At 38.9% G+C, this 48,832-nt stretch carries 46 protein-coding genes; 20 read left to right on the forward strand and 26 right to left on the reverse strand.

What is annotated here, in order from left to right:
• Nucleotides 1–217: 217 nt before the first annotated feature.
• The 5 genes from AC3M61_RS00150 (at nt 218) to AC3M61_RS00170 (ending at nt 6,951) form a co-directional block, all read left to right on the forward strand.
• Nucleotides 218–1,537, forward strand: a complete 1,320-nt coding sequence (locus AC3M61_RS00150) for a carcinine hydrolase/isopenicillin-N N-acyltransferase family protein (protein WP_500778934.1) — start codon at nt 218–220, stop codon at nt 1,535–1,537.
• A 340-nt stretch (nt 1,538–1,877) separates the two neighbouring features.
• A complete protein-coding gene (gene nuoE, locus AC3M61_RS00155) occupies nt 1,878–2,354 on the forward strand; it encodes an NADH-quinone oxidoreductase subunit NuoE (protein ID WP_500778935.1) in 477 nt (158 codons plus the stop codon).
• Nucleotides 2,355–2,356: 2 nt separating this feature from the next.
• Entirely contained in the window at nt 2,357–4,261 is a 1,905-nt protein-coding gene (locus tag AC3M61_RS00160) for an NADH-ubiquinone oxidoreductase-F iron-sulfur binding region domain-containing protein (protein ID WP_500778936.1), read from the forward strand.
• Nucleotides 4,262–4,301: 40 nt separating this feature from the next.
• A complete protein-coding gene (locus AC3M61_RS00165; protein ID WP_500778937.1) occupies nt 4,302–6,308 on the forward strand; it encodes a [FeFe] hydrogenase, group A in 2,007 nt (668 codons plus the stop codon).
• A complete protein-coding gene (locus AC3M61_RS00170; RefSeq protein WP_500778938.1) occupies nt 6,256–6,951 on the forward strand; it encodes a redox-sensing transcriptional repressor Rex in 696 nt (231 codons plus the stop codon). The genes AC3M61_RS00165 and AC3M61_RS00170 overlap by 53 nt, the downstream gene beginning before the upstream one ends.
• 207 nt (nt 6,952–7,158) lie before the next feature.
• Here the strand turns inward: AC3M61_RS00170 and AC3M61_RS00175 are convergent, their stop codons facing one another.
• From AC3M61_RS00175 to AC3M61_RS00195, 5 genes are all read right to left on the reverse strand, one after another.
• A complete protein-coding gene (locus AC3M61_RS00175; RefSeq protein ID WP_500778939.1) occupies nt 7,159–8,628 on the reverse strand; it encodes a carboxypeptidase M32 in 1,470 nt (489 codons plus the stop codon).
• Between the two features lie 33 nt (nt 8,629–8,661).
• Entirely contained in the window at nt 8,662–10,185 is a 1,524-nt protein-coding gene (locus AC3M61_RS00180) for a YifB family Mg chelatase-like AAA ATPase (RefSeq protein ID WP_500778940.1), read from the reverse strand.
• Nucleotides 10,186–10,189: 4 nt separating this feature from the next.
• Nucleotides 10,190–10,741 carry an NUDIX domain-containing protein gene (locus AC3M61_RS00185; protein WP_029684106.1) on the reverse strand — a complete coding sequence of 184 codons (552 nt, stop codon included), beginning with the start codon at nt 10,739–10,741 and terminating at the stop codon, nt 10,190–10,192.
• Nucleotides 10,742–10,788: 47 nt separating this feature from the next.
• A complete protein-coding gene (locus AC3M61_RS00190; RefSeq protein WP_500778941.1) occupies nt 10,789–12,645 on the reverse strand; it encodes an outer membrane protein assembly factor BamB family protein in 1,857 nt (618 codons plus the stop codon).
• Between the two features lie 76 nt (nt 12,646–12,721).
• Nucleotides 12,722–13,915, reverse strand: a complete 1,194-nt coding sequence (locus tag AC3M61_RS00195) for a class I SAM-dependent rRNA methyltransferase (RefSeq protein WP_500778942.1) — start codon at nt 13,913–13,915, stop codon at nt 12,722–12,724.
• 281 nt (nt 13,916–14,196) lie between these two features.
• On the opposite strand from AC3M61_RS00195, the gene AC3M61_RS00200 reads away from it, so the two are divergent.
• From AC3M61_RS00200 to AC3M61_RS00215, 4 genes are read left to right on the forward strand one after another with little or no spacing between them, the layout of a single operon-like run.
• Nucleotides 14,197–14,505, forward strand: a complete 309-nt coding sequence (locus tag AC3M61_RS00200; RefSeq protein ID WP_500778943.1) for a (2Fe-2S)-binding protein — start codon at nt 14,197–14,199, stop codon at nt 14,503–14,505.
• Complete coding sequence (locus AC3M61_RS00205) at nt 14,499–16,355, forward strand: FAD-dependent oxidoreductase (RefSeq protein WP_500778944.1); 1,857 nt, start codon at nt 14,499–14,501, stop codon at nt 16,353–16,355. The genes AC3M61_RS00200 and AC3M61_RS00205 overlap by 7 nt, the downstream gene beginning before the upstream one ends.
• Nucleotides 16,348–17,499 (forward strand): NAD(P)/FAD-dependent oxidoreductase, encoded by a 1,152-nt coding sequence (locus AC3M61_RS00210; protein ID WP_500778945.1) that lies wholly within the window; start codon nt 16,348–16,350, stop codon nt 17,497–17,499. Before AC3M61_RS00205 ends, AC3M61_RS00210 begins: the two co-directional genes overlap by 8 nt.
• A gap of 51 nt (nt 17,500–17,550) precedes the next feature.
• Nucleotides 17,551–18,966 carry a GGDEF domain-containing response regulator gene (locus tag AC3M61_RS00215; RefSeq protein WP_500778946.1) on the forward strand — a complete coding sequence of 472 codons (1,416 nt, stop codon included), beginning with the start codon at nt 17,551–17,553 and terminating at the stop codon, nt 18,964–18,966.
• Here the strand turns inward: AC3M61_RS00215 and AC3M61_RS00220 are convergent.
• Nucleotides 18,935–19,678, reverse strand: coding sequence for a ZIP family metal transporter (locus AC3M61_RS00220; protein WP_500778976.1), 744 nt, complete (start codon nt 19,676–19,678; stop codon nt 18,935–18,937). The two genes, AC3M61_RS00215 and AC3M61_RS00220, sit on opposite strands and share 32 nt — an antisense overlap.
• 89 nt (nt 19,679–19,767) lie before the next feature.
• Entirely contained in the window at nt 19,768–21,030 is a 1,263-nt protein-coding gene (locus AC3M61_RS00225; RefSeq protein WP_500778947.1) for an MFS transporter, read from the reverse strand.
• A 173-nt stretch (nt 21,031–21,203) separates the two neighbouring features.
• On the opposite strand from AC3M61_RS00225, the gene AC3M61_RS00230 reads away from it, so the two are divergent.
• On the forward strand, nt 21,204–22,202 hold the full coding sequence (locus tag AC3M61_RS00230; RefSeq protein ID WP_500778948.1) for a M42 family metallopeptidase: 999 nt from the start codon (nt 21,204–21,206) through the stop codon (nt 22,200–22,202).
• Nucleotides 22,203–22,934, forward strand: a complete 732-nt coding sequence (locus tag AC3M61_RS00235; protein ID WP_500778949.1) for a sulfite exporter TauE/SafE family protein — start codon at nt 22,203–22,205, stop codon at nt 22,932–22,934. It begins immediately after the preceding gene.
• A 47-nt stretch (nt 22,935–22,981) separates the two neighbouring features.
• Here the strand turns inward: AC3M61_RS00235 and AC3M61_RS00240 are convergent, their stop codons facing one another.
• The 7 genes from AC3M61_RS00240 to ppdK form a co-directional block, all read right to left on the reverse strand.
• Entirely contained in the window at nt 22,982–23,428 is a 447-nt protein-coding gene (locus tag AC3M61_RS00240) for a hypothetical protein (protein ID WP_500778950.1), read from the reverse strand.
• Between the two features lie 66 nt (nt 23,429–23,494).
• Nucleotides 23,495–24,028: an aminoacyl-tRNA hydrolase gene (gene pth, locus AC3M61_RS00245; protein ID WP_500778951.1), complete on the reverse strand. Its 534-nt coding sequence runs from the start codon at nt 24,026–24,028 to the stop codon at nt 23,495–23,497.
• A 104-nt stretch (nt 24,029–24,132) separates the two neighbouring features.
• The gene (locus tag AC3M61_RS00250) at nt 24,133–24,792 is read right to left on the reverse strand and encodes a 50S ribosomal protein L25 (protein WP_500778952.1); all 660 of its coding nucleotides are present in this window, start codon (nt 24,790–24,792) and stop codon (nt 24,133–24,135) included.
• Nucleotides 24,793–24,863: 71 nt separating this feature from the next.
• Complete coding sequence (locus AC3M61_RS00255) at nt 24,864–25,811, reverse strand: ribose-phosphate pyrophosphokinase (protein ID WP_500778953.1); 948 nt, start codon at nt 25,809–25,811, stop codon at nt 24,864–24,866.
• Entirely contained in the window at nt 25,792–27,150 is a 1,359-nt protein-coding gene (glmU, locus tag AC3M61_RS00260; protein WP_500778954.1) for a bifunctional UDP-N-acetylglucosamine diphosphorylase/glucosamine-1-phosphate N-acetyltransferase GlmU, read from the reverse strand. The genes AC3M61_RS00255 and glmU overlap by 20 nt, the downstream gene beginning before the upstream one ends.
• Nucleotides 27,151–27,170: 20 nt before the next feature.
• Nucleotides 27,171–27,602, reverse strand: a complete 432-nt coding sequence (locus tag AC3M61_RS00265; RefSeq protein ID WP_500778955.1) for a hypothetical protein — start codon at nt 27,600–27,602, stop codon at nt 27,171–27,173.
• Between the two features lie 87 nt (nt 27,603–27,689).
• Complete coding sequence (gene ppdK, locus AC3M61_RS00270; RefSeq protein ID WP_500778956.1) at nt 27,690–30,335, reverse strand: pyruvate, phosphate dikinase; 2,646 nt, start codon at nt 30,333–30,335, stop codon at nt 27,690–27,692.
• A gap of 221 nt (nt 30,336–30,556) precedes the next feature.
• Here ppdK and AC3M61_RS00275 point away from each other — a divergent pair, with 221 nt between their 5' ends.
• Nucleotides 30,557–31,495, forward strand: a complete 939-nt coding sequence (locus AC3M61_RS00275) for an alpha/beta fold hydrolase (protein WP_500778957.1) — start codon at nt 30,557–30,559, stop codon at nt 31,493–31,495.
• Between the two features lie 89 nt (nt 31,496–31,584).
• Here AC3M61_RS00275 and fabG read toward each other — a convergent pair whose 3' ends face one another.
• The 7 genes from fabG to AC3M61_RS00310 all read right to left on the reverse strand — a co-directional run bounded on the left by fabG (nt 31,585) and on the right by AC3M61_RS00310 (nt 37,377).
• Nucleotides 31,585–32,301 carry a 3-oxoacyl-ACP reductase FabG gene (gene fabG, locus AC3M61_RS00280; RefSeq protein ID WP_500778958.1) on the reverse strand — a complete coding sequence of 239 codons (717 nt, stop codon included), beginning with the start codon at nt 32,299–32,301 and terminating at the stop codon, nt 31,585–31,587.
• Entirely contained in the window at nt 32,288–32,845 is a 558-nt protein-coding gene (locus tag AC3M61_RS00285; protein ID WP_500778959.1) for a biotin transporter BioY, read from the reverse strand. The genes fabG and AC3M61_RS00285 overlap by 14 nt, the downstream gene beginning before the upstream one ends.
• On the reverse strand, nt 32,835–33,749 hold the full coding sequence (gene fabD / locus AC3M61_RS00290; RefSeq protein ID WP_500778960.1) for an ACP S-malonyltransferase: 915 nt from the start codon (nt 33,747–33,749) through the stop codon (nt 32,835–32,837). The genes AC3M61_RS00285 and fabD overlap by 11 nt, the downstream gene beginning before the upstream one ends.
• 62 nt (nt 33,750–33,811) lie before the next feature.
• Nucleotides 33,812–34,759, reverse strand: a complete 948-nt coding sequence (gene fabK, locus AC3M61_RS00295) for an enoyl-[acyl-carrier-protein] reductase FabK (RefSeq protein ID WP_500778961.1) — start codon at nt 34,757–34,759, stop codon at nt 33,812–33,814.
• The gene (gene fabZ / locus AC3M61_RS00300) at nt 34,756–35,256 is read right to left on the reverse strand and encodes a 3-hydroxyacyl-ACP dehydratase FabZ (protein ID WP_500778962.1); all 501 of its coding nucleotides are present in this window, start codon (nt 35,254–35,256) and stop codon (nt 34,756–34,758) included. The genes fabK and fabZ overlap by 4 nt, the downstream gene beginning before the upstream one ends.
• A complete protein-coding gene (fabF, locus tag AC3M61_RS00305) occupies nt 35,249–36,484 on the reverse strand; it encodes a beta-ketoacyl-ACP synthase II (protein ID WP_500778963.1) in 1,236 nt (411 codons plus the stop codon). Before fabF ends, fabZ begins: the two co-directional genes overlap by 8 nt.
• Nucleotides 36,485–36,528: 44 nt before the next feature.
• Complete coding sequence (locus AC3M61_RS00310; protein WP_448378594.1) at nt 36,529–37,377, reverse strand: DegV family protein; 849 nt, start codon at nt 37,375–37,377, stop codon at nt 36,529–36,531.
• 206 nt (nt 37,378–37,583) lie between these two features.
• Between AC3M61_RS00310 and acpP the strand changes: the two genes are divergently transcribed.
• The 8 genes from acpP to AC3M61_RS00350 all read left to right on the forward strand — a co-directional run bounded on the left by acpP (nt 37,584) and on the right by AC3M61_RS00350 (nt 43,730).
• Nucleotides 37,584–37,814: an acyl carrier protein gene (gene acpP, locus AC3M61_RS00315; RefSeq protein ID WP_014451447.1), complete on the forward strand. Its 231-nt coding sequence runs from the start codon at nt 37,584–37,586 to the stop codon at nt 37,812–37,814.
• A 204-nt stretch (nt 37,815–38,018) separates the two neighbouring features.
• Nucleotides 38,019–38,681 (forward strand): glycerophosphodiester phosphodiesterase family protein, encoded by a 663-nt coding sequence (locus tag AC3M61_RS00320; RefSeq protein ID WP_500778964.1) that lies wholly within the window; start codon nt 38,019–38,021, stop codon nt 38,679–38,681.
• A gap of 42 nt (nt 38,682–38,723) precedes the next feature.
• A complete protein-coding gene (locus AC3M61_RS00325) occupies nt 38,724–39,650 on the forward strand; it encodes an ABC transporter substrate-binding protein (protein ID WP_500778965.1) in 927 nt (308 codons plus the stop codon).
• Nucleotide 39,651: 1 nt separating this feature from the next.
• Nucleotides 39,652–41,142: an HD-GYP domain-containing protein gene (locus AC3M61_RS00330; RefSeq protein ID WP_500778966.1), complete on the forward strand. Its 1,491-nt coding sequence runs from the start codon at nt 39,652–39,654 to the stop codon at nt 41,140–41,142.
• Complete coding sequence (locus tag AC3M61_RS00335) at nt 41,139–41,675, forward strand: tetratricopeptide repeat protein (protein WP_500778967.1); 537 nt, start codon at nt 41,139–41,141, stop codon at nt 41,673–41,675. The genes AC3M61_RS00330 and AC3M61_RS00335 overlap by 4 nt, the downstream gene beginning before the upstream one ends.
• A 17-nt stretch (nt 41,676–41,692) precedes the next feature.
• A complete protein-coding gene (gene folE2, locus AC3M61_RS00340) occupies nt 41,693–42,478 on the forward strand; it encodes a GTP cyclohydrolase FolE2 (RefSeq protein ID WP_500778968.1) in 786 nt (261 codons plus the stop codon).
• A 28-nt stretch (nt 42,479–42,506) separates the two neighbouring features.
• A complete protein-coding gene (locus AC3M61_RS00345) occupies nt 42,507–42,830 on the forward strand; it encodes a L7Ae/L30e/S12e/Gadd45 family ribosomal protein (protein ID WP_500778969.1) in 324 nt (107 codons plus the stop codon).
• Nucleotides 42,831–42,875: 45 nt separating this feature from the next.
• Nucleotides 42,876–43,730: a GNAT family N-acetyltransferase gene (locus AC3M61_RS00350; protein ID WP_500778970.1), complete on the forward strand. Its 855-nt coding sequence runs from the start codon at nt 42,876–42,878 to the stop codon at nt 43,728–43,730.
• Nucleotides 43,731–43,765: 35 nt separating this feature from the next.
• On the opposite strand, the gene AC3M61_RS00355 is transcribed toward AC3M61_RS00350, so the two are convergent.
• The 5 genes from AC3M61_RS00355 to AC3M61_RS00375 all read right to left on the reverse strand — a co-directional run bounded on the left by AC3M61_RS00355 (nt 43,766) and on the right by AC3M61_RS00375 (nt 48,685).
• The gene (locus tag AC3M61_RS00355) at nt 43,766–46,222 is read right to left on the reverse strand and encodes a SpoIID/LytB domain-containing protein (protein WP_500778971.1); all 2,457 of its coding nucleotides are present in this window, start codon (nt 46,220–46,222) and stop codon (nt 43,766–43,768) included.
• 331 nt (nt 46,223–46,553) lie between these two features.
• On the reverse strand, nt 46,554–46,883 hold the full coding sequence (locus AC3M61_RS00360; protein WP_500778972.1) for an Asp23/Gls24 family envelope stress response protein: 330 nt from the start codon (nt 46,881–46,883) through the stop codon (nt 46,554–46,556).
• Nucleotides 46,884–46,908: 25 nt separating this feature from the next.
• Nucleotides 46,909–47,244: an Asp23/Gls24 family envelope stress response protein gene (locus AC3M61_RS00365; RefSeq protein ID WP_500778973.1), complete on the reverse strand. Its 336-nt coding sequence runs from the start codon at nt 47,242–47,244 to the stop codon at nt 46,909–46,911.
• Nucleotides 47,245–47,398: 154 nt separating this feature from the next.
• A complete protein-coding gene (locus AC3M61_RS00370) occupies nt 47,399–47,776 on the reverse strand; it encodes a hypothetical protein (RefSeq protein WP_500778974.1) in 378 nt (125 codons plus the stop codon).
• A 27-nt stretch (nt 47,777–47,803) separates the two neighbouring features.
• Nucleotides 47,804–48,685 (reverse strand): cytochrome b5 domain-containing protein, encoded by an 882-nt coding sequence (locus AC3M61_RS00375; RefSeq protein ID WP_500778975.1) that lies wholly within the window; start codon nt 48,683–48,685, stop codon nt 47,804–47,806.
• Between the last annotated feature and the right edge of the window lie 147 nt (nt 48,686–48,832).

Here is a 48,832-nt window from a genome sequence, read left to right on the forward strand (position 1 = left end):
CTCCTTTCGATTGATTTGGTTAAAAGGCGAGGGCAGGAGCCTGCTGAACCAAACCTCCAGGGTGACAAGGGTTAAAAACCCAACCAACTTATCATGGTTAAAGGCAGGCGACAGACTCCTAGAATGGCTTGAAAGCCAAGGCTGAATAAGTCGTCCTGCCCTGCCTACTTTTTGACTAAAATATTTATACCATATTTTTACGTAGGAGGGATTATAAATGAAGAACATTTTTCACTATCGTTTCGAGAACACTTTAATAAAAGCGTTTAACATCCTTAGTATGTTCTTTATAATATCAACGTTTTATACTTTCTTTACTTCATCTTTGTTCGCTTGTACAATCGTATACCACAAAAACCCTGATGGAACCATAGTTGTTGGAAAAAATAGCGATTTGGATTCACCTCAGGGATTGTTATGGTTCATCCCGCCGAGTGGCGGAAAGCATGGGATGGTACTTTTGGAGCAGTTAGGAGTAGATATGCCGTACGAAGGTATCAACACAAGCGGTTTGTATGTTGCAATAACCGCTGTACCGTTTTCCTGGAATATTCCAAACATCCTTAGACCAACACGCATAAGCCTTCAGATAGTTAGAGAAATTCTGGAAAGCTCAAATGACGTGCACTCTGCAATCGAACTTTTTAGGAAAAGGTCGATAGTATTTGGAACTTTGTTTGGCAATCCGATGGTTCATTATTTTTTGGCCGATAAATTTGGAAATACTGCTGTCGTTGAGTTTGTAAATAATCAGCTACATGTAATAGAAGGTGAAAATGTATTAACAAACCATTACCTATCAGCTGATTATATCAAACCCGATAATCCAACATCTCTAAGTCGCTACAAAAAAGCAAAGGCCTTAATTGAAAATAGTAAGGGTATAGAATTAACTCCAATGGATATTTTATCGATACTCGAAAGTGTTAAACAGGCATCCACAGTTTGGAACACTGCATTTGCTGTTCGTAATGTATCAAACAAAGCAATTGTAGAATTCTACATAAAGAATGCGAATGATGATGTTAGGGTTTTTAATGTGAAGACCGAGTTGGAAAAAGGAATGCATTTGTACAACCTGGAAACATTTGAAGAGGTCGACAAAGATTCTATTGCCCTAGCAGACAATATGAGACGGTTTTTAGTTAAGATTTCAAATAGTTACGGACCCCTTTCTTCATCATCAATGGCTACATTTTCGCTACTTGTTAATAATGCAGGTTATCCTAGAATCGGGGTTGAGTGTATCGTATTAAATCAATTAACAGAAGATAATTCTCAAACAAACTTATATCCTGGTATAAATTTTGACTACCATCTTCTTGAACAATTTAATTTGGCTATTGGCATATTTTTGAACCCTACCAAGCCTTTAATTAAGCTGCCCATATTTTCAATTACTTTCGACATAGGTATTGAACCAGACAATTGGATACCCTACAGACCTTTGCTCTTTCTAAGAAGTATGTTGAAGTTTACCGAAAACAACCCTGAACTTTCTTTTTACCTCATGTTTGGAAGTGGTCTTAGATTTTAATTTCCTCAGTCGTTCTTAGTTGTCGAAAGAGAAGTCATGTTTCAAAAAAAGTAAATACTCTTTTTATCTTCCACTCTTTCTTTACCATAGTGAAATCATATCTGCAATGCTCAAGATAAGTATGCCTACCTTCTCAAACCTATGTTTTTATGTATTTATATCGTGAAAAATTTCCAATTTCTCTCTTGACATTTACAATATTTTGTTTTATCATATTCGTGAAAAGTATCACGAAAGAAAATTGGTTTACTTTGAAAACTTAATACGCATTGATAAATAAATCCTAACCATTTAGCCCTGAATTTCCGTAGAACAATTTCATCTTTTTGGAGGTGTGGCGATGATTACCAGAACCTACAGTAAAGTTGAGGAGATTCTGAAGAAGTACGAATACAAGAAAGAGATGCTTATCAAAATCTTACTCGAAGTTCAAAAAGAGTACAGGCACATCCCAAAGGATGTTGTATACTACATCGGCACCGCACTTGGTATCCCTCCTGCCAAAATTTACGGTGTTGCAACATTCTACGCCCAGTTCTCTCTAAAACCAAAGGGCGAGTACACAATTCTTATTTGTGATGGAACTGCATGTCATATGGAAGGTTCAATGAGTCTTGTAAAGGCTATAGAAGAGGAAATAGGTATCAAGCCTGGTGAAGTTACGCCTGATTTGAAATTCAGCCTCGATAAAGTTGGTTGTCTTGGAGCTTGTGCTCTTGCTCCAGCTATGGTAATAAACGATGAAGTTTACGGAAAACTGACTCCAGAACAGGTTAAAGAGATTCTTAGAAAGCTCAAAGAGAGGAAGGAGGAATAACAATGAGTACAGTTGTTGTAAATGAACCAATATTGAAAAGCCCTCAAGAATTGCTCGATTATATAGAAAACCTCAAAGCGAAAAGAGAAAAAAAGCTCCAAAAACCCTCAGTTTATGTCTGTGTTGGAACCGGTTGTACGGCAAGTGGTTCAAGGAAAGTCTATGCGAAGTTTGTTGAAGTTGTTAAGGCAAAAGGTATTGATGTCCAAATCGAAAAGGTCGATGACAACGACGAACCGGTGAAGAAAACAGGATGTTGTGGTCTTTGCTCACTTGGTCCATTGGTAAAGATAATGCCATATGGTATCACATACAGCCATGTTAGTGTCGATGATGTTGAAGAAATTGTTGAAAAAACACTTCTAAAAGGAGAAGCCATTGAACGTTTGCTTCTCACAGACCCAATTACGGACAAAAAAGTAGAGAGGTTGGAAGATGCTACATTTTTCAAGAGTCAGACGTTCTACATAATGGAAGCTGTTGGAACAAGTGAATGTGAAAGCATTGAAGATTACATGGCTCGGGGTGGTTATTCTTCACTTGCAAAAGTTCTTTCTGGAATGGACAGACTTGAGATAATAAATATGGTGAAAGCTTCAGGATTGCGCGGACGCGGTGGTGGAGGATTCCCAACAGGTTTGAAATGGGAAGCTGCATATAAAAGTCAAGGAGATATTAAATACATTGTCTGTAACGCAGACGAGGGTGACCCCGGAGCGTTCATGAACAGAACGCTTCTTGAAAGAGACCCACACTCCGTTCTCGAAGGAATGATTATCGCAGCTTATGCGATAGGTGCTAGGAAAGGATACGCTTACATCAGGGCGGAGTATCCAATTGCTGTTGAGATGTTCAATAAAGCTATAGAAGACGCGAAAAGATATGGGCTTCTTGGCGAGAATATACTTGGAACAGATTTCTCTTTCGAGCTTTACGTTAAAGAAGGTGCAGGAGCTTTTGTGTGTGGTGAGGAAACGGCGCTTCTTGCATCAATTGAAGGTAAAAGGGGCGTTCCAAGACCAAGACCACCATATCCAGCACAAGCAGGTCTCTGGGGTAAGCCAACACTTATAAACAACGTCGAAACATATGCGAATGTTCCAAAGATAATCAGAGATGGTGTTGAGAATTACAGAAAACGCGGTGTTGAGAATTCACCTGGTACAAAGATGTTCTCTGTTACAGGTCCGCTGAAGCTAACAGGTATCATTGAGATTCAATTTGGGACTACGATTAGATACATTCTGGAAAATATCTGCGGTGGAACTTCGAACGGTAGAAAGATAAAGGCTATCCAGATTGGTGGACCATCGGGAGCTTGTTTGCCAGAGGAACTCTTCGACCTCCCGCTTGACTACGATTCACTAAAATCCGTTGGTGCAATGGTGGGTTCAGGAGGTATAGTTGCAATAACAGATGACAGATGTATGGTCGAAGTAGCAAGGTTTTTCTTGGACTTCACAAAACGCGAATCTTGTGGAAAATGTGTCCCATGCAGAGAAGGAACAATGCAAGCTTACAATATACTCGAAAAATTTACACAAGGTAAAGCAACCTATGAAGACTTGGAAAACCTCGAATACTTATCAGAGATTATTAAGACAGCTTCACTCTGTGGCCTTGGAAAAACAGCTCCAAACCCAATTATCAGTACTCTTAAATACTTTAGGTCCGAATACATCGAACATATTGAAGGAAGATGTCCAAGCGGAATGTGTACCGCGTTCAAGAAATACGTGATTATACCGGAAAAATGCAAGAGCTGTAGTCTGTGTGCAAGAAGTTGTCCAAACGGCGCTATCAGCGGTGAGAGAGGTAAACCGTATGTAATTGACCAAGAAAAGTGTATCAAGTGCGGATTGTGTGTAACAAAGTGTAAGTTCGGCGCTATAGAACTTGTTGGTTGATTCTCGAGGCTCGATTGTTAGTTTGGGAGGGTGATGGAGAATGAAAATAATAGTTAATGGAAGGGAAATAGAAATACGTGACGATGCGAGAAATGTGCTTGAAGCTCTCAGAGAAGTCGGTATCGAGATTCCAAACCTTTGTTATCTCTCAGAGACTTCGATATATGGAGCTTGTAGAATGTGTCTTGTTGAAGTCGACGGAAAGGATATAGTGACATCTTGTACACTCCAACCAAGAGAAGGAATGGTAATAAAGACACATACACCGAAGATTTACGAGTTGAGAAAGGGTATACTCCAACTTTTGCTTGCATCTCATGACGGTGACTGTACAACATGTGAGATGAACGGAAAGTGTAAACTGCAAAAATATGCACAAGAGTTCGGATTGACAAATAACAGATTTGAAAAGATTTCAAAGAAAACAATTACAGACACATCATCAGTTATTGTCAGAGACAATTCCAAGTGTATCCTTTGCGGAGATTGTGTAAGGGCATGTGATGAAATCCAGTCAATTGCTGCAATAGATTTCGCTTACAGAGGGTTCGAAGCCCAGGTTGTTCCATCGTTTGAAGAGAAGCTTGAAAATACAGAATGTGTCCTTTGCGGTCAATGTGTTGCATACTGTCCAACAGGGGCGCTAGCAATTAGAAACGACGTTGATAAAGTCTACAAGGCTATCGAAGAGGGAAAATACGTAATTGGTATGGTGGCACCTGCAGTGAGGGCATCTCTCCAAGAGGAATTCGGCTTGGAAGATGATGTAGCTGCAGCGGGTAGGATGGTTTCCCTTTTGAAGATGATAGGATTTAAGAAGGTCTTTGATGTTGCGTTTGCCGCTGACCTTGTTACTTACGAAGAAGCACATGAATTCGTAGAAAGATTGGAAAAAGGAGAGAAACTACCACAATTCACGTCTTGTTGTCCAGCATGGGTTAAATTCGCTGAACAATACTATCCAGAATATATAGATAACTTATCGAGTGTGAAATCACCTCAAATGGCACTTGGAGCGATAATTAAGAGATTCTATGCAAAGGAAATAGGTGTCGATCCAAAAGATATTGTGCTCGTTTCAATAATGCCATGTACAGCTAAGAAGTTCGAAGCAGAAAGAGAAGAATTTAACGGAGATGTTGATATTGTTCTCACAACAAGGGAAGTTGTAAAGATAATTAAATCAACGGGAATTGATATAAGAATGGTAGAGCCAGAACCATTTGACAGGCCGTTTGGGCTTTCATCACAATCTGGTCTGAGCTTTGGTAAGAGCGGAGGAGTTCTTGGAAGTGTTGCGAATGTTATTAACGAGTTAATTGGAATAAAGAATATAGAAACAAAACAAATTTCAGAAGGTGTGAGACTAACAACAATTGAACTTAGCAACGGTAAGGTCGTAAAAGGCATGGTGGTCTTCGGACTTGGAAACACCAGAAAGATTGTTGATTCAATAAAAGTTGGAGAACTTGATGTAGATATCGTCGAAGTTATGGCGTGCAATTACGGTTGTATTGGCGGTGGTGGACAACCATATCCAAACGATTCAAGAACAAGAGAAAAGAGAGCAAGGATTCTCAGAGAAGTTCAAAGTATCGACGTACTGATTTCACCAACGGAAAACTTCCATATGCTTCAATTGTATGAAAGATATCTCAATAAACCCCTTAGTCATGAGTCACACGAGGTAATTCACACACATTACAAACACAGAAGAAGAGTTCAAGAAGAAGAAATCGATATACTACCTCTTCCGGAAGAATCCGAAGACAAAGTTAAGGTAAGCGTGTGCTTGGGTACATCTTGCTACTCGAAAGGTTCATATGAAATTCTTGAAAAACTCATTTCAGTTGCAAACAAAGAAGAATGGGCAAGGAACTTGGAAATTAAAGGGACGTTCTGCGTAGAAAACTGCGGAAAAGCACCAAACGTTGTGGTAAATGATATAATAGTGTCTGAAGCAACAATCGAGAAAGTAAAAGAGGTGGCTTTGAATGAACTTAGAAGAACGAAAGGGGATTCTTCGGTTTCCAAAAGCAACGTTTGAACGTCTGAAACTCTACCACGCTCTTTTGAACCAGCTTCTTATCGAGGGTAAGCAATACGTTTTGTCTGAAGAAATTGCGGAGATGCTCCGTATCACTCCGGAGCAAGTAAGGAAAGACTTCTCTTTCCTGGAGACAAAGGGAAAACCAAAGGTAGGTTACGTGATTAAGGAATTGCTCAACGAACTTGACGAGCTTTTTGGAACCGGAGTAGACGAGAACATTATAATCATTGGAGCAGGACATCTTGGAAGTGCGCTTGCGAATTACAAGGGATTCAAAAATATAGGCATAAGGGTCGCAGCAATATTCGATAACGATCCAAAAAAGATAGGAACAATGGTTGGCGAACTTATGGTACTTCCGCTAAAAGACTTGTCAAGAGTCATTCGAAGATTTAGAGTGAAGATTGCAGCTATCTGTGTTCCAGAAAACGCTGCACAACAAGTTGCCGATTTGCTGGTAAGCCATGGAATAAAGGCTCTCTGGAACTTTTCTACAAGGATATTAGATGTACCAGAAGATATAATCGTGCAAAATGAGGATATAACAAGGGGATTACTCGGATTGAAACATATGCTGGCAGAAAAAGAAAGGATAGAAGCAGAAAGTGTAAACAAAACACAAAATCTCTCATCTAAATGATATTGTGATAATCCAAGCAATGTTTGAGCAGTTAATTAACCTTCGAACAATAGTGCGCCACGCGCATATATAGTGAGGAACGACCTCACAACGGCCACCACACCTTCCCACCCCGGTTATCAACCGGGGACTTTTTTTACAAAACGAAAAATGCCGGGTTATCCCGGCATTTTCCATTATTTTTCGTTTAGTTTACAGCTGATGAGTTCAAATCTCTATTCCATACACCTTCGAGTATTTTTCTTTCACGTATCTAACAAATGGTTCATAGGATAGTGGCTTACCGGTTACCATTTTGATTAACTCAGCAGGTTCATACATTTTCCCTTTCGAGTGAATCTTTTCTCGCAGAAAGTCTTTGATAACATCAAATTCACCCTTTGAAACTACATCTTCAAAGTCAATTTCTTCCTTTAACTTCTCAAATATTTGTGCAGCGTAGAGATTACCAAGTGCGTATGTTGGGAAGTAACCAAAGTTTCCACCATACCAATGTGGGTCTTGCATACAACCAAGTGTGTTATTTGGAACTTCTAAACCTATATATTTTTTGAATAGTTCAGCCCACTTATCAGGTATGTCTTTTACACTCAGCCCACCGTTGATTAGCGCGCGTTCAATTTCAAATCGGATGATTATATGCAGATTGTACGTTACCTCATCAGCTTCTGTTCTGATGTAGGACCTTTGGACTCTGTTTACTGCTCTCCAGAGCTCTTCAACCGTGTACTCTTTCATTTCTGGAACAATTTCCACAAACTTTTGATATATTCCCTTCCAAAATACCAGGCTCCTCCCCACTATATTCTCCCAAAAACGGGACTGACTTTCGTCAAAACCATACGAAGCACTGCTACCAATTGGTAAACCGTAAAATTCTGCTGGAATGGAGAGTGCATACAACGCATGTCCAAATTCGTGAATGGTCGAATAGATAGAGTTCCTCATGTCGTTTACAATATACCTTGTTGTTATACGCACATCGTTTAGTCCTATCGGATTTGTGAATGGATGTGCTGATACATCTAACCTGCCTTTGTTGAAATCGTACTTAAGGTAATGCAGTAACCAAATACTAAATTCTTTTTGTTTTTCAGCGCTGATTTCTCTATCAAACGGGTCTTCTGTTTTTGGTAAGCTCTCTATTTTCTTAAGCACTTCGAGAATAAAGGTCTTAACATTGTTAAATATCTGTTCCACATCCCTTGCTCTCATACCAGGTTCATAGAGGTCAAGCAAAGCGTTGTATGGTTCTTCTTCGTAACCTAGGATTTCTGCATACTTTCTGCATAGTTCTACAAGCTTTTCAAGCAAGGGTCTTACTTCTTCAAAATCCCCTTTTGGTTTTGCAATTTCCCATTTTTGTTCAAGCATCGTTGAGGTCATCATAATCTCTTGAAAGAGCTCAGGAGGCACTTTTTTATACTTGTAATACTCCTTCTTCCCCACAGAAACTATCTTTTCTTCGATTTCATTTTGTGGTTGGGCAGTTTCCAAGAGTGTGCCAAGAGCATCATCAATCATGGCTTTGAAAGCGTAAGTACCTATCTCGGATAAAACTTCTGCCCTGTAAGGACCTGCATCTTTTGGCATGTAAGTCTGCATATCCCAGTAGAGCAAGGAAGCTGCACTGTAATACTTTGCGACACGCTTGTAGTAATTCTTTAGTTCTTCCATACAAACTCCCCCTAACTTTTCTAAAAACTGTTATCAAAGTACAAATTCTAATTCAATGCTACTCAACCTGTAATGCAGAGCCTCACTAACAGCTTTTGCGTCGACAATATCATCACCATTGAGGTCAGCGATGGTTCTTGAAACTTTCAAGATTTTATCTATAGCCCTTCCTGAAAGCTTGCTTTTTGTGACAAAAAGTTTCAAAATCTCCTCTGCTTTGTCGTCCAGTCTAATATACTTCTCAACCATCTTATGCGTCAACTTTGCGTTTAGCTTTATATTCTCTTCTTTGTATCTATGCATCTGTTTTTCTCGTGCTTTCATTACCCTTTCACGAATTTGCTCACTCGATTCCCCGTCTGTCTGTGAAATTTTTCCACGCATCTCTTCGTACGAGACCCTGGGAACTTGAATCTGAATGTCTATTCTATCAAGTATCGGACCTGAGATATTTTTCCAGTATTTTCTAATTTCATAAGGAGAACATTTGCAAGCTATTTCTTTGTCTCCATAGTAACCACATGGACACGGATTCATCGCCGCAATTAATTGAAAGTTGGCAGGAAAGATATGCGTGGCTTTTGAACGAGAAACAGTAACCACTCCATCTTCAAGAGGTTCGCGGAGTGCCTCCAAAACATCCCTCCTAAATTCGGGAAGTTCATCCAAGAACAACACACCATTGTGAGCAAGTGTTACCTCTCCAGGTTTGACGTTGGTGCCTCCGCCAATTATAGCCACCGCACTCGATGTATGGTGCGGACTTCTGAATGGTCTTTTAGTGATTAGTTTTGAATCCAGCAGACCAATAGCACTATATATTTTCGAAGTTTCGATAATTTCTTGTTCACTCATAGGTGGTAGTATAGTTGGAAACCTTCGAGCAAACATTGTTTTTCCCGTGCCTGGTGGTCCAACCATCAATACATTATGTCCACCGCTTGCTGCAACTTCTAAAGCTCGTTTTGGAACTAAATGTCCACGAATATCCGAAAAATCCACTTCGTGGTTTTCAACATCAAACCTCGGTGTTTCATACTTAACTTGAGGAAGGTTTCCTGTCTTTATTGCTTGGACTGCTTCGTAGAGATTCTTAAATGGTAGGAATCTTGCTTTAGTAGCTGCGGCTTCAGGGATATTATCCGAAGGGATGATAAAGGTAGTCGAAGGATTCTGAAATTCCAACAATATAGGAAGGACACCTTTAACTTTTTTGACGCTCCCATCCAAACCCAGTTCTCCAATAACAACTGCGTTGAAGGGAGGTATGTGTTTTGCTGCTCCTAAAATAGCTAACGCAATTGCAAAATCTAAAAAGGTGCCTTCTTTTTTAACATCTCCAGGCGCTAAGTTAACAGTGATAAGCCCGTCGGGCATAGAAACATTTGAATTCTTGAAAGCACTGAGAATTCTTTGCTTGCTCTCTTTAACTGCGGTATCTGGTAGTCCGACAATGTTGATATCTCTTTTTACACTTCGTGGGTTTATGTCCACCTCCACATTTACCAAAAGCGGAGTTATACCAACAATAACTGCCGACTTCGTGCTGAAAAACATCCCCCTATCCCCCTTGTCCTTTCATTAACTCGTAGACCCTTTGAGCAATTCGTGCAGTTAACCCCCAGATAACATAATTTTCGTACTTATAAAAGATGACCTTATAAACCCCCCGTTTCCAGTTGTATTCTCTTCCAAAAGGTATGAGATGATACGGAAAATCTTCACGTGGTTTGAGTTCCACATCAACATAACCAATGGAGTAAGGTTTTTCGAAGTGTTCAAGAGGGACTAAAAATATTTCCTTAACCTCACTTGGGTTTATACAAAGTTCATTTAGGTCTACAGAAACAACAAATGGGTATACTACCGAATTGAAAGGCGTGATAAGTGGTTCTACTTCGAAAAGTAATTTAACAGTCTGGAGTCCTGTCTCTTCTTTAAGCTCCCTTAAGGCTGCTTCATATGGTTGTTCATTTTCTTCAATGTGTCCACCTGGAAACGATACTTCCAACGGCTGGGGAATGTTTTCCGACCTTACTTCAAAAAGAATTTTACGTTCATACACAGGGACACATACTGCATAGTAATTGAACTCACCAAGGAAGCGTTTCAAAAACTCACCTCAGCCTTTTGAAAATAGTTCTTTAAACTTGCAATGGGTTATTTAACGGCAGAATTCCAGTTCATCGGGTTTCCATAGAGACTGTTCCAATATCCAGAAGGCGTATCGTTAACATAATAGCATCTCACTTCTTTACCAAAGACAAATAAGTAACCATTACTTAAACTTATGTATTTTCCATTCGGAACGCTATCTGTAAACAAAACTTTCTTAGTGTTTTTATCAATAACCTGGAATTTGCCAGTTGAATCGATAACATAGAGCTTTTCTTTTCCTAGAATAGCATCAGTGATTTCGGCCGAAATAGTCAAGAAATTGTTCTTTTCTTTAAAAACAACTGTGCCTTCTTTCATAGGTATGAATTCATAAACGTTTCCATATTCGTCTATAAGTGAAAAACCTAATTGTTTACTAACGTAAGGCGTTTCTGAGTATATCGGTAGGTTTTTAGGTTTCCCTGCAAAACCATCTATGTTCTTATCCCTCCAAAGATTCCCAGCACCGTCAACAACATAAACCTTTCCAGCAAGAGACACCGATGGCGGTATTGAAGGATAGGTCCCTACTTTGTACGAGCTTTTTATGGTTCCTGTTTTTCCTTCATCTTTGATAACATAAAGCGTTCCTTTATCTGTAACCACGTAGAGCAAATATCCATCCCAAGCAGGACCGTAAGCGATATCACTGTCAAGTGAAAGTTTCCATGCAAGTGTTCCATCTTCTTTTAATGCATAGACGGTATCATCCCATGACCCAACGTATATATGATTACCAATTGTAATATGCCCAGTTATAACAAAGTTGGTTCGGTACGACCAAACTATCTTCCCACCATCGATTGTGATAACCGTGCCCTTCGTTGTAGGCACATATGAAACAGTTCCTTTTACAGCAGGTTTGCCAGAAATAGAATCATTTAAGACCACTTTCCATAGAAGTTCGTATAATTTTGGAGCTTTTGGTTGTTGTTGAGTCTCAGAAGGTTTTACAATAGTTGTCTCTTCCTTTTTTTGTTGTTCTTCGATAGATTCATTTTGTGAAGTCGAAGGAGCAGTTGATTGTTGGGTTGGAAGTTGCGACTGAACCGTTACTGGTTCTTGAACAACAGTAGTCTCTTCCTCTTCCTCTTCCTCTTCCTCACCAGTATAAACAGGGGCAAGAGATTTTACGGTAAATTTCAACTCTTTTTGTACAAGGTCAGCAGTAATCAACAAATTTCCAGAATACAGGTACCTTCCATCTGTAAAAAGTGCTCCTTTGTATGGAAAAGTAGTGCTTAACCTTGCCGAACCTCGGTAGAAGTAAATCTTACTCCCATCACTAAAGACATGATAACCAGAAAAGTAGACGTAATCTGAAAACTTCGGGTAGATTCTTTCGAGCTTCAAAAACCTAACATTTGAAATGTTAAAAAGTTGCGTTTGCGAGCCAAAAACTGCCATGTATTGTTCGGAAATCTTAATGGAATTCGCGTTTGTTGGCATGGACCATACAACGTTGCCAGCATAGTAACATACTATTTGGTTACTCTCGATTCCAATTATGTAGTCTGACACAACGTAAACACTCTTCATCTTTGACGATATTGTTCCTATACTTGTTGCTGAACCTTTTTCTATCTTGTACACTTTCGAGTTTGATAATACATAGTTAATCCCTACACGCTGCGCATTTTTAATGTCTATTTTAGTTTTCCCATTAAGAGAGTAAATACCATCACCTGCAACGTAGTAATATTGCGTACCGTCGAAGAGGACATCCAAAGCTGATACGTTCCTGATAACATTACCAGCTTCATCGACAATACCTGAAGTTGTAACGATAAGAGCCCCAGAAAATAGTAGTGTAGCGAACAAGAAAGATAATAGAATAACTGTCAGTAAATTTCTTCTCATAGCATCTTACCCCCAGATAATCTACTTGATACTGCTTAAGGGTTAATCAACCAAACGTGATTAATTATAAAAACGTTCAGTTATTTATTGGCGAGACCTGTAGAATCAAGAATTTCAGATACATCGTTTCAAGAATATTGTAAACTTGTGGATGGTCAACAGGCTGGCCACCTCTGTAAATTAACCTCAAAAGAACTTTAGCATCAATAGCAGCATCAACCAAAATAGACTCAAATTCGCTCTGGGATACAACTTGCGTACAGGAAGCCGTGGCAAGTAAACCTTCGCTTTTCAGTAGTTTCATACTTCTATAGTTAATTTCTTTATAGCCCTTAAACGCTGCATCACGACTTGAGGCACTCTTAGCGAAAGACGGAGGGTCAAGTACTACTATATCGTATTTTTTTGCTTTCTCATAACTGTACTTCAAGTAATCAAAAGCATTTGCAACGACAAAGTCCATTCTATCTTTATCAAAACCATTTAATTTTGCAATTTCTCTTGCTACTTCAATCGCACGCTCTGAGTAGTCTACAAAAGTTACGTGCTTTGCTCCACCACTAAGTAAGTGCATTCCAAAATTTCCGGTATACGAAAAACAATCGAGACAAATCTTGTCATAGGCAAACTCTCTGAGTTTTCTTGCATTCTCACGTTGGTCTAAGAACGCTCCCGTCTTTTGTCCTTTTGTATCAGCCAAGAACTTTATCCCGTTTATCTCAAATGGTATGAGTTCTGGACCAGAGCCGTAAATCCAACCTGAGAATTCTTCAAGACCTTCTTTCTTAACAGCATTTCCCTCGGTTCTTTCAAATATACCTGCCGGTGAGAAAATTTCAACGAGGACTTCCAAAATGAGGTTTTTAAGCCTGTTTATTCCAAGTGTATTAAATTGAATTGTAAGATATTCATCGAACTTATCCACAATGAGTCCAGGTAATCCGTCAGCTTCACCAAAGACAACTCTGTAAGCATTCTCTTTTGTGATATTGTATCTATTTCTTATTGCTTGCAAAATTCTATTCTTTATAAATTCCCGGTTAATTTCCACCGGTTTTCTTGAAAGCAATCTGACCGTTATCTTAGATTTTGTATTGATGTATCCAATCCCCAAAAACTGATTTGCGAAAGTGTATACAAGGACTATATCTCCATCCTCAAAACTGCCTTCTATCTTTTCAATTTCGTTATCGTAGACCCAAGGATGTCCATTAAATACACGACGTTTGATGTCTTTCTTTAAAATAACTTTCGCATTTCTTTTAACCACCGCCTATTTCACCTCTTAGCATGTCATATAATCATCGCCTACGGTTAAATTATAGCACAGATTTCGCTTTTCTCAATTGTGTTGGTATTTTGAAAAAAATTAAGTAAACTCTCGGTATTAAATGGTCTAAACAATAAAACGTTATAAGATTCTTATAGCGAACGATTTCGGGATTTTTTACAGTGGGGTCTTAAGGATTATAATTTTGTTGAAAAACGTTCGAGAATTAAACTTTTCATGAAAAAAACTCAACACTCTGTGGGAAGGGGAGTGGCTGCAACATGCGGATAAAGGAACATCCTATTCTTAGTGTTCCAAGTGAGAAAACTTACTTAACGTTCTACTTTGAAGGGCAAATTGTTTACGCAACTTCGGAAGATACGATTGCAAGTGCTCTTATTGCAAACGGCTTTGATGTTTTCGGTTTCACGGAGCACAACCATCCTAGAGGTTTTTTCTGTGCTATAGGTAAGTGTTCAGCCTGCCTTGTGGAAGTTGACGGGATTCCTAACGTTAGAGCTTGTATAACCCCCGTAAGAGAAGGTATGCATGTCAAAATGCAGGTTGGAAGGGGGAAACCGAAATGGTAAGGCACGTAAAAGCACTCGTTGTCGGTTCAGGACCAGCTGGATTAACTGGAGCAATTGCTATAGCAGAATCTGTTGGTGATGGTAAAGATGTGGTAATTATAGACGAAGGAATCGAACCTGGTGGTCAACTTCCAAAACAAACACACAAATTCTTTGGTCACGAAGGATTCTACGCCTCAGTGAGAGGGTTTGAAATTGGAAACTTACTTGTCAAAAAAGTTAAAAGTCTTGGAGTTGAAATAATACAGCAAGCAACAGTAACAGGTATATATGAAGACGCAATAACTGTTTACGATAGAGTAAACAACATTGTGAATGAGTATTTAGCAGATTATCTGCTAATTGCAACCGGAGCAACGGAAAAGTTTCTAGCATTCAAAAATAATACACTTCCAGGTGTTTATGGAGCAGGTGCTGTTCAAACGCTGATGAACCAATACAGAGTTCTCCCAGGTCAATCGTTCCTTATAGTCGGTGCAGGTAATATAGGGCTTATCGTTGCATATCAGTTAGTCCAGGCTGGTGCGACAGTAAAAGCTATTGTTGAGGCTTCATCACACGTTGGTGGATACGCCGTTCACGCGAATAAAGTCAAAAGGCTTGGAATACCAATATTGCTTAGACATACGATTCTTGAGGCGATAGGGAAAGACAAGGTCCAAGGTGCAGTTGTGGCCGAAGTTGATGAGAGATTTAAACCCATACTGGGAACGGAAAAAGAATTTGTTGTTGATGCCATATGCCTGGCTGTTGGTTTGCAACCAAATGTTGAGCTTGTTGCTCAAACTGGCGCAAAACTTGTTTACATACCCGAATTAGGAGGGTATGTGCCTTTGCGTGACGAGAACATGAGAACAACCGTACACAATGTATTTGTCGCTGGAGACCTCTCTGGAATAGAAGAAGCAACGACTGCTATGATTGAAGGATACATTGCCGGTTACAATATTGCACAAGAACTAACGGGAAAATCATTTGAAGAAAAGATTAAAAAGATGAAAAAAGAGCTCGAAGAGTTTAGAAGAGGTCCTTTCTCCAAAAAGGTTAGGGACGGACTAAGAAAGATGGGAATTGTGTTTCCTGAAGGTGGATACAGGGAAGAACAACAAATTGACAAAGGACCGATAGGAAAATTAAGGGCGGTTATAGAATGTCCACAAGCTATACCTTGCAATCCATGTGAAACGTCTTGTCCAACGGGAGCCATAAGTGTCGGTGCTAATATTAACGGCATACCACAAATAGATTATACCAAGTGTATCGGTTGCGGTGTGTGTGTTATGAAATGCCCGGGGCTTGCAATATTTATGGTTCAGGAGAAGGATGAGTACTCTCTTGTTGGTATCCCATACGAGCTACTTCCAATACCTGAAAGCAGTATGAAAGTAAAACTTTTAGACAGAGAAGGTAAGGACGTTGGCGATGGAGAAATAGACCATGTGGTTCTAAACAACAAGGGAAAAACACACATAATATTTCTCAGAGTGCCAAAAGGATACGAAGATGTAGTTAGAAGCTTCCGAATACCGGCTAAGTCAGAGGAATTTATCTGTAGATGCGAGGAAATAACAAAAGAAGATATCGAAAGAGTTATAGACATGGGCATTACAGATTACGAAGAACTTAGACGAGTACTAAGAATAGGTATGGGACCGTGTGGTGGAAAGACCTGCAGGACTTTAACTTTACAAATCCTTTCAGAGAAGACAGGTAGACCTATTTCTGAAATAGAACTTGGAGCCTACCGCCCCCCAACAATGCCGACTCCATTTGAAGCTGTGGTCAAGTCCGAATTGACTGAGAACAGTGAGATTTCTGGCAACATACAAGGGGGTGTCAAAGATGAGTGAAGTTAAAAAGTATGATGTATGCATAATAGGTGGGGGTATAACAGGAACTGCGTTGGGGTATTTCTTGTGCAAACTTGGAAAAACTTCTGTTGCCATATTCGAAAAATCCTACCTTTCATCAGGCTCAACGGGTAGATGCGCTGGCGGAATTAGACAACAATGGTCGACTAGACCAAATGTGCGTTTAGCAATGAGAAGTGTTAAATTATTCGAAAGATTCAAAGAAGATGTTGGTATGGATATAGAATACAAACAGGGTGGCTATTTGGTGCTCTCATATAGCGAAGAAGAAGCTGAACAATTTGAAAAGAACGTTAAAATGCAACGTGAAGAAGGACTAAACGTAGAAATTCTTACTCCTAAACAGGTTTCTGAAAGATACCCGTACATAAACACCGAAGGGTTGGTTATGGCTACATTCTGCCAAACGGATGGTCATGCCAATCCGCACAAAGCTGTTATTGGTTATGCACAAGCAATTAGAAGAATGGGTGGACACATATATACCCACACAGAAGTAAAGAATATTGATGTTGCAAACGGGAAAGTTATAGGCATCGATACGACAGCAGGTTATTTTGCATGTGATATAGTCGTCAATGCCTCTGGACCATGGTCAAATGAGGTCTCAAAACTTGTCGGTGTTGACCTTATGACCGAGAGTTACAGACATCAAATTTTGGTGACCGAGCCTTTAGAAAACTTCTTCCCAATGATGGCAATAAGCTTTTCCGGTAATTTTTACATGCGTCAGACCCTCCATGGACAATTCATAATGGGACAAGGTGATAAAGATGAAAAACCAGGACTTAACTTCAACGTCACGTACAAATTTGAAAAAGAGCTAGCAAGTAAAATGGTTAAGATTTTCCCATTCCTAAAAAATGTCAGGATAATACGACACTGGAGTGGAATGTACAACATGTCACCTGATGCTCAGCCGATAATTGGTGCAAGCGAAAAGGTAAAAGGATATTATTACGCAGTAGGCTATTCAGGCCATGGTTTCATGGTAGCACCTGCTGTTGGTGAAGCACTTGCCGAATTGATAGTTTTCGGGAAAACGCTACACACAGATATTTCTTACCTTGATATTAAGAGATTCGAAGGACAGGTTTTGGAAAGAGAGAAAAATGTGGTATAATTTAAGTAGTATTAGAAAAGCATACTGGTTTTGAGGGGCGTTGGTAGTAAAATGGACAAGAAAGTCCTTATAGTTGACGACAGTAAATTTTGGAGGATGGTTCTTCAAAGTATCCTAGAGAAATTAGGAGTAAAACAGATAATTGCTGCTGAGGATGGAACAAAAGGTATAGAAATTGCCTTAAAAGAGCTACCAGATATAATCATTACCGACTACAATATGCCTGGAATATCAGGTCTTCAAATGTCCCTTTATCTTAGGTCGATACCCGCGTTTAAAAACGCGGGTATCGCTGTTTTAACTGGTTCTGATGATGTCATAAATGAGTTCTGGGCTGCGCATAGCGGTGCGAACAAATTTATCTCTAAACTTCTTTCAAAAGACGTGCTTGAAAAAGAACTTCAAGGATTTCTTTCTGGTGGATACTCTTCTTCTAAGGCAAAAGAAATGTTTTACGCAACAAGTATCTATGATGTTCTCGAACAAAAGATGCGAACAGAAATACTGAACAGAGAGATACTTTCTCTCATTCAATTCGCAAGAGATGAACTTTACGTCATCCAGCAACTCAAGAATTTTTTAGAATTCTTCTCCCGTTTTACTGGGCTTGCTTTCCTTCTTTTATCACCAGTTGAGGGGCGAATTTACAATTTTGGCTTGCCGTTAAGTAAAATGATGAGTAAAGAAAAGTTGCTGAGTTCGTTTGAAAAACCATTAGAGCCTTCCAATTGGTCTTACTTTGGTAATTTTGGTTCGGAATTCAACGTAGATGGTTTGGAAACCGTTGTTATCAAATATCAAGAGAGTGAAATAGGACTAATCGCATATACAAATCCAACAGATAGGTGGAGTTTGAACAAAGTTTTAAATGAAGCAAGTGAAAGCTTATCACTTCTTTTTAATACATTGAATATTTTCAGGGAACTCAAGGTTGCATCTACCGTTGACGGCTTAACGGGACTATTCAATAAGAAGGAACTATTGAGATTCCTTGAAGAGACTCATAACCTGGCCAAAATAAACAGAACGATATATTACGTTGCAATGTTCGATATTGACAACTTTAAAAAGGTGAACGATACATACGGACATTTAGTGGGTGACGAGGTATTAAAGATTGTTGCAGCGATTCTGAAAGAGGAGATATCAGGAAAAGGTATAGCAGGAAGGTATGGTGGAGAAGAATTCTGTCTTATCATAACAAAGGTGTCGAACAGCGACGAGGTTGTTGACTTAATTGAGAAAATCTTAGCTAGAGTTAGAAACACTCAATTCCCACACGGTAAATGCACCATTTCTTGTGGTGTTGTGAGTTCGGAAGGTTATGAATCCCCGACTGAAGTGTTGAAAGCAGCGGACGACCTACTCTATATATCGAAAAAAACCGGAAAAGACAAAGCAAGTTATATGTTCCTTCCAAAAAATAATGTCCTGCTCAGCCAAGCACAACATCAAGAGCAGACATGATTAAAAAACCGAATATGAGAAAGTAAGTAGATAGCCGTTCATTTCCACGTAAATGTGTCTCAGGTATAACCTCATCGCTCACAACAAACACCATAGCACCTGCTGCAAATGCCAACATATATGGTAAAAGTCCTTTGCTAATTAATATCAGTCCTGCACCAAATATTCCACCGAGAATTTCAACAACACCAGTTAGCAAGGTAATTAATAATGAAAACGGTATTGAATATCCCGCATTCATTAACGCAATCATTGTAGCAGCCCCTTCTGGAATATTCTGTGCACCAATAGCTACTGCAACGCTCAGCGCTTCAGGAGTGTACCCACTTATGCCAACCGCCATACCTTCTGGGAAGTTGTGAATTGTTATAGCTATTACGAAGAGCCATATCTTTGACAGTCTCTTAACATCTGCTCCTTCGTGACCTTTCAAAAAATGTTCATGTGGCGAATACTTATCCATTAAATCTACAAGAACTGCACCAAGCAAGAAACCTATGGTAAAGCGTAAAACTCCACCTATTTCAAGCGAAGGACCTGCTAAACTAAAAGCACTTGCTGCAAGCATTATGCCTGCAGCCATACCCATCAACGAATCGATAACCTTTTCTCCAAGGTGTTTGTGAAATAATAGCAACGGTACTGCACCAAGCACAGTTGAAAGTCCAGCCAGTGTGCTAAGAATTGTTCCCTTTAAGAATTCCTGAGCCAGGATAATACTGACACCCCCAACTTTAGTAATGCCCTACCTATAAGTATTCTAACACAAAGTATAAAATTAAACAATATATTTATGACTGTTCAAGCATTTTGCTGCACTGCAAGATTTGGGTCATAAGCCTCGTCTGGAGCCTTAATAAGAAAGCCAACAATTACAATCGTAGAAATGATATTCACTGTCAAGAAGAACCAAAATGCATCAATTCTGTCAAGAAGATACCCATACAATGCAGATGAAATTGGAACACTTCCAATCGCAAAAAGTGACAAAACGGAAAAGACCCTTGAGCGCAACTCAGATGGAACTAGCATTTGAAGATTTGCACTAATCGGAATATTGACCAATACATTGAAGAAACTAACGACAACTGTGCCAGCGATGAAGAACATGTACAATGTTTCCTTGCCAAGCCCAAAATAGGGCATAATAAATACAGAGAAAAGCACCGTAAATGTTTGTCCAAGTAATAGCCCCCAAGATATTAGAAATTTGGAGCTAAATTTATGAAGAAAGAACATAATTGCTATATTTCCTAATAACGCTCCTATTGTTCCAAAGACTTGTAATGTACCAAATTGTGTTGCGGAAAACTTTAGTACTGTTCGAAGAATATACGGGAATACAACACTAAAGAGAGGTGACATAAGGAAGTTTATTACTATAGCAAAAGTAAATAGGAACTTTAACCCTCGGTTTTTAACAACAAATTTGATTCCTTCAGAGAGCTCACCAACAAAATTAACTCTTCCTTCTTTGGGATGATGATTATAAATAATGAACATTTCACTGACTCCTGATAATATGTATAATACCGACGTCATAAGAAGGACATTAGTCAATCCGTAGTAACCGTATAACATAGAGCCAACGATAGGTCCAATAATGTTAGCCCCACTATTTGCCATGGCATTTAACGATGTTGCCCTTTTGAGATTTTCTTTCCTCACAACATCTCCAAACATGGCTCCGGTAGGCCCATCGAAAAGCCCGTCACAGAACGAAAGGATTGCTCTAAACACAAGAAGCACCCCTACATTCATCCTGTTATTAATAGCAATAAGCCATAGAATAAATAACAACAGTCCTCTCAGTTCATCAAGAAGAACCATAATAGTCTTTCTGTTAAGCCTATCTCCAATAACTCCTCCAATAGGTGTTGAAAACAATCGTGGTAATATTCCAAGAACCGTGAATATCCCCATCATTGTTCCCGAACCCGTCTTATCTAAAATATACAACGGCATAGCTACAAGCAAAGCCGCTGCACCTAAAACAGATTCGAATCGCCCACTAATTATCAACGCTAAATTTCTTTTCTCATACTTGTACAGCTCTTCTGACATAAATCTGGTCCCTCCCGCTTTTACATATTTTGTCCTAGTGCAAATATATTTTATAGTTAGCAAATATTTTTGTCAAGTATTCAAATTATTTTGTGTAAAAAAACAATTCGGAAAGCGAATGAATTTGTGGTATAATTTTAAATGCGTGCAGAGAAGTGATAGGGGGGATTAGAGTGAAACGTAGATTATTTGACCATAGTGAACTAATCGAGTTATGCGAAGTACCTGGTGTATCTGGTAGGGAAGAACGTGTAAGAGAGAAAATCTCTGTTATGTTAGGTGTAGAGAAATCTGAGCTAAAGACTGACAAGATTGGGAATTTAATCTTTGAGAAGAAAGGTTTGTCCAATGAAAAAGAGGTACTCTTAATGGCACACATGGATGAGATAGGTTTTTATGTTTCCTCACTTAGGGCAGACGGGAAATTAGAAGTAAAGAACGTTGGAGGAATCGTTGAAGAAACTTTACCCGGTTCTTTTGTTCAGGTATTTACGAAAACCGGTGTGATTGACGGCGTAATTGGTGCAGTTCCACCTCATCTTAAAGCAGACGGAGGAGCTTTTGAAAAGGTTGTCGATGTCGGTGCTAAAAGTATGAATGAACTTGTAGAATTGGGAATTGATGTTATGGATTATGTAGTCTTTAGGAAAACTTACGCTTTATTGAACTATGATTACTTGGCAATGAGAAGCTTAGATGACAGGTTTGGTTGTTTCACACTTATTGAAGTCTCACGTAATGTTCATCCACGTTCAACAGTTGTCTTTGCCTGGACAGTACAAGAGGAAGTTGGGCTTCGTGGTGCAAAAGCTCTCGCAAGTATATATAATCCCGACTTAGCTATTGCAATCGATTCTTTTGCATGTTGTAGTAAACAAAATGCTCACATTGAACTTGGAAAAGGACCTGTGGTAAGGGCTTTCGATAATAGCTCCATATCCAGCTACGAGATTACCAAATTCATTGTTTCATTGGCACACAAGGAAGGAATACCGATACAAATTGGTGTAACTGGTGGTGGCAATGATGCTAGTGTTTTCGTTGAGAAAGGTGTGCCCATGGTTGCTTTGAGTGTGCCTGTGAGATATCTGCATTCTCAAGTTGAGATGATTAACCTAAATGATTTGGAAAACCTTATCAAATTGCTTACGAAATTCTTGGAGGTGTTCTGAGTGATTGAATTGTTGTTGTTTTTAGGAGGGTTTTTTTCAGGAGTAGTCAATGTTCTGGCAGGTGGTGGTTCTTTTCTCACGCTTCCAATACTCGGTTTGTATGGTCTAAGTCCAACCGTGGCTAATGGAACCAACAGAATAGGCATACTTTTACAAAACATCTCGGCAACATGGCGCTTTTTGGTTAAAAAAGAATTGGACCTGAAAAATGCTCTTATTATAACTCTTCCAACGATAATGGGAGCTATATTAGGTACATCAATAGTCCTGAGCCTTCCTGAAAAGTTAGTTAAGCTGAGTGTTGGAATTATATTTATCATTATGTCTTACTTTGTATTGTTTACACCTAAGGTTTGGGAAGAGGGAAGGAGAAAGAAATCAAACAGAATTTTCAGTTTTGTGATCTTCTTTCTTATAGGAATCTACGGCGGGTATATCCAAGCAGGGGTTGGATTTTTCTTAATCTATGCATTAACACTTTTGGAAGGTTACGATGTGAGAAAGGCAAATGCGATGAAGATATTCCTGACACTCATTTTTACGGTTTTCTCATTGACCTTGTTTTCACTTAAGAACAAAGTCGAATTTGTTCCAGGGTTAATTCTTGGCGCTGGTTCCTTTGTTGGAGGATACGTCGGCTCTTATTTGAACACACGAGTGAATAAGAAGGTTATAAGGTATGTTGTAGCTGGAATGATGATATTTTCAGCAATGAACTATATTTTCTCTTAATGTATTTAAAAAAACAGCCCTGGTTTTAGCTATGAAACGTTTGATTCTCACCAGGGCTGTTGTTTTAATCTTCTGTCGATTTCATCTATTATCTTTTTAAGTTTCTTGGCTTCTTTGTAGTCTTCTCTCCTCAGAGCCTTTTTTAATTTATGGTTAAGCAACGTTAGTCGACGCTTCTGAATGTCGGTGACCACCTTGCCGTAAATGTTTGAATCTTTGGGAAACATCGTTAACTGAATGGTGCTGGGTTGTTCAGAATACAAAAACTCCAGGGAAAAAACAAATTTCCTGTTCTTCGCTGGAGATTCTTCCATAAGATTTTTGTGTGACAATATGGTTTGCAAGCCAGCACGTGTGTATCGCTCAACTTCGTACTTCAGTAACTCTTTAACACAAGCCTTACAATATGATATCTTCTTTACAGTTCCGTCAACGTAAACATTTTGATGTATTTCCGCCTTGTTGCCACATCTGATGCACTTTTCCTTTTCCAATTTATCACCTTCTCAAATTCTTTAAGTCTTTGTTTATAATCTTTTGGCATTCGCACGTTACTCGAGTTACTCGATTTGAATTGAATTGTATTTGTTCATCGCTTTATCAATGCCTTCAGAAACAATTGTCTCTATTGCTTGTAGTGTTAGGTCAATAACCTTACGTAGCTTTTCAAATTCTTCCGGCGAGAAATCTGAAAGAACGTAATCCGCAGCATCAACTTCTTTTGGTTTCGGTCCAATGCCTATCCTTACTCTTGGAAAATCTTGACCGATGTACGATATTATTGATTTAATTCCGTTATGTCCACCTGCACTACCATCTTTGCGGATTCTAATTCTTCCCAATGGTAAATCGAGGTCGTCATACACTACTATTATATCATCATGTGGTAAGTATTTAAATACCTCTCCACTCAAATTCATATAGGTCAAAGGCTTGACCAACTTTACCTTCTGCCCAGAAATGTTGATATCTGAATAAAGATAATTTGGTCCAGACTTCCATGACTTACTCAATCTATCTAAAACCATGAATCCAACGTTGTGGCGAGTATTTGCGTATTTTTCACCCGGGTTTCCCAACCCTATTATTATCAACGTCAGTTCCTCCCTTACCTTGTAATCCAAATATCCGAGTATAACACCAAACTAACGAAAAGTCCCCCTGCGGGGGACTTTTCACAGTGTGCTCTTTAAGTGAATTATTCTTCTTCCTCTTCTTTCTTACCTTTCTTGAGAACTTCAGGTTCAGAAGTCTCGGTTGGTGTTGTAGTTTCTTCTACTTCAAGTCCCCTTGGCACAACTATTGTTATCAAAACATCTTCTGGTTCCATATCAATTTTAACGCCCTCAGGAAGCTTAACATCTTTAACCCTCAGTGAATCTCCAAGGTCTAAGCTTGTCACGTCGATTTCTATTGTCTCAGGTATTCTATCGGGCAGTGCTTCAACTACAACTTCGTGGTGGATAACTTCCAAGATACCACCTTTTTCAACACCTATTGCCTTGCCAACGATGTGTAGTGGAACGTTAATCTTCATCTTGTGGTGAGCTTCGGGGATGTAAAAGTCAACATGCCTAACTTCATCTGTAACCTTGTCGTATTGGACCATTTTTATGAACGCCATATGTTTGAGAACTTCTTTTCCGTTTTCATCTTTCACAACAAGTGTTAGTGGTGTCGACTCTGTGACTTCTTTAAAAAGCTTTAAGAAGCTGTTCTTTTCCAAAGCCAAGCTAACTGGTTTCTCGACTCCAGGTCCGTACGCAATAGCAGGTATAACACCCTGTGCTCTCAATCTTCTAACTGCGCGCTTTTTACCAACAATAGATCTTAGTTGCGCGTTAACTACGTGCTCCATGTCAACTCCTCCTTCTTTTTTATTTTTAAGGTTTATATTATCTTTTTATTTTTTCCTCAACCGGGTTAGAGTTATTTGAAGAGTATACTGACTGAGAGATTCTTTCTAACCCTAATTATCGCTTCCCCAAGCAAAGGTGCCACGGAAACAACATGGAACTTGTTAGGTAGACTCTGATGATATATTGTATCACTAATATAAATCTTTTCAATACTCGAGTTCTCAATTCTTTCAACTGCACCAGATGAGAGAACCGGATGTGTTATACAAGCAATCACTCTCTTCGCTCCTGCGTTTTTTACAGCATTTGCACCTTCAACCAAGGAACGTGCAGTATCAACGATGTCATCTACGATAATCGCAGTCTTATCCTTAACATCACCAATTATGTTAAGAATTTCAGCTACATTGTCTTTTGGACGTCTTTTGTCAAGTATTGCAAGAGGGAGGCCCACCCTTTCAGCTATTTGTCGCGCTCGTTTAACTCCACCCACATCCGGTGAAACGATAACAGCATCGTCGGTCAATATCCCATCTTTGCTTAGTGTCTCAAGAAACACGGGAAAGCTCCAAAGGTTGTCAACAGGAATATCGAAAAATCCTTGAACTTGTTCGGCGTGTAAGTCAACAGTCATCACACGAGTTGCGCCTGCAACTGTGAGCAAATTGGCAACGAGCTTTGCTGTAATCGGGTCTCTACCTTTTGCCTTTCTATCTTGCCTCGCATAACCATAGTACGGAATTACAACTGCTATGCTATTTGCAGAAGCCCGTTTAAACGCATCTATCATAACTAACAATTCCATTAAATTTTCGTTAACCGGTGGGCAAGTAGGCTGGATAACAAAGACATCGTGGCCACGTACTGTTTCTTCTATACGAACGTTGATTTCACCATCCGCAAACCTTCCGACCGTAATGTCTCCAAGTCTCATACCAATGTAGCTAGCAACCTTTTCTGCCAAGACCTTGTTCGCATTGCCAGTGAAAATCTTCATTTCATTCCTTGTGATTTGCATTTTTCATGGCCTCCCTTTTCAGCTTTGCCCAGTTTTCTTTAATAACTTGTCTCGCCCTTCCAAGTGCCAGAGCATCATCAGGAACGTCTTCAGTGATAACCGAACCTGCACCTACAATTGCACCTTTTCCTATTTTAACAGGTGCAACTAGCGAAGAATTACTACCTATAAATGCACTATCACCGATAAATGTCTGGTATTTTTTGTAACCATCGTAATTGCAAGTGATAGTTCCGGCTCCAATGTTTACGTCTTCGCCAACAGTTGCATCCCCCAAGTAAGTGAGATGCTGTGCTTTTGAGTTCTTTCCTATCGTAGATTTCTTCGTTTCCACGAAGTTTCCAATTTTTACATTCTCTTTTAAAATCGTTCCCTCTCTCAACCTTGAGAACGGTCCAACAGATACGTTATCTTCTACAACTGCACCTTCAACTTCTGAACGTACCACTTTTACGTTGTTCCCAAGTATTGAATTCTTTATTCGAGTGTATGGTCCTATCTCACAGTCCTCACCAATGGTGATTTCTCCTTCTAAAATTGTAAATGGATGAATTATCGTGTCAATACCTATTTTCACATCCGGTCCTATGAATGTGGAACTGGGATCTACTATTGTAACTCCCGAAAGCATCAACTCTTTCAGAATTCTTTCTCTTGCAATAGCCTCAAGCTGGGAAAGCTGAACTCTATCGTTTACACCAGATACTTGCGCGGGGTCATCTAACAATACTGTTTCAACATTCTTTGCCATTTCAACTAAATCTGTCAAATAGTACTCACCTTGTGCATTGTTGTTAGAGAGCTTATCTATGTTATCCAGCAAGAACTTTCCAGAAAATATGTAAATTCCACTGTTGACTTCTTTTATCTTTAGTTGCTCCTCATTAGCATCCTTGTGTTCGACAATTCTAATCTTTCCATTTTCCCTAACGATTCTTCCATATCCGGTAGGGTCATCTGCAATGAACGTTAAGACTGTAACATCCGCTCTGGCATTCGTATGAGTTTCTAAAAGTCTTTGAATTGTTTCCTCCTTTAGAAGAGGGACATCACCATAGAGTATCAGTACATTGTCGCTTGGTGATATAAACTCTTTAGCACACATTACCGCATGTCCTGTCCCAAGTTGCGGCTCTTGAATGTACGTTTTAACATCTGCTGGGAGATAAGACTTCACAATCTCCGCCTTGTGACCAACCACAACGCCTACTTCTCCAAATTTCTTTCCCAAGTCCACAACCCAGTTTATCATCGGCTTACCTAGTATCTTGTGAACTACCTTTGGGTATTTTGACTTCATCCTTTTGCCTAATCCAGCAGCAAGTATGAGTACTTTCATACCGATAACCCCCAACATTTTTATTCATTATCTTCGTCGTCAGTTTTATATCTTTTTTGAATTGAATATTCTCTTAAAATAACCGGAATGAGAATAAGTCCGAGCAGGTATCCTTTAACACCAAATTTATGGGCTCCTATCGCACCTATACCCATTCCGGTCAATAACATCATTGGAATAAGACTATACCAAGTTTTGAGTATGTCATAGAAAATTGAAAGAAATGTTCCACAAACAACGAAATTCAGCCCTTCCGAACTATATGGCCGAAACCTGCCAAATATTGCTATCGCACCAATTAGAAGAAGATTTAACCCTGCTAAGGACTCCGCACGGTCGCTTTTCCTAAACGCGAAGTATAATCCTACAAGTATGAGGGAAAAATAACCGGGGTTTCTTGTCAAATAGAACACAGCTATGGAAGCAACTATGGAAAGTATCAAAGCCACCATTGGATATCACTCCGTTTGATAGAAGATAAAAGTAGCATCTTAAGAAATATAAGGGGCGCAAAAGCGCCCCATACAATTTGAGGATTATTAGCTTCTGTATTTAATACTTGCTTGAGCAGCTGCAAGTCTAGCAACTGGAATTCTGTATGGTGATGCGCTGACGTAGTCAAGTTTTGTTGTGGCAAAGAATTCGATGGATTTTGGATCTCCACCGTGCTCACCACAGACTCCACATTTGAGTGTTGGTTTAACTTCCTTACCTTTTTCTGTAGCTAATTTGACGAGTTGACCAACACCTTGTGTATCGATGTGTTTGAATGGGTCGTGTTCAAGTATGCCTTTTTCAAGGTATTCTGGCAAGAACTTTCCAACGTCATCTCTGCTGAATCCGAATGTCATCTGTGTAAGGTCGTTTGTACCAAAGCTGAAGAAGTCAGCTTCCTGAGCAATCTGGTCTGCTGTAACTGCTGCTCTTGGAACCTCTATCATTGTTCCAACGAGGTACTTGAGGTCAACACCGTGTTCTTTAATGAGTGCGTCTGCTGTTTCCATAACAACTTGTTTTATGTATTTAAGTTCGTTGACATGGCCTACAAGAGGTATCATTATTTCCGGAACAACTTCGATACCTTCCTCTTTCTTAAGTTCAATAGCTGCAAGGATGATTGCTTTTGTTTGCATTACAGCAATCTCTGGGTATGTGATGACAAGCCTTACGCCCCTGTGTCCGAGCATTGGGTTAAGCTCGTGGAGTTGTTCAACAACTTTCTTGAGTTCTTCAACAGAAATACCAATCTGCTGAGCAACTTCTGCCATCTGTTCTTCCTCTTGTGGCAAGAACTCGTGTAGTGGTGGGTCGATAAGTCTTATTGTAACTGGGTAACCCTTCATTTCTCTGAACAGACCTTTGAAATCTTCTTTTTGGAGTGGAAGAAGTTCTGCGAGTGCTGCTTCTCTTTCTTCTTTTGTTCTCGCGACTATCATTCTTCTAACCTTTGGTATTCTGTCCTTTTCAAAGAACATATGTTCAGTTCTGCAGAGTCCGATACCTTCTGCTCCGAATTCTCTCGCAACTTTTGCATCTCTTGGAACGTCAGCGTTTGCTCTAACTCCAAGTTTTCTGAATTCGTCTGCCCATGAGAGTAGTTCGGCAACTGGTCCTTCAAGACCTTGTGGTTTAACCGTCGTAATCTTTCCAAGGAACACTTCTCCAGTAGTTCCATCTATTGACAACCATTCACCTTCTTTAACGATTACGTCGCCAACTTTGAGATAGCCTTCTTCTTCATTAACGTAAATACTTTCCGCACCGACTACTGCTGGTTTACCAAGACCTCTTGCAACAACAGCAGCGTGAGATGTCATACCACCGCGTGCTGTTAGTATACCCTCGGCTGCATTCATACCACCGACGTCTTCAGGACTTGTCTCTGGTCTAACAAGGAGAACCTTTTCTCCTGCTTTTGCCGCTTCTTCGGCTTTGTGTGCATCGAAGTAAACCTTACCTGTTGCAGCACCTGGTGACGCTGGAAGCCCTTTTGCAATTACCTTTGCGTTCTTTCTTTCTTTTTCATCGAATTTCGGGTGGAGCACTCTTTCAATATCGGATGGTTGGACTCTCAAGACGGCTGTCTTCTTATCGATGAGACCTTCGTGAACCATATCAACAGCTATCTTTATTGCAGCCTGGCTTGTTCTCTTTGCGCTTCTTGTCTGGAGTATGTAGAGTTTTCCTCTTTCAACTGTGAATTCGATGTCCTGCATGTCTTTGAAGTACCTTTCAAGTCTGTCCATTATTTGGATGAGTTCTTCGTAAGCTTGCGGAATCATTTCTTTCATTTTTTCAAGAGGATATGGAGTTCTTATACCAGCAACGACGTCTTCACCTTGTGCATTTGGCAAGAATTCTCCGTAGTATACTTTTTCTCCAGTGTTCGGGTCTCTTGTGAAACAAACACCTGTACCGCTGTCGTCACCCATGTTACCAAAGACCATGGCAACAATGTTGACAGCTGTTCCAAGGAGCTGACCTTCTTTGATTCCATGAATTTCTCTGTATTTAATAGCCCTATCACTCATCCATGACCAAATAACTGCTTCAATTGCTGCCCACAATTGTTTGTAGACATCCTGTGGGAACTCTTTTGCGTGTTTTTTGTAAATTTCTTTGTAGATTTCTACAAGCTTTTTGAGGTCTTCTGCATCAAGCTCTGTGTCAAGCTTTACACCTTTTTGTGCCTTCATTTCAGCGAGCGCATTTTCGAAATCTGCATGTGGAATTCCAAGAGCGGTATCACCGAACATTTGGAGGAATCTTCTGTAAGAGTCATATGCGAATCTTTCGTTGTTTGTCATTTCGACAAGACCCTTAACTGTTTCGTCGTTAAGACCCAGGTTGAGGATTGTGTCCATCATACCAGGCATTGAGATAGCGGCACCTGACCTAACAGAAACAAGAAGTGGCTTTTTGGGGTCTCCAAACCCTTTTCCTGTTACTTCCTCTAACCTTCTCATTGCTGCGTCAACTTGTTCTTTCAAATCCTCTGGATAAGTCTTGTTGTTGTCATAATAGTATTTACAAACTTCTGCAGAAATAGTAAAGCCAGGAGGAACTGGAACTCCGGCGTTCGTCATTTCAGCAAGGTTTGCACCTTTACCACCCAGTATGTCTCTCATCTGGGCGTTACCTTCTGCCTGTCCATTGGCAAAGAAATAAACCCACTTTTTACCCATTTTCACACCTCCACATCGAAAAATTTAGAAAAGTACCTGTATAATTGTACCATACTTTTTCTATTTGTCGTATACACAGTGTGATAAATTGTTTTTTTCTTTTATGTTAATTTCTTCAAAAAGTGTTTGATTTATGGCACAGTTAAGATGCGAACCATTATTTGAAGCAAAACATTGATGTATAATTAAAAGTGATAGAAAATTACAAGAAGGTGGAGCCTGTGGAAAGAAGTATACTGACAAATACCTTCAAAACCTTGTTGATAGGAACCGTTGCATTTTATTTATTAACTCATCTTTCATCCTCGAGTATTCTCGAGACAATTTCATCAGATGTTAGAAAAATCAGCATCGATTCGATTCAAGTTGCATACAGAGAAGCAGGTCAAAGCAATTCAAAAGCAGTTGTATTTTTGCATGGATTTGGAGGGTCATCTTACGATTGGAAAGAGCTAATGGACATGCTGTCCGAATCATACCGTTGCCTAGCATTTGATATACCGCCATTTGGTCTATCTGAAAAGAGATTAGATTTTGATTATTCAGACGAGTCAATCGTAAGGCTCATAATGAACTCCTTGAATTATCTCGGCGTGAATCGTTTCGTTTTAGTCGGTCATTCAATGGGTGGCTACTTATCATTAGCGATAGCGAGTCTTTTTCCAGAAAGAGTGGAAAAACTCATTTTGTTTGACGCAGCGTATGCAAATCATTCAGAAACTTTAAATAGTCCTAATCCTCCTTTTGAATTGGACAACGAAAACCAGATTAAACTTTACCAAATACTTTTGGCCATCGGTCTGAAAACATATCCTTTGGTCAAATTTCTCTACCAAACATATCTTTCAACTGGTACCATTCTTAGCACAGAACACTTTGAATATCTTTTTGCGCAAAATTATTTCTTACCGGCAGAAGTGCTAATTAAATTCACTAAAGACAAAGCCATCCAAAAGCCTTTAGCAATTGACCTTGCTAGCATAGTTGCAAAAACACTTATCATCTATGGTGAAAAAGACAGCATAACTCCTCCATCAATTGGTGAATACTTGTCTCGGAACATAAGGGATTCTCGACTTCTACTGATTCCAAACGAAGGACATATGCCCTTGGCAAATAAATTGGCATTAGAGAAAGTAAAAGTGTTTTTAGGAGAATAGAAAAAATGTGACCCCACCACTGTAGGGTCACGATGTGTTTTTGATACGAAAAAATAGGAGATTTCAGAGAGGAGGATTTCCAAGTGCGATTAAAGTTCCATCCCACCGTCGATAACTATCACTTGGCCATTTATGTAGGTTCCGTCTATCACTAAGAATTTTACGAGCTTTGCAACTTCCTCTGGTTTTCCAAATCTTCTCATAGAGATTTTCTCGAGCGCAGTTTTTTTAATTTCCTCGGGTAACTTTTCTGTCATAGGTGTTTCGATAAAACCTGGTGCAATGGCATTTACCCGAACGTTTTTTCTTCCAAATTCCTTTGCCAAAGACTTTGTTAAGCCTATCAATCCTGCTTTTGAAGCAGCATAGTTCGCCTGTCCAATGTTACCTTCTAATCCAACAACTGAGGAGATATTGATTATAACACCTTCATTCTTTACAATTTCCCTTATTGTTGCTTTAACCATATTGAACGCACCCGTTAGATTCGTATTTATCACACTGTCCCACTCTTCGTAAGTCATTCGATATACTAAATTGTCTTTCGTTATTCCTGCGTTGTTGATAAGTATATCTATCCTCCCAAACTTTAGCACCACATCTTTAACTGCGCCTTCAACAGCATTCCTATCGGTAATATCAAGGATGTATTCGTGATAAAATTGAGCATTAATATTATCAGCTGAAGATGTATAGTTGAATCCAACAACAATACATCCTTCTTCGATAAATTCTTTTGTTATCGCTTTCCCGATTCCTCCTGACGCGCCTGTGACGATTGCAACTTTTCCATTAAGTCTGCCCATACTCTTTCCCCCTCATAACTTTGTCAAGTTTCAAGGCAACGAGATTAGCCACAAACAATTTGGCAAAATCAATGAACACGAAAGGTATAACTCCTACTATGAAAGCTTTCCTATAAATGCCTATGTGTAGCCCTAAAACTGTCCAACCAATGATGTAAACTACAGCAAGCCCGACGATTCCAGATAAAACAGTATTAAATTTTCTCCTTAGTTGCGCAATTAAAAAAGCGCTAATCGGAAACGCCCACAGATAGCCCGATGTAGGTCCCACCAGATGAGCAATACCACCAGAAAAATTTGCAAATGTAGGAAGACCTATTGCTCCAAGTGTTAAGTAAAGCAGCATGGAGGTCATAGCTTCAAAAGGATCCAACAAAAAACCAGCCAGGAAAACAAACAGCATCTGTAATGTTATAGGGACATTTCCAATAGGAATCGCAATCTGAGCTCCTACTGCTGTTAATGCTGCAAACAAAGCAATAATAGTTACTTTCCTTAAGTTTTTAATATCTCTTTTGGTGCTCTTGTTGTTCTTATCTTCCACTGGTAACTCCCTCCGCCAGATTTTTGGTTTCGATTAGCGTCGAAAAATGTTTGACATTGAGTTTCGCTTTCTTCAACATAGAAGTCAAAACATTTTTCGGTCCGACTTCTACAAATTCGTTAACACCAAGAGCTATCATCCTATCAATTGATTGTTTCCAATACACAGGTCCACTAATTTGCTCAAGAACATAATGTTTTATTTGCTCGGGGTCTGTTATTTCCCGAGCTACACTGTTCATAACAATGGGGTATTTTGGATGTCTGAATTTTATGTGCTCAACTTCTGCTGCCATTTTTTCTCTTGCACTTTCCAAAAATGGTGTATGGAAGGGACCAGATACCTTTAGTTCTATCGCCCTTTTACCATTTTCAGTGAGGTGCTTTACAAAACTTTTTATACTTTCGGTCTTCCCACTTACAACTGTTTGTTCCTCAGAATTGTAGTTAGCTATATAGAGACCGTCGTATTTGCGAACGAGTTCTTCTATTTCCTCAATTGCCACACCTATAACCGCTGCCATGCTACCTTCCCCAGGTTTCATTGCTTGTGAGATATATTCTCCTCTTTTTCTCACAAGATAAAGACCTGTCTCAAAGTCATAGACTCCTGCTACGGCAAGTGCTGTGTACTCACCTAAGCTGTGCCCGGCAACAAAATCGGGTTCTCTAAAACACTTTTTCAACTCAGTAAATGCCACATAACTTGCCAGGTATATAGCTGGTTGAGCATTTTCGGTGAGTTTTAAAACCTCCTCATCACCATCCATGATTTCTATCAAGTCAAAACCTAGAACATCGTTTGCAACTTTTGCATAGTTATCCCACGACTCGTATTTGGAAAAGTCACTTGCCATTCCGCTATATTGTGAACCTTGTCCCGGAAAAATGTAAGCGAGTTTCATAAAAAATCACCTCCACTTAGAGACGATTTCCGTAAGTTTTTGCTTATTTGTTTCCTCATTTTTTATTTTAAAAGTTCACAAAGTCTTTGAATTGTTGCATAGAACTCATTAACAATGTCTGTAATTATTTCTTTCACGGACTTAATCTCGTTTATCAATCCTACACATTGACCTGCCATAAATGAACCTTCTTCAATATTACCATCAATCACAGCTTTTCTTAAGCTTCCAACCAAGACTTCCTCAGCTTCCTGGAGGTTCTTTGTTTCTAACTCTTTCACTTTTTTCGCAAACCTCGTCTCAATTACCCTGGCAGGATGCCCAAGTGGAGCTCCTGTGATTACAGTATCTCTTATAGATGATTTTATGATGAGCTTTTTGAAATTCTCATGTGTGTCTGCTTCTGTTGAAGCGATGAATCTTGTCCCCATCTGAATACCCTCAGCACCAAGTGCAAACATCGCAGCCATGGATTTTCCATCAGCTATTCCCCCAGCTGCAATGACCGGTATTTTCACAGCCCTACATACAGCATTAACTAGGACTAACGTGGTAACCTCTCCAATGTGACCTCCTGATTCCATACCTTCGGCAATAACTGCATCCGCCCCTATGCGTTCCATCATCTTTGCCATATTATCCGAAGCAACAACAGGTAAGACCTTTATTCCAGCTTCTTTCAACTTTGACATATACTTCGAAGGATTACCGGCTCCAAATGTCACAACAGGCACTTTCTCTTCTATAACTAAATCGACCAGTTCATCAGCATACGGTGATACTAGTATTATGTTTACTCCGAAAGGTTTATCTGTTAAATTACGAACTGTATCAATAGCCTCTTTTAGCAGTGCTCTGTTCATCGCACCGGAACCTATAACTCCCAACCCTCCAGCATTCGAAACAGCTGCTGCTAGCTTTGGAGTTCCAGCCCACGACATACCTCCCATGATAATTGGATATTCGATGTTCAACAACCGACAAATTCGATTACTTTGCTTGAAGTTCATCTTCCACCCGCCTCACTTTGTACTTTATCCCCAACGGCTGATGATGAATCTTTGCCTTCTCCTTTTTTTACTCCCACCATCAATTTTGCTTTTGCGACCAGCTGACCATCAACTTTGGCTTTCCCATCAACAATTACTATAGGTCCTTTCTTGTCCAGCACCTTAACTTCGTATATCAGCTCACAGTTAGGTCTAACTTCTTTCTTAAACCTCGCTTCATCTATGCCGATGAAGATGGGTATTGAATTTCTTTCCACATTCTCTAACAACAAAACTCCTGCGGTTTGCGCAAGACCTTCGATAATGTAAACTCCCGGATATATTGGATAGCCTGGAAAGTGTCCTTTAAACACCGGTTCGTCTTCGGTAACGTATTTTTTTGCAATGATGTAATCCTCACCTTGTTCAATCACTTCGTCAACCAAAAGTATAGGTTCTCTGTGGGGCAATATTTTTAGAATTTCTTCTTTTCCTTTTTGTGTTTTCTTTTCATTCATATCTTCCCACCACCAACGAAGCATTGTGTCCACCAAAGCCGAAGGAGTTCTTAATAAAATTCCGTATTTCTACACCTTCGACGGTAGTTCGTGGAATGTTGAAATAATCGGGTCCATCTAACTCTTCCAAATTCGGCATTCCGTGAACAAATCCTTCGTTCATTTGAACGATGGAAGCTATTGTCTCGACAACCCCTGCTGCACCTAATAAGTGTCCAGTTAACGTCTTTGTCGAATTGACGTAAATATCCTTGACCCTTTCACCGAAGACATTTTCTATAGCTTTTAACTCTACTTCGTCACCAGCGGGTGTACTTGTTGCATGACAACTCACAAAGTCAATTTCGTTAATCGAAAGTCCCGCATCATCAATTGCCATCTTCATTACTCTTGTTGACCCTCTTGCTTCAGGGTCCGGAGCACTGAAATGGTATGCATCATCATTCATCGCATAACCCTTTATCTCGGCTATAATTTTCGCACCACGTGCCCTTGCAAACTCTTCGCTCTCCAATACTAAAATCCCTGCTCCTTCTCCCATTACAAACCCATCTCTTGCCTTATCAAAAGGTCTAGATGCCTTTTTGGGTTCGTCATTTCTTGTTGAAAGTGCTCGCATGGATGCAAATCCAGCGATGGGAAGTGGTGCAATAGTAGCTTCTGAACCACCAACAATTGCAACATCAGCGTAGCCGTGCCGAATCAGCATTGCACCTAATGCTATTGAATGGACAGATGTTGCACATGCGCTTACGGGAGCAAAGTTTGGACCTTTTAATCCAAATTCCATTGCTATCACACCGCTCGCCATGTTTATAAGAATCATTGGAATCAAGAAAGGGCTAACTCTATCCGGACCTTTCTCTTTCATCACTTCGTTTTGTTCTGCAAGTGTCAAGAACCCTCCCATACCAGACGAAACGAGCACTGCAACTCTTTCCTCAATCCCATTGAAATCTAACTCACTCATGATTACTGCTTGTCTTGCAGCTGCAACTGCGAACTGATTGAACCTATCAAGACGCTTAACGAGTTTTCTGTCCATGTAGTCTTCAGGTTTAAAATCCCTTACTTCGGCAGCAATTTTTACTGGAAGGTTCGAAGCATCGAAAGATGTTATCTTGTCAATACCAATGTGCATCTTTCTCAAATTTTGAGCAAATGCTTCCAGAGAACACCCAATTGGTGAAATAACACCAACTCCAGTAACTACAACTCTTCTTTTCAAAATCTCCACCCCCATCTTCCTTGATAATCTTCTTTTTCAAAGGACTAAATCTCTACTTTTTCACCAATCACCACTCCAAACGCTTCCGGTCCTACATGTGCAGCTATTGCCGCACCGATATTTGAAATTCCGAGTACAGCCTTTTCATCCAAGTTTGCAATCAATTTGTCCAAATAGTTTTTCATACTTTCGATAGTAAAACCGCCAATAATAGAGTAGTGTCGTGCAATACCTTTTTGATTTACAAAGTCTTGCGCTATCTTTGCCATAGAAGAAACTCCTGATTCCAAAGTCCTCACTGTTCCCAAGGTATTAACTTCACCTTCGTTATCTGTCGTAAGGATAGGCTTTATGTTAAGTAATTTCCCAAAGAAAGCCTTTGCCTTTCCTATACGACCACCCCTGTATAGATATTCAAGCGTTGGCACAAAGAAAACAAGCTGCGAGTTCTCAACTACCTTGTCAATATCATTTTGAGTTAGATTACCATTTTTTCTCAAAAGTTCCATTGCCTTCAAAAGAACGTACCCTTGCTTTATTGAAGCAGTTTTTGAGTCTAAAACTATGACATTCTTAGCCCCGAGCGAACTGACAACACTTTGAACAAGGTCGTACGTGTTACTTAGCTTCGAAGAAATTGTTAAAACATATACTTTTTCGCTACTTTCAGATGCTTCTTTTAAAACTCTCTCCACGATGTTGGGTTTGGGCAGAGAGGTTGTGGCGACCTCGCCTTGTAATTCCATTCGGTAAAGTTCCTCGGGCTTCAGTGTAACTTTGTCCTCATATTCTTCATTACGCACATAAACTCTGAGCGGAAGGACTTTCAGTTCAAATGGTAAATTCATACCTGCTGGTAAATCACATCCAGAATCTGTGACAAAAGTAACCATAGTATCTCACCTCTCATACTTGTATGATAGTTCTTTCAGGAAGAATTATACTCCGTTCAACAAAATTAGTCAATATAAAACTTTTTGATTGCTTCTAACATTATTATTGACAAAAAACAATTATTGTGGTATATTAACTTTTGTCAAATATGGAGATGTTTTTACGTAGCATCCATCAATTTACCAAGTTAAAAGGGGGAATGGTTATGGATTTGGAAAAAAGAGTGTGTGAAATCGTAGCAGAACAACTTGGGTTGGATATCTCGGAAGTTACACCAGACAAGAACTTGATGGAAGACCTCGGTGCCGATTCACTCGATGTTGTAGATTTAGTTATGGCGTTTGAAGATGAGTTCGGTGTGAAGATAAGTGACCAAGACTTGTCGAAAATAAAAACGGTAAAGGACGTTGTGGAAGCGATAAGACTCCGCTCATAACTCAAAAACAGCACTAATTTCTTTAAGAATGACTAAAAAGACCCTGAGGTTGCTCAGGGTCTTTGTTTTTTATCATTCTTTTATGGAAAGTCAGAAAATATTTTGCATAGAAATTTCTTTTTGTCTGGTATAATTGAATTGCCCGTATATCAGATAACTTATTGTGGAGAGTGATAACAGTTGAAAATACTTGGTCATAGAGGAATGCCCGTATTATATAAAGAAAACACACTCCAATCGCTACTTGCACCATTTTCCTTTGGAGCTGATGGTATAGAAACGGATGTCAGATTGGCAAGAGACAGTGTCCCAGTTTTAATACATGACGAGACCTTGACTAATTTCTGTGGCACAGACGTAAGGGTTAGTGATTTAACACTTGCCGAGTTAAGAGAATACAAAAGTGATGGTGAAACAGTTCCGACACTTGAGGAATTTCTCAAAGTAGCCCCTAAAAACAAATGTTTAAATATTGAAATTAAGGAATACGAAGCGGGCGAATTGGTGGTACTGATGTGTAAGAAACTTTATGAAGGTGAAATCATATTCAGTTCTTTCAACCATCGCTTAATCAATGAATTAAAAGAAAAATACAATGGTTTAAAATTCGGCTACCTTTTTGACGAACAACATATAAGTATGAGTGATGAAGAAATACTTGCGCTATTTGACAAAAATACTTACAGTGCTCATTTACCTGTAATTGGTTTGCTTTACTTTCCTGAGCGCTTGGTAAATATTATTAAGGAATTAAAGAAAAGGGGAATTAAGATAGTATTGTGGACAGTTAATAGTAAAACTGACATTGCAAGGATTTCTGAATATGTAGATTACGTTATAACGGATGATGTAAGAATTTTCCTTTAAGTTTATTCGAACGTTTGGAAAATCTCTTAAGGGGGTTGCGTGATGTATAAAATCATTATGCTCCTAATAAGTATGCTTGCAGTCATATTCGTTTGGGTTAACTACACCTCGGCAACTGTGGGTTTCGTCTATAATCCTATAACAAATGCCGCTGAGTATCTAAGCCTCAAGAACCATAGAGTAAATTTTGTTGCTTCCAACATCGACAGCGATTTAGAAAAGTTTTTCAAATATCTCTCGAGCCGGGGTGTTAAATTTGTGGTAGGTCCTTCTACGTCGGCTGATGGTAAAAAAGTCCTTCCCTATCTAAGAAAATACGATATTTTTGCACTCTCACCCACGATCAGTTCCACAGAATTGCTGAAATCCGGTTATATTTACTCACTTACGCCTTCAAATACAATTATTATCTCATCATTTCGAGAATATTTGAAAAAATTCGAATGCAGTAACCTTTTGTTGGTGCTAGATGATTCAAATAGAGAATACAGCGACGAGTTTAAGCACCTTTTAAATTACTTCCCCGGAGATTTTGTTTATTACCAAGAATTATCCTCTATCAAGAATGTTCCTGTTGAAAAGTACGATACAGCTGTTCTCACAACCCCAGAAAAAGATTCCTTTGAAATAATAAAGTTTTTGAGAACGAAAAATGCAAACATTAAAATATTCGGTACGGAAGCTTCTTTCAGCAAGGAATTTCTGAGGCTTGGAGGACTTTTTTTACAAGGGGTATATTTCCTAGTTCCCAAAGTGTATTCAACAGAAGGAGTTGAACTATCATTGATTGATAATTGGGTTGACCTCATTCAGAATCACAGGTTTTTAACTACTCAACAATTCCGCCGTTTCATAAACACACATATCGTCAAAGTAGGCGATAGATACATTTATTTCACTGAAGAAGGGGTCAAAGAAGATCTTAAACTCTACGTTGTTCAAGATGGAAAATTCAAGGAGGTTCAGTGAAGTGGATAAAACAAGAAGGATTGGAGCCATTGTCAATGGAGTAGTCGCTGTGGTTTTTATCGTCTTGTTAGCTACTTTTTTTATCAGACTTGATAAAGAAGCTACAAGATATTTAAATGATTTTTCCGAAATGCTCGACAGTTACATTGAAAATCGCATCGGGGTTGTTGTGGAATTACCTAAAGATTTAATAATCGATGGTTCGGACTATTCTCAGAATCTGAAGATAGGTCCCAATTCTTATTTGAAAGGCATATTTGTCAAAGGTTATTCACTCAAGTATGTTTTTGAAGAGAAAGATAACTTGTTCTTATTGGAAATACCAATTGCATTGATAAGGTTCCCAACACGTGAATTCAAAATCATTGTTGAAGTAGATGGGAGAGTTGTTTATTCACCTGAAAAGGGATTGATTGGCAGTTTAGCCAATGGTAGCCTTAATAATCTTCCGGACTTCCTAACGAAACACAAAACAACAAAATACAAATTCAACGTAAAAATCTCGCCCAATCCAGAGTTCTTGATTTCAAGCATATTTTTCAGTTTTCTTTGGGGATTGGTCCCTTGGGTAGCATTAGTGACTTTGAACAACATTTATACGAGCAAGGAAAAAGACCTTGAAAAGGCCTCATCAGCGTTGCAGAGTATAATTTCAGATATGATTCTTAGAGTAGAAACTGGCGAATATGTAGAGTACAAACCAATAGAAACAAAACACGAATCCTTGTTAAAGGTTCAAAATGCCATCCACAATCTATTCTCACGGTATACGGAAGCAATTGCTGGATTTAAATCAACAACTGAGGAATTGGAAAACACAATGGCACAAATAGAAGAAATGCAATCGGCTTTGGAAGAGAGAAATTTCCTTTTGATAAATACACTTGCCGAAACTGTTGAACTCAAAGATATAGGCACGGGAGAACATTCAAAAAAGGTTATGCAGTTATCATTAGCACTAGCAACAAAACTCAACATAACAGACCCAGAAGAACTCAACGCAATAAAATACGGGGCGATACTTCATGATGTAGGGAAAATCGGTATACCCGACCAGATACTTTTGAAACCTGGGAAGCTTAACCCGGAAGAATTTGAAATAATGAAAACTCATACCATATTAGGAGAAAGGGTCGTTTCACAAATTCCAGGATGGGAACTTGTGGCTGATGTTGTTCGGCATCATCATGAGAATATCGATGGAAGTGGCTATCCTGATGGTCTTTCGAAAGGCACATTGAGTCTCAGAGCACAAATAGTCTCTTTGGTTGATGTTTTCACTGCGTTGACAGAAGATAGACCTTACAGAAACGCTTTGAGTCCTTTAGAAGCTCTTGAACTCATGCAAAACATGGTTGGAACAAAGTTTGACCAAGAGTTGTTTGAAAAATTCAAAGAAGTTGTTTTGGAGCATATGGAACTTTCCGCACTTCCAAAAGATGAGTCTGAAGCAGAGGAAATAAGAGATTCAGAAGGTGGTTATTTAGCATGAAATCCCAGAAATTGTCTCTTTTGCTCGCTACGATTTTCTGCATTCTGTTTGTTGCTACCTATCTTTACAACGTGAGGCTTGTTTCCCGGCTCGAAAGGTTTCAAAAGGTGATAAAGGCTTACGAGTTATACGTATCTGATAGTAAAGACTTTTCCAAATACGTTGAAGACAATAATTTAGAGGAATTAGCTTATCTTGTCGAAAAACAGATAAAATCACAAGTAAGAACCAAAATAGATGCTGCAAAGCAGGCTTTTAGGAATGGCAATTACGCCGATGCTGTTAACCTACTTAGGGAAATTAAGGATATTGAAAATCCCTGGCTTGATGAGGTATACTTTTATTTGGGCTCGTCATTGTACAAAATTGGGGAAAGTGAGAGCGCAAAATTCTACTTGTCTTCTTTTTTAGACAATTTTAAGTATTCTATATACCGTAAGGAAGCACTTTTGATGCTACGGGAATTTTCTGATGGTGAGCTGAAGAAAAAAGTCGAAGAAACTTTAAATAGCATGGAAGAATTTAAAAAATAGGAATCGGAGGAAAGAGAATGGTTCTTAGAGATATTCAAAGCGAATACGATTCAAGAAACGTATACCTGAAAAGAGTAGGAGTAAAAGGTGTTAGGTATCCTATTGTGGTTCTCGATAAGACAAATGGTACACAATCAACAATTGCAACGATAAATATGTACGTAGACCTTCCACAAAACTATCGAGGAACACACATGAGTAGGTTTATCGAAGTTCTTAACGAATATCACCTAGAGATAAATCCTAAACGCGTGAGAGACATCTTACACAAACTCAAGGATGTTTTAAATGCAAAGAGGGCAGTCATAGAAGTTGAATTCCCTTACTTTATTAAAAAGCAGGCACCAGTAACAAAGAGCGAAAGTTATCTTGAATATATCTGTACTTTTGAAGCAGAAATTTTCGATAGTAGGTTTGATTTTTTAACTTCGGTTGTAGTTCCAATACACACACTATGTCCATGCTCAAAAGAAATCAGTGAGCGGGGTGCTCACAATCAAAGGGCTCTTTGTAAAGTATCCTACGAAAGTAAAGAAATGATATGGATAGAAGACATTGTAGAGATTGTGGAAAAATCGGCGAGTGCACCTATATTCACTTTACTTAAAAGGCCAGACGAAAAGTATGTAACAGAGCTCGCCTATGACCATCCAAAATTTGTAGAAGACGTGGCGAGAGATGTTGCACTTGAGTTGAAAAAGTATGATAAAATAAAATGGTATAGAGTAGAAGTTGAGAGCTTTGAGTCGATTCATGCACACAATGCCTACGCGTGCGTAACAAGTGACGAATTACAAGGATAAGAACACACATCTACGAGAAGGTGATAATATGGATGAGCAAAAAATCAACAAGATACTTACATACATGGGGTTTGCAGCTAGGGCGAATAAGATTGCTTTTGGAAAGGATATGTTAAAGGAATACCTAAGCGATAAAAGGTTACGTAAAAAAGTATTAGTTGTGGCAAAAGATGCTGGGGAAAGAGTAAAGAAGGACTTGAAGATAAGATGTGAAATAAACGATGTTCCATATATCGAAATTGCGGACAAAAAAACGCTTGCAAAAGCTGTAGGAAAAATTAATCTGTCGGCAGTGGGAATTCTTGATGAAAATCTTGCAGAAGCAATTATTAAAGTGGTGCACGCTGAATAAAATGCTCTCATCTGAGAATTTCCACCTTCCAAGGGGGTAAAAACTATGGAAGAAAGAATAGTTACTCTTGCGGAGTTTCCACTTATAGATTTCGTTGAGTTAGTAAATATGGTCTTTTCCGACTACGTAATTCCAATCAATTGGAACGTTCTATCCTTTAAGATGGATGCTAGAGAAAACTCTATTTCCTTCAGCGATTCCTTTGTATTCATCAAGGATAATGAACCTGTGGGCTTTATTCTTGTTGCAATACGTGGAAATAGAGCAAGAATAGACGCCATGGGGGTTGTGCCAAACGAACGTGGAAAAGGCTTGGCAGATAGAATATTGAAACATACATTTAGGCATTTAAAGATGAAAAACATTGAACACGTAACGCTCGAAGTTGCAGCTGCAGACGAACGGGCTGTAAGATTCTACGATAAAAACGGATTCAGAAAGTTGAGAAATCTTGACACGTTTGTTCTGGAGAATCCCCAAGAATATGATATACACTACTCTGCCCTTCAGACTGACAACAGACTAGTTTACTCAATTGCACTGAGTAACGAGATAAATATACCAAGAAAGGTAAATTGGCAACGTGAACCAATAACATTGATGCTATCTGATGGAAGATACAACTTAGTTAGATTACACTCCAAAAACATAGAAGGATACTTGGTTTGGGGCAAAACAGACGAAAATTCTTCTTACATAGTCGACTGCGCACCAAGGTCTGCAGTACTTGAAGATTGGGATTTGGTTGTGAAAGTTTCTGTTGATTACATTGTAAAGAATGCAAGACCATCAATAATATCTGTGGTTGCAGTAGCTGAAGATGATTTATTACATAGTGCGTTGGAAAAAAATGATTTCAAGATATTGTTGACACAATATGAAATGGTAAGGAAGCTGTAGCTACAGTTCGTTTCTATGAATAGAGTAACAGGACCTTAGTAAACCTTAGACAAAACTGTTCCTGGATAAAAGAAGGTCAATATAGTAGTGTAATCCCATCCATAATCCTTTGCTAGAAAGTTTGCAGCCACTTGGCTCATACCTATTCCATGCCCAAATCCTCCACCGTAAAGTATCACCTTTTCCGCATAGCCGTAATCGTTTTTAACAACATCTACGGCAAAGAAGGAACTAGGAAGCGAAGTGAAGTCGGACCTGACTATACCATTGCGTAACACCACCTTTTTTCCAGTCGGTGAGAATAGTTTCAGTACTTGCTCGTCTGCTATTTTATACAACCTTTTATTTGTTTCTACGACCAACTCTTTGACATACTTTCCAGTGGTTCTTTGAGTAATGTAAATGTTAACGATTACTTCATGTTGATTATCTGAAAAATCAAAATAATCACGTTGATAGGTTCCACTCTTTTGTTCAGTCATATTAAAGTTTTCTTCTGTTGTTGGTATCATACTTGGATCTGTAGTTATCATCATACTTGAGTCTTTAAAAGAGTCATTCACTAACTCAGAAATAACCGTTGCATTTCTTTCCTCCAAAAGGTTTGGCGTTAAAACCAAGTTAATAAAATCTGCTAAGACCTCGATGAATTTGAACTTTTGTTTCAAATCTTCCGAATTGGACGAGTCGAGCACAGATAAGTTTTTAAGTGAAGAGAGCCTTTGTAAAATTTCCTCAGGAGTGTATTCAACTCTCCATCGGAAATAACCATTGACAGCCTCCGGAAAACCCAAACTTTTGAGCATAAAAACATTACTATTCTTCAAAAAGTTAGTTATTGCTTGTTCATCATCGAGAAATACCGCAAGTTCACTTTCAACAGCTACCATCTTAGGGGTTATGTAGCTAATCTTCATTCTAAAAACATCTTCAGGAGATAGAGCATAACCTCCGGATACAGCGTAATAGAACGTAGCTGCAGGTTTGCCCTGATATCCGAGTATCTCGCCACTTGTTTCTATAACAGCGTTAGTAGCCTTTTCATTTGTGGAACTGAAGTTATACGCTTGAAAATTCGTAGAATCGTCAATATTTGCCCCAAGTCTTGCGTACCTTCTATCGGCAAGGATTTTATTAAGTGTATATGTTCGAGCAACAACCGCCTGTGCTTTTAATGCTTCAGAATGATAGGTACTTGGCATCTCACTTGATACAACGGTTTTTAAATACTCTTCTATCGGCAATTCATTTATAATGCTAAGTCCACCATCGTTGTTAGCAACTATTTCAAAGCTACCAAAATACTTTTTCTTCCCTTTTTCGACAATCTCGACCGATGAATTACTGCTAAGAGGCTTTAAATAAAACCTAGATTTTATTCCAAAAGGACCTATTATTCCATTGTTTGTTTCAACAATAAGAACATTGAAGTGCCTTTGAAATCGGATTAGTTCTCCAGATTGTAAGTTTGCGACTTGCTGATAGGTATTGTCCAAAACGAAAAGGAAATAGGGTTGAGATACCTTTACAGTAATATAATCAAAACTGCTTGATACGAGACTGCCAGTGGAACTCAACTTTGAACTTAGCAGTACACGAACAGTTGAAGGAAGAGTCTCGACATAGTTGATATCCGTTATTTCTCCGCTTGAAAATGTGACAAACAATTCGCTTATTCCTGGATAAAGTAAACTCGACCACTGAACATTACTTTTTCCGTTGATTAAAAGGGTATTCGATAACTTGTATTTTCCTTCCTTTTCAAAAATAACCTCTCTCGTAGTAGCATCAAAGGCAACAATTTTAGACATTTTAGCCAAATTCGATAATAACGAAATTTTCTTATTTTTGAAGGATATCATTAGGGAGTAAAAAGAACCGGATTGAAATCCTATGTCCGTTGAGAAAAGTATGCTATTAGAGTTCACATCTTTTTCTTCTATAATAGAAAATCTATAGGTACCTGGAAAGAGTTCCATCTGTACAGGGAAAGTATTGATATTAAGTGGGATAACAATTGTGAAATCCGGGTACTCATATGTTATCTTAACTTTTTTTCCAGTAGGAGCACTTACATCATCAACATCTAGCGTGAGAAGAATCTTAACTAAGTTAGGTGTCATAGTTATTTCCACTTTCTTGGTAGGAATATCATAATTTACAGTTACCTCAGAACCGCCGAAAAAGAGGACATTGTTCTTAAAAGTTAATACCGCACCGATTTTGTAAGTTCCTTGGTTTTCTAAATTTACGTTCAAAACTGGGGATTTAGTAGTAAAAATCTGCGAATAGCTTCCGTCAACAAGTTTGATTTGATAAACGTATGAAAATCCTTCCTCAAGTGATTCAAAGCTTATAAATGGCAGGTTATAATCAACCATTTCGGGAAATTTAAGTGAGACATCCAAAGCAAAATACCCCAGTCCAAGTACTTTGATACAAAACAAAAAGAGCAACAAGAACATCAAACTTAGAGTGCCCTTTCCTTTCACGATATCACCTCTCGTTTAATTTCTAATCTATTATTCATTTACTAAAAGACTCATTTTCAAAATTACAGCGCCACCTTAAATTGATTCAATTACTATCAAGCCATCCATTCCTGAAACACCTAAAAACAATCTAAGACTGTTCATTACAAAATTTGTCACCCTTTTGCTCTAAGAATATTTTTCTATGTTATCTTCATCTTTCACCTTGTGACCTCCGCACTCGAATTTGTATATACTATTAACAACTTAACAAGAGGGCCATTGGGAGAATCATAATCCCAATGGCCCCTTAGAATAGCCATTGATTTTATACATTCAAAAAATCAAAATCTCAAACATTCTCGTTTTCTGTTATAACATCAGCAACCTTGACATTAACGCTTTCTACAATCATACCAGTCATCTCTTCTACTTTTGCTTTCACGTGACATGCAACGTTGTTAGAAAATTCCAGGAAATTCGAACCAAACTTTGCCGGCACTTGGATTGTGAATCTTACTCTTTCTTTCTCTTCGTCTTCCGACAGTTGAGGTTTTTCAACAATAACGTTACTCTTTTTGAAACTAATCGTCTTTTCAGCATCTTCAAAGCCAAAAAACTCGCAGACACTTCTGTAAACTATCTCTTGATAAACATTTGCATTAATCTCTATTCTTCCCATATAAATGCCTCCTTTAAGAAAATAATTACTTAACTTCCGTCACATGCATGTTGACATCTACATTTTCTAACGCAAGGTGGTTTCTAAATGATTCTATTATTTTTTCTTTCACCATAGCAAAAGTTTCTGGTATGTTTATACCATAACCAACAGCAACGTAAAGGTCCACTGTAACACCTTCTCCATTTTCGTTAATAACAACGTTGGACTCTTCTGACGAAAATACGTTTAGGACTTTCTGTAACCAGTTCTTTGCTGCGACATTCAACCTGTCTGAAAGTTCGGTTAAAGCATAGTAGACTACCTTTTTCAACGCTTTTTCAGTTACCTCAATTTCTCCACATGTTCCTGGAAATTTCATCACATTCACCTCCAAGAAAAGATCAGTTTCTGTTAAAATTACATCACTACGCCCAGCGTAGGTTAAATTTTTGTGTAATAAGTTTACCACATTGTTAATAAAAAGTCAAGTAATGTGAATCACGCCATGGTTGCCTTTATAGTTATTAATTATCTTATTTTATGAGCCATGGGAACAAATAATGCAAGAAAAACAGTCCAATCAAGATAAATCCTAAAGTTCTGTGGTAAACTATCCACTTTTTACCAACCTTGTTTTTGAACAAGAACCCCAAAAATGCAAGAAGTATACCCATCCAAAGAATAAGGCCTGTGTGTAATTTTATCGTTCCCAAAGCTAAGTAACCGTGAATAAATCCGATAACTAATAAGGCAGTACCTGTGAAAATATGAGCATTCTTTAGAAATTTAAGAATTGGTGGAAACCAGTTCGGTTTCTTTGGAAGATACTTGTAAGTTCTCCTCAAAATAAAAAGAGACATTTGAAAAAACAATAGTATAGCACTTATTGTTCCCAATACTTTGTACACCATCTATTCCCAACTCCGCTTAAGTTATTTTTAGTTCATCCTAAATCCCACAATCAACCACTCTTTGCGGGGTTGACCATTGTAAACCGTTCCTGCTTTTATTCCTTGTGCATTTTTGGACACATCATACACAAGATCATCAACAATGACAAAAGGTTTACCATCTTTTCCATTGAATCTTGAGATGGTTTTGTCGTTGAAGACATATAGTCCAATAGGATACAACCTGCTGAGCAAATTAACGTGTCCTTGAAGCGAGAGTATTTCACTCGTGAGATCTACTCCCATATCATGACCATAATGTTCACCACCTGTAAATTTTCTGGACTGAGTAGCATCATAAACGATACCATAAACAGAAACATAGATTTTCTTTTGTTGCTTTCCGTCGTATTTAATCAGCTCATCTGGGGTGAAAACAAGAACACCGTAGGATGGGAACGATTTTATTTTGGAAATGCCATGTGGTGAGAGTTTTAAGATGTCGTAAGTCAAATCCTGACCAGCTACGTGCTGATTTTTATGTGTTCCTCCTGCCCATGATTTTGAAGCGGAAAGATTGTAAACTATCCCGTTAACAGCAACCATTACGGGTGCGTTTTTTCCATTGTACTTCGAAAGTTCAGAAATCGTAACACCAAGAAATCCAACAATTTTATCATTTGAAAGAAGCTTTGGGTCTACCTCTGATAACGTGACAAATTTTTTAGCTGGCGCGGAAGTTCCGAGGTTATATACAACACCTTCCACAGAAATCCATCCTGAAGTCTTCTGCAAAGTTTCAGAGGAAATTATTTTGTATTCTCCTTTGAACTTCTGAATGTTAAAAAACTTATCAAGCTGCCCAGCAAATAAAAAACTTGTAAAGATAGCTAAACCTAGTAAGACAAAAATCAGTCTGTACTTACTCATACTTTCACCTCCTACGTAAAAATATGGTATAAATATTTTAGTCAAAAAGTAGGCAGGGCAGGACGACTTATTCAGCCTTGGCTTTCAAGCCATTCTAGGAGTCTGTCGCCTGCCTTTAACCATGATAAGTTGGTTGGGTTTTTAACC

Source organism: Fervidobacterium sp. (assembly GCF_059913585.1).

Excerpts from the sequence above, each read along its gene's own strand:
- AC3M61_RS00150 (WP_500778934.1), top strand. The coding sequence starts at position 218 with ATGAAGAACATTTTTCACTATCGTTTCGAGAACACTTTAATAAAAGCG.
- nuoE (WP_500778935.1), top strand. The coding sequence starts at position 1,878 with ATGATTACCAGAACCTACAGTAAAGTTGAGGAGATTCTGAAGAAGTAC.
- AC3M61_RS00160 (WP_500778936.1), top strand. The coding sequence starts at position 2,357 with ATGAGTACAGTTGTTGTAAATGAACCAATATTGAAAAGCCCTCAAGAA.
- AC3M61_RS00165 (WP_500778937.1), top strand. The coding sequence starts at position 4,302 with ATGAAAATAATAGTTAATGGAAGGGAAATAGAAATACGTGACGATGCG.
- AC3M61_RS00170 (WP_500778938.1), top strand. The coding sequence starts at position 6,256 with ATGAACTTAGAAGAACGAAAGGGGATTCTTCGGTTTCCAAAAGCAACG.
- AC3M61_RS00175 (WP_500778939.1), bottom strand. The coding sequence starts at position 8,628 with ATGGAAGAACTAAAGAATTACTACAAGCGTGTCGCAAAGTATTACAGT.
- AC3M61_RS00180 (WP_500778940.1), bottom strand. The coding sequence starts at position 10,185 with ATGTTTTTCAGCACGAAGTCGGCAGTTATTGTTGGTATAACTCCGCTT.
- AC3M61_RS00190 (WP_500778941.1), bottom strand. The coding sequence starts at position 12,645 with ATGAGAAGAAATTTACTGACAGTTATTCTATTATCTTTCTTGTTCGCT.
- AC3M61_RS00200 (WP_500778943.1), top strand. The coding sequence starts at position 14,197 with ATGCGGATAAAGGAACATCCTATTCTTAGTGTTCCAAGTGAGAAAACT.
- AC3M61_RS00205 (WP_500778944.1), top strand. The coding sequence starts at position 14,499 with ATGGTAAGGCACGTAAAAGCACTCGTTGTCGGTTCAGGACCAGCTGGA.
- AC3M61_RS00210 (WP_500778945.1), top strand. The coding sequence starts at position 16,348 with ATGAGTGAAGTTAAAAAGTATGATGTATGCATAATAGGTGGGGGTATA.
- AC3M61_RS00215 (WP_500778946.1), top strand. The coding sequence starts at position 17,551 with ATGGACAAGAAAGTCCTTATAGTTGACGACAGTAAATTTTGGAGGATG.
- AC3M61_RS00225 (WP_500778947.1), bottom strand. The coding sequence starts at position 21,030 with ATGTCAGAAGAGCTGTACAAGTATGAGAAAAGAAATTTAGCGTTGATA.
- AC3M61_RS00250 (WP_500778952.1), bottom strand. The coding sequence starts at position 24,792 with ATGGAGCACGTAGTTAACGCGCAACTAAGATCTATTGTTGGTAAAAAG.
- AC3M61_RS00255 (WP_500778953.1), bottom strand. The coding sequence starts at position 25,811 with ATGCAAATCACAAGGAATGAAATGAAGATTTTCACTGGCAATGCGAAC.
- glmU (WP_500778954.1), bottom strand. The coding sequence starts at position 27,150 with ATGAAAGTACTCATACTTGCTGCTGGATTAGGCAAAAGGATGAAGTCA.
- AC3M61_RS00265 (WP_500778955.1), bottom strand. The coding sequence starts at position 27,602 with ATGGTGGCTTTGATACTTTCCATAGTTGCTTCCATAGCTGTGTTCTAT.
- ppdK (WP_500778956.1), bottom strand. The coding sequence starts at position 30,335 with ATGGGTAAAAAGTGGGTTTATTTCTTTGCCAATGGACAGGCAGAAGGT.
- fabG (WP_500778958.1), bottom strand. The coding sequence starts at position 32,301 with ATGGGCAGACTTAATGGAAAAGTTGCAATCGTCACAGGCGCGTCAGGA.
- fabD (WP_500778960.1), bottom strand. The coding sequence starts at position 33,749 with ATGAAACTCGCTTACATTTTTCCGGGACAAGGTTCACAATATAGCGGA.
- fabK (WP_500778961.1), bottom strand. The coding sequence starts at position 34,759 with ATGAACTTCAAGCAAAGTAATCGAATTTGTCGGTTGTTGAACATCGAA.
- fabZ (WP_500778962.1), bottom strand. The coding sequence starts at position 35,256 with ATGAATGAAAAGAAAACACAAAAAGGAAAAGAAGAAATTCTAAAAATA.
- AC3M61_RS00310 (WP_448378594.1), bottom strand. The coding sequence starts at position 37,377 with ATGGTTACTTTTGTCACAGATTCTGGATGTGATTTACCAGCAGGTATG.
- acpP (WP_014451447.1), top strand. The coding sequence starts at position 37,584 with ATGGATTTGGAAAAAAGAGTGTGTGAAATCGTAGCAGAACAACTTGGG.
- AC3M61_RS00320 (WP_500778964.1), top strand. The coding sequence starts at position 38,019 with ATGCCCGTATTATATAAAGAAAACACACTCCAATCGCTACTTGCACCA.
- AC3M61_RS00325 (WP_500778965.1), top strand. The coding sequence starts at position 38,724 with ATGTATAAAATCATTATGCTCCTAATAAGTATGCTTGCAGTCATATTC.
- AC3M61_RS00335 (WP_500778967.1), top strand. The coding sequence starts at position 41,139 with ATGAAATCCCAGAAATTGTCTCTTTTGCTCGCTACGATTTTCTGCATT.
- folE2 (WP_500778968.1), top strand. The coding sequence starts at position 41,693 with ATGGTTCTTAGAGATATTCAAAGCGAATACGATTCAAGAAACGTATAC.
- AC3M61_RS00345 (WP_500778969.1), top strand. The coding sequence starts at position 42,507 with ATGGATGAGCAAAAAATCAACAAGATACTTACATACATGGGGTTTGCA.
- AC3M61_RS00350 (WP_500778970.1), top strand. The coding sequence starts at position 42,876 with ATGGAAGAAAGAATAGTTACTCTTGCGGAGTTTCCACTTATAGATTTC.
- AC3M61_RS00360 (WP_500778972.1), bottom strand. The coding sequence starts at position 46,883 with ATGGGAAGAATAGAGATTAATGCAAATGTTTATCAAGAGATAGTTTAC.
- AC3M61_RS00365 (WP_500778973.1), bottom strand. The coding sequence starts at position 47,244 with ATGAAATTTCCAGGAACATGTGGAGAAATTGAGGTAACTGAAAAAGCG.
- AC3M61_RS00370 (WP_500778974.1), bottom strand. The coding sequence starts at position 47,776 with ATGGTGTACAAAGTATTGGGAACAATAAGTGCTATACTATTGTTTTTT.
- AC3M61_RS00375 (WP_500778975.1), bottom strand. The coding sequence starts at position 48,685 with ATGAGTAAGTACAGACTGATTTTTGTCTTACTAGGTTTAGCTATCTTT.